The organism is Actinomadura oligospora ATCC 43269 (assembly GCF_000518265.1).
Lineage (GTDB): Bacteria > Actinomycetota > Actinomycetes > Streptosporangiales > Streptosporangiaceae > Spirillospora > Spirillospora oligospora.
This window is the reverse complement of the sequence record NZ_JADG01000011.1, coordinates 398741-439683: the sequence shown is the minus strand read 5'-3', so window position 1 is coordinate 439683 and position 40943 is coordinate 398741. Positions and strand designations below refer to the sequence as shown.

The 40943-nt window shown below is 72.5% G+C and carries 35 protein-coding genes, 3 tRNA genes and 1 rRNA gene (1 of these 39 cut by a window edge); 13 read left to right on the top strand and 26 right to left on the bottom strand.

What is annotated here, in order from left to right:
• Window positions 1-124: 124 nt before the first annotated feature.
• Window positions 125-241 (top strand): 5S ribosomal RNA (gene rrf / locus P696_RS0120160).
• A gap of 511 nt (window positions 242-752) precedes the next feature.
• Window positions 753-1094: a dihydrofolate reductase family protein gene (locus P696_RS57490; protein WP_211245803.1), complete on the top strand. Its 342-nt coding sequence runs from the start codon at window positions 753-755 to the stop codon at window positions 1092-1094.
• A gap of 27 nt (window positions 1095-1121) precedes the next feature.
• On the opposite strand, the gene P696_RS0120150 is transcribed toward P696_RS57490, so the two are convergent.
• The 3 genes from P696_RS0120150 to P696_RS0120140 all read right to left on the bottom strand — a co-directional run bounded on the left by P696_RS0120150 (window position 1122) and on the right by P696_RS0120140 (window position 3602).
• Window positions 1122-1667, bottom strand: coding sequence for a GNAT family N-acetyltransferase (locus tag P696_RS0120150; protein ID WP_026413735.1), 546 nt, complete (start codon window positions 1665-1667; stop codon window positions 1122-1124).
• Window positions 1668-1719: 52 nt separating this feature from the next.
• A complete protein-coding gene (locus P696_RS0120145) occupies window positions 1720-2634 on the bottom strand; it encodes a hypothetical protein (RefSeq protein ID WP_051467909.1) in 915 nt (304 codons plus the stop codon).
• Window positions 2635-2828: 194 nt separating this feature from the next.
• Complete coding sequence (locus P696_RS0120140) at window positions 2829-3602, bottom strand: AraC family transcriptional regulator (RefSeq protein ID WP_026413733.1); 774 nt, start codon at window positions 3600-3602, stop codon at window positions 2829-2831.
• Window positions 3603-3693: 91 nt separating this feature from the next.
• Here P696_RS0120140 and P696_RS46870 point away from each other — a divergent pair, with 91 nt between their 5' ends.
• Window positions 3694-4860: an MFS transporter gene (locus P696_RS46870; RefSeq protein ID WP_034485793.1), complete on the top strand. Its 1167-nt coding sequence runs from the start codon at window positions 3694-3696 to the stop codon at window positions 4858-4860.
• Window positions 4861-4885: 25 nt separating this feature from the next.
• Here the strand turns inward: P696_RS46870 and P696_RS0120130 are convergent, their stop codons facing one another.
• Window positions 4886-5770 carry a LysR family transcriptional regulator gene (locus tag P696_RS0120130; protein ID WP_026413732.1) on the bottom strand — a complete coding sequence of 295 codons (885 nt, stop codon included), beginning with the start codon at window positions 5768-5770 and terminating at the stop codon, window positions 4886-4888.
• Window positions 5771-5852: 82 nt separating this feature from the next.
• Here P696_RS0120130 and P696_RS0120125 point away from each other — a divergent pair, with 82 nt between their 5' ends.
• The 6 genes from P696_RS0120125 (at window position 5853) to P696_RS0120100 (ending at window position 11949) form a co-directional block, all read left to right on the top strand.
• The gene (locus P696_RS0120125; RefSeq protein ID WP_026413731.1) at window positions 5853-6692 is read left to right on the top strand and encodes an oxidoreductase; all 840 of its coding nucleotides are present in this window, start codon (window positions 5853-5855) and stop codon (window positions 6690-6692) included.
• Between the two features lie 148 nt (window positions 6693-6840).
• The gene (locus P696_RS0120120; protein ID WP_245627734.1) at window positions 6841-8760 is read left to right on the top strand and encodes a glycoside hydrolase family 3 protein; all 1920 of its coding nucleotides are present in this window, start codon (window positions 6841-6843) and stop codon (window positions 8758-8760) included.
• Window positions 8761-9380: 620 nt separating this feature from the next.
• Window positions 9381-9465, top strand: a tRNA-Ser gene (locus tag P696_RS0120115).
• Window positions 9466-9470: 5 nt separating this feature from the next.
• Window positions 9471-9543, top strand: a tRNA-Ile gene (locus P696_RS0120110).
• 89 nt (window positions 9544-9632) lie between these two features.
• Window positions 9633-9705: transfer RNA gene (locus tag P696_RS0120105), tRNA-Arg, on the top strand.
• Window positions 9706-10098: 393 nt separating this feature from the next.
• Window positions 10099-11949 (top strand): tetratricopeptide repeat protein, encoded by a 1851-nt coding sequence (locus P696_RS0120100; RefSeq protein ID WP_026413729.1) that lies wholly within the window; start codon window positions 10099-10101, stop codon window positions 11947-11949.
• Between the two features lie 4 nt (window positions 11950-11953).
• Here the strand turns inward: P696_RS0120100 and P696_RS0120095 are convergent, their stop codons facing one another.
• Both P696_RS0120095 and P696_RS46865 read right to left on the bottom strand, forming a co-directional pair.
• Window positions 11954-12844 (bottom strand): prenyltransferase/squalene oxidase repeat-containing protein, encoded by an 891-nt coding sequence (locus P696_RS0120095; RefSeq protein ID WP_026413728.1) that lies wholly within the window; start codon window positions 12842-12844, stop codon window positions 11954-11956.
• Between the two features lie 46 nt (window positions 12845-12890).
• Entirely contained in the window at window positions 12891-13310 is a 420-nt protein-coding gene (locus P696_RS46865; RefSeq protein ID WP_051467908.1) for a pyridoxamine 5'-phosphate oxidase family protein, read from the bottom strand.
• 176 nt (window positions 13311-13486) lie between these two features.
• Here P696_RS46865 and P696_RS46860 point away from each other — a divergent pair, with 176 nt between their 5' ends.
• Window positions 13487-14818 carry a protein kinase domain-containing protein gene (locus P696_RS46860; RefSeq protein ID WP_342669028.1) on the top strand — a complete coding sequence of 444 codons (1332 nt, stop codon included), beginning with the start codon at window positions 13487-13489 and terminating at the stop codon, window positions 14816-14818.
• A 40-nt stretch (window positions 14819-14858) separates the two neighbouring features.
• Window positions 14859-15071, top strand: coding sequence for a hypothetical protein (locus tag P696_RS0120080; protein ID WP_026413727.1), 213 nt, complete (start codon window positions 14859-14861; stop codon window positions 15069-15071).
• A gap of 275 nt (window positions 15072-15346) precedes the next feature.
• On the opposite strand, the gene P696_RS0120075 is transcribed toward P696_RS0120080, so the two are convergent.
• The 3 genes from P696_RS0120075 to pdhA are packed head-to-tail and all read right to left on the bottom strand — an operon-like array spanning window position 15347 to window position 18790.
• Entirely contained in the window at window positions 15347-16624 is a 1278-nt protein-coding gene (locus P696_RS0120075) for a dihydrolipoamide acetyltransferase family protein (RefSeq protein ID WP_026413726.1), read from the bottom strand.
• Window positions 16621-17637, bottom strand: a complete 1017-nt coding sequence (locus tag P696_RS0120070) for an alpha-ketoacid dehydrogenase subunit beta (protein WP_026413725.1) — start codon at window positions 17635-17637, stop codon at window positions 16621-16623. Before P696_RS0120070 ends, P696_RS0120075 begins: the two co-directional genes overlap by 4 nt.
• A gap of 13 nt (window positions 17638-17650) precedes the next feature.
• Complete coding sequence (pdhA, locus tag P696_RS0120065) at window positions 17651-18790, bottom strand: pyruvate dehydrogenase (acetyl-transferring) E1 component subunit alpha (RefSeq protein WP_026413724.1); 1140 nt, start codon at window positions 18788-18790, stop codon at window positions 17651-17653.
• Between the two features lie 223 nt (window positions 18791-19013).
• Here pdhA and P696_RS46855 point away from each other — a divergent pair, with 223 nt between their 5' ends.
• Entirely contained in the window at window positions 19014-19637 is a 624-nt protein-coding gene (locus tag P696_RS46855) for a GntR family transcriptional regulator (protein WP_051467926.1), read from the top strand.
• 22 nt (window positions 19638-19659) lie between these two features.
• Here the strand turns inward: P696_RS46855 and P696_RS52680 are convergent, their stop codons facing one another.
• The 17 genes from P696_RS52680 to P696_RS0119975 form a co-directional block, all read right to left on the bottom strand.
• On the bottom strand, window positions 19660-21462 hold the full coding sequence (locus tag P696_RS52680; protein ID WP_051467906.1) for a caspase, EACC1-associated type: 1803 nt from the start codon (window positions 21460-21462) through the stop codon (window positions 19660-19662).
• On the bottom strand, window positions 21455-21877 hold the full coding sequence (locus P696_RS52675; RefSeq protein ID WP_051467905.1) for an effector-associated constant component EACC1: 423 nt from the start codon (window positions 21875-21877) through the stop codon (window positions 21455-21457). Before P696_RS52675 ends, P696_RS52680 begins: the two co-directional genes overlap by 8 nt.
• A gap of 98 nt (window positions 21878-21975) precedes the next feature.
• Window positions 21976-23661: an ATP-binding cassette domain-containing protein gene (locus tag P696_RS59090; RefSeq protein WP_051467904.1), complete on the bottom strand. Its 1686-nt coding sequence runs from the start codon at window positions 23659-23661 to the stop codon at window positions 21976-21978.
• Complete coding sequence (locus P696_RS0120040; protein ID WP_245627733.1) at window positions 23658-24554, bottom strand: Nif11-like leader peptide family natural product precursor; 897 nt, start codon at window positions 24552-24554, stop codon at window positions 23658-23660. The genes P696_RS59090 and P696_RS0120040 overlap by 4 nt, the downstream gene beginning before the upstream one ends.
• A 6-nt stretch (window positions 24555-24560) precedes the next feature.
• Complete coding sequence (locus P696_RS0120035; protein ID WP_034485789.1) at window positions 24561-27749, bottom strand: type 2 lanthipeptide synthetase LanM family protein; 3189 nt, start codon at window positions 27747-27749, stop codon at window positions 24561-24563.
• Window positions 27750-27907: 158 nt separating this feature from the next.
• A complete protein-coding gene (locus P696_RS0120030) occupies window positions 27908-28147 on the bottom strand; it encodes a cinnamycin family lantibiotic (protein WP_026413721.1) in 240 nt (79 codons plus the stop codon).
• 23 nt (window positions 28148-28170) lie between these two features.
• Window positions 28171-28566 (bottom strand): DurN family substrate-assisted peptide maturase, encoded by a 396-nt coding sequence (locus tag P696_RS0120025; RefSeq protein ID WP_157429812.1) that lies wholly within the window; start codon window positions 28564-28566, stop codon window positions 28171-28173.
• 301 nt (window positions 28567-28867) lie between these two features.
• Window positions 28868-29878 carry a LacI family DNA-binding transcriptional regulator gene (locus P696_RS0120020; protein WP_026413719.1) on the bottom strand — a complete coding sequence of 337 codons (1011 nt, stop codon included), beginning with the start codon at window positions 29876-29878 and terminating at the stop codon, window positions 28868-28870.
• 24 nt (window positions 29879-29902) lie between these two features.
• Window positions 29903-31327, bottom strand: coding sequence for a GH1 family beta-glucosidase (locus tag P696_RS0120015; protein ID WP_026413718.1), 1425 nt, complete (start codon window positions 31325-31327; stop codon window positions 29903-29905).
• Window positions 31324-32205: a carbohydrate ABC transporter permease gene (locus P696_RS0120010; protein ID WP_051467903.1), complete on the bottom strand. Its 882-nt coding sequence runs from the start codon at window positions 32203-32205 to the stop codon at window positions 31324-31326. Before P696_RS0120010 ends, P696_RS0120015 begins: the two co-directional genes overlap by 4 nt.
• Window positions 32202-33167 (bottom strand): carbohydrate ABC transporter permease, encoded by a 966-nt coding sequence (locus P696_RS0120005; protein ID WP_026413716.1) that lies wholly within the window; start codon window positions 33165-33167, stop codon window positions 32202-32204. Before P696_RS0120005 ends, P696_RS0120010 begins: the two co-directional genes overlap by 4 nt.
• A 52-nt stretch (window positions 33168-33219) precedes the next feature.
• On the bottom strand, window positions 33220-34512 hold the full coding sequence (locus tag P696_RS0120000) for an ABC transporter substrate-binding protein (RefSeq protein ID WP_026413715.1): 1293 nt from the start codon (window positions 34510-34512) through the stop codon (window positions 33220-33222).
• Between the two features lie 202 nt (window positions 34513-34714).
• Entirely contained in the window at window positions 34715-35776 is a 1062-nt protein-coding gene (locus tag P696_RS46835) for a LacI family DNA-binding transcriptional regulator (RefSeq protein WP_051467902.1), read from the bottom strand.
• 10 nt (window positions 35777-35786) lie between these two features.
• Window positions 35787-37370, bottom strand: a complete 1584-nt coding sequence (locus tag P696_RS0119990) for a glycoside hydrolase family 13 protein (RefSeq protein WP_026413714.1) — start codon at window positions 37368-37370, stop codon at window positions 35787-35789.
• A 61-nt stretch (window positions 37371-37431) separates the two neighbouring features.
• Window positions 37432-38247 carry a carbohydrate ABC transporter permease gene (locus tag P696_RS0119985; RefSeq protein ID WP_026413713.1) on the bottom strand — a complete coding sequence of 272 codons (816 nt, stop codon included), beginning with the start codon at window positions 38245-38247 and terminating at the stop codon, window positions 37432-37434.
• A complete protein-coding gene (locus P696_RS0119980; protein ID WP_211245802.1) occupies window positions 38244-39239 on the bottom strand; it encodes a carbohydrate ABC transporter permease in 996 nt (331 codons plus the stop codon). The genes P696_RS0119985 and P696_RS0119980 overlap by 4 nt, the downstream gene beginning before the upstream one ends.
• 8 nt (window positions 39240-39247) lie before the next feature.
• Window positions 39248-40543: an ABC transporter substrate-binding protein gene (locus P696_RS0119975; RefSeq protein WP_034485787.1), complete on the bottom strand. Its 1296-nt coding sequence runs from the start codon at window positions 40541-40543 to the stop codon at window positions 39248-39250.
• A 181-nt stretch (window positions 40544-40724) separates the two neighbouring features.
• Between P696_RS0119975 and P696_RS0119970 the strand changes: the two genes are divergently transcribed.
• A protein-coding gene (locus P696_RS0119970) for a nucleotidyltransferase domain-containing protein (protein WP_084337825.1) crosses the window boundary here: on the top strand, window positions 40725-40943 show its 5' end (the start). It continues 456 nt past the right edge of the window; 219 of the gene's 675 nt are visible here — the first part of the coding sequence; its start codon is at window positions 40725-40727; its stop codon lies beyond the right edge, outside the window.

Below are 40943 nucleotides of genomic sequence, written 5' to 3'. Positions count from 1 at the left end.
GAGATGATTCGCGTCCCTGTGTGGTTCCCAGAAAACAACTGGGTACCGCTATAAAGTGAATATCCGAGCTTGACGGCTCGAACGAGACTTGCCAACCCGGTGTTTCAGGGTTGTGCGTTGATCGTTCGGTGGTTATGGCGAGGGGGAAACACCCGGTCCCATCCCGAACCCGGTAGTTAAGCCCCTCAGCGCCGATGGTACTGCATGGGAGACTGTGTGGGAGAGTAGGACACCGCCGGACATATATTGGGTGAGGCCCCGCCAGAAATGGCGGGGCCTCACTTCTTTTTATGGGCCCCGCCACTTGTGGCGGGGCCCTTTTTGTTTGTGGGGTGGTTTGGGCGTCCTTGTGATCACCTTGGTCGGCTTGTTCAGTTGGGCCGGCGGAGGCCGTGCGTGGGGGACGGGTTCGCTGGGTGGTGGGATCCGGCGATGAGTTGGCCGCCTGGGGATGGTCTGACTGGTGAGAGTGGGAGCCGGTGGGGCGATCGGGAGGGCGGTGTGGGTGGCGTGGAGGAGTTTGCGGCGCAGCGTGCGGAGGGGAAGGTGCTCTGGCACTTCGCGATGTCGCTGGACGGGTTCGTGGCCGGGCCGGGGCATGACATGGGCTGGATGAGCGGGGCGACCGTCCGGCCTGGGCTGCATGAGGAGTACGTGCGGACGACGGGGGCCGTTCTGGGGGACGGGACGGATGGGACGCGGCCATCGGGGGCAGTCGGCCGTACGGGGGCGCCTGGCAGGGGCCGATCTTTGTGCTGACGCACCATCCGGATGACGCCGAGCCCGCGGAGGACGTGACGTTCCTCAGCTGCGATGTGGCGGAGGCGGTGCGGATCGCGCTGGAGGCGGCGGACGGGAAGAACGTCGAGGTGTTCTCGCCGTCCATCGGACGGCAGCTGATCGAGCGCGGGCTGATCGACGAGATCGATCTGCATGTGCTGCCGGTGCTGCTGGGGGACGGGATCCGGTTGTTCGACCGGCCGGGCGGGGTTCCTGTTCGGCTTCGGCGGGTGGGAGGGGACGGGCCCACGGAGGCCGTCAACCTGCGGTTTCGCCCGCAGGGGGCATCGCTGTCTGGGGGTGGGGCGGGGTAGGGGCGTCAGCGGGTGGGGGTGAGCCGGTCACCTCGGGCGGTGGTCGGCGGGGGTGATGCGGTAGAGGACGTGGGGACGCACCGGGTGGCCTTCGGGGAGGTTGGGGTGCTCGAAGTCGTCGTCCGGGTCGCGGGTCATGCCGATGCGGCGCATGACGGCGCGGGAGCGGGCGTTGTCGACGGTGGTGAACGCGACCACCTCGGGGAGGTCGAGTTCGGTGAAGGCGAAGTCCAGGCAGCGGAGGGCGGCCTCGGTGGCGTAACCGTGGCCCCAGCTGTCGCGGGTCAGGCGCCAGCCGACCTCGACGGTCGGGGTGAAGTGGGCGTCGAAGCGCGGGACGGACAGGCCGGTGATGCCGATGAACCGTCCGGTCGCGGCGACCTCCAGGGCCCAGAAGCCGAAGCCGCGCTCCTCGATGGCCCGGTCGACGCTGTCGATCATCGCGTCGCTCTCCGCGCGGGTCATGACGGCCGGGAAGTGCTTCATGACCTCGGGGTCGGCGTTGAGCGCGGCGAAGGGGGCGCGGTCGTCCTCGCGCCAGCGGCGAAGGACGAGGCGGTCGGAATGGAGCATCGGATCAGACTACCCAGCCGCCGGGCGCCGCTGTCGCCCGGCGGACGAGGGCCTACTGGTTCACCAGCCAGTGGTCGTTGGCGCTCGCCCGGGTGAACGTGAGGGTCGGGCAGAGGTAGTCGGACGGGGTGGGAACGGCGACCGGTGCCCAGGGGGAGTCGGACGGGCTCGCCGGGGTCCACGTGGTGGAGTGGCGGAGTTTGATCGAGCTGCTCTCGAAGACGACGTTCTTGGCGTCCGCGCAGTAGTAGGCGTTGCCGGTGGACGGGTCGCGGCTGGCGTAGATCTCGAAGATGTCCCAGCCGTAGCGGAGTCCGCTGGTGTCGCGGCCGGACTTGCTGAAGAACGAGTTCCAGGTGTTCGTCGTGTGGTTGTACAGGTAGGCCGTCCAGGCGTTGGTGGACGCGTTCGTCCGGACGAGTTGGACGGTGTAGGCGGCGTGGCCGTTCACCTGGGTCGTGTAGGTCCGCTCGAACGAGGCGTCCATGGGGAGCTCGACGGCGGGGCCGCCGCTGCCGCACCAGTCCCACGCCCACAGTTCGTTGCCGACGGCCTGCGAGTAGACCGTGGTGACCTCCATGCAGGACGAGGCGGCCTTGGTGGTCGGCGCGTAGGTGAAGTCCTCGCTGTAGGAGACCCGGTAGGACGGGTCGACGCTGTGGGTGGCCATGAGGCCGTCGTGGGTTCCGGCGGCGGGTTCGACGCCCCAGAACTCGTGGATCTGCTCGCGGAGGGAAGGGGCGGTGGTCCTGCCGAGGCGGGCGCGGTGGAGTTCCTGGAACGCGCGGACGGCCTTGGCCGTGTTCGCGTCGCGTGGGACGGGGCGGGCGCCTGCGACGCGTCCGATCTTGGGGGCGGACGGGTTCGGAGGCGTCGGGCCGGCGGGGGCGGCTGACGCGGGGGCGGCCGTCAGGGCGGTCAGGAGGAGGGGCGGGAGCACGCACGCGAGCAGGGGTCGTCGCTGCATCACACGATTCCTTGGGAGAGGCGGGGGACGGAGATCGGCGTGCGCGCGCTGCCCGGGCGGCGGAGGCCGGGGGAGCATGATCGCCCCTGCCGCCGACCCATACAGTGCGATCAGTTCGGACGCCTGTCAATGCCCTTTTCAGGGATTTTTCAGGTGAATCAGAACAAGTCTGGTCAGAGCGGGGGAACGGCCTCTCATGGCAGGTTGCTGCGGAGGGTCGCGCCGGGGGTGTGGCCGAAGGCGCGGCGGTAGGCGTCGATGAACGCGCTCGAGGACGACCAGCCGCAGCCGTGGGCGACGGCGGTGACCGGGGTTCCCTCGGTGAGGAGGATCAGGGCGTGGTGCAGGCGCAGGGCCGTCCGCCAGCGGGGGAAGCCCATGCCCAGTTCGCGGGCGAAGAGGCGGGAGAGCGTGCGTTCTCCGGCGCCGACCTGGGCGCCCAGGTCGGCGAGGGTGGCCTGGTCGGACGGGTCGTCCAGGAGGATGCGGCAGGCAGCGGCCAGGCGTGGGTCGCGTGCGGCGGGGACGTACTGGCCGGGGAGGAGCGGGGCGCGGCGCAGGCGGTCCAGGAGGACGGACCGGAGGCGACCGCGTTCGGGGGCGCCGTCGTCCGGTTCGGAGGTGACCGTGAGGACCAGTTCGCGTAGGAGGGGATCGACGGCGACGATCGCGGGCGCGGGGAGGCGGCCGAGCGGGTCGTCCGACGGGGGGACGCCGACCAGGCGCAGGTCGGCGGCGCCGAAGGCGCGGTGTTCGTGGACGATTCCGGCGGGCACCCACAGGCCGCGTCCGGGGAAGGCGAGCCAGATCCCGGCCTCGGTCGTCACCGTGACGACTCCCGAGCGGGCGTAGACGAGCTGCGGGTTGTCGTGGCGGTGCGCGCTCAGGGCGCTGCCCTGGCCGAGCGGCCTGATTCCGGTCGGGGCCTGCGGCAGGTGCCGGGTCGCCGTCGCGGAGGTGTCGCTCATCGGCGGCTCCGGGGTGTGTTGGCGGGTTTCCGGTAAATGATGGCGAGATGTCGGAAGCGCGACAAGCGGCCGGGCGGCGACGCTGGCGGTCATGAAGCGTTCGGTGCTGTTGCTTTCGGCCGGGCATGCCTGCGTGGACGTCTACCAGGGAGCGGTGCCCGCGCTGGTCCCCTTCCTTGTCGTCGGGCGGCATTACAGCTATGCCGCGGCGTCGGCTGTGGTGCTGGCCGCGACGCTGCTGTCGTCGGTCGTCCAGCCCGTGTTCGGGGTGCTCACCGACCGGTGGCGGATGCCCTGGCTGATCCCGGTGGCGATGCTGCTCGCGGGGGCCGGGATCGCGGCGAGCGGGGTGCCGGGGGAGCGGGCGGCCGTATGGACGGTCGTCGCGCTGTCCGGGCTCGGCGTGGCGGCGTACCATCCGGCGTCCGCGCGGCTCGCGAGGGGCGTCACGCGGGGTGACCATGCCGCGATGAGCTGGTTCTCGCTGGGTGGGAACGTCGGGTTCGCGGCGGCTCCGTTGCTGGTCACGCCGTTGCTGGCCGCCGGTGGGCTGGGCGCGACGCCCTGGCTGTTCGTCCCGGCGGTTCTGGGGGCGTTGATGACCGCGCTGGTGACGCGGGCGCCGGTGCCCGCTCGGGCGGCGGCCGGGGCGACGGGGGCGTCCGGGGGACGGGACGACTGGGGGATGTTCGCGCGGTTGTCGCTGGTGGTGACGTGCCGGTCGGTGGCGTTCTTCGGGGTGAGCACGCTGCTCGCGGTGGTCGCGAAGCAGCGGATGGACGGCGGGGCCGCGGCCGGGGCGACGGCGCTGTTCCTGCTGTTCGGGGGCGGTGCGGTGGGGACCGTCCTCGGTGGACGGCTCGCCGGGCGGTTCGGGCGCGTCCGGTGCACGCGGATGGCATACGCGCTGGCCGTGCCGTCCGTGGCGGGTGTCGCGTTGCTGCCGGGGCCGCTGGTGCTCGTCGGCGTCGCGGCGACGGCGGCGGCCCTGTACGTGCCGTTCTCGTTGCAGGTCACGCTCGGCCAGGACTACCTGCCCGGACGCGTCGGAACGGCGGGTGGCGTCACACTCGGGCTCGCGGTCAGCGTCGGCGGGATCGTCAGCCCGGCGCTCGGCGCGCTCGCGGACGCCACCTCGCCGTCCGCCGCGTTGGTCCCGGTGATCGCGGCGCCCGCGCTGGCCTGGGCGGGCGCGCGCACGCTCCGCGAGCCTGAGCCGATCGAGGCCGTCGTCGCGGCCCGGCCGGGCGCGGCCTAGCCGCTGCGGCGGGCCGGGTTGTGTGTCAGGCGGATTCCGGGCGGATCAGGTCGCGGACGACCTGGACGAAGCCGTCCACCAGCGGGCCGGGAGCGGCCCAGGCGAGGGCGACGCGGAGCGGCTCGACGTCGGCGAGCGGGATCCAGGCCAGGTCGGGACGGGTGTAGTAGTGGCCCATGCTGGCGGGCGCGAAGCAGATGGCCGCGCCCTCGGCGACCTGTTCGAGCATTTCCTCGACGTTGTCGTTGGTCGGACCCCAGACCGGGGACGAGCCGTCCGGGCGGGGGTTGACCGCCCACCAGTCGACCCAGGGGCGGGGCGCGCGTTCGGTCCACATGAGGGGTTCGTCCGCGACGTCCATGACCGACAGGCCCGGACGGGACGCCAGCGGGTGCGCGACGGGCAGGCCGACCACGCGCGGCTCGGTGTGGACGACCTCGGAGCGCAGCCCGGACAGGTCGGCGGGAAGCCAGGCGAACGCCACGTCCACGCGTCCGTCGCGGAGCGCGGCGACCTCGCCGCCCCAGTCGAAGCGCTTCGGCTCGACGCGGACGCCCGGATGCCGTCGCGCGAACTCCGCGCGGGCGCGCGTTGTCAGCTCGCCCGCGCCGGTCGCCTCGAAACCGACCCGCAGCACTCCGGACACGGCTCGCCGGTGGCGGTCCGCCGCGGCGAGGACGCCGTCGGCGGCGGTGAGCGTCCGGCGCGCCTCGATGATCACGTCGTGTCCGGCCGGGGTCGCGGTGACGCCGCCGGGGTGCCGGTCGAACAGGCGGACGCCGAACTCGGACTCCAGGCGGCGCAGCGCGTAGGACAGCGCGGGCTGGCTGACGTACAGCGACGCGGCGGCGCGTCCGACGTTCCCGGCGTCCGCGATCGCGACGAGGTAGCGCAGTTCCCTCAGCTCCACGCTGGGATGATAAACGCTGTTCATGGCTTGAGTGATCTTCTGTCTTGGACGCGGCGGCGCGTCCGGGTGGATAACGGTGCGCATGAGCGAACAGCGAGTGTGGTTGATCACGGGCGCGACGTCGGGTTTCGGGCGGGCGCTGGCCGAGGCGGCGCTCGCCGCGGGCGACGTCGTGGTGGCGGCGGCGCGCCGTCCCGAGGCCCTGGACGACCTGGTGGCCGCGCACCCCGACCGGGTGCGGGCGGTCGCGCTGGACGTCACCGACCAGGCCGCGATCTCGGCCGCCGTCGCCGAGGCGGTCCTGTGGCACGGGCGGGTGGACGTCCTGGTGAACAACGCCGGGCGGGGCCTGGTCGGGGCGGTCGAGGAGACCTCCGACCGGGAGCTGCGCGAGCAGATGGAGCTGCACTTCTTCGGCCCGGCGGCGCTCGTCCGCGCGGTGCTCCCGCACATGCGGCGGCAGGGGGCCGGGGCGATCGTGCAGATGAGCAGCATGGGCGGGCGGATGTCGTTCCCGGGCGTCGGCGCGTACTCGGCGAGCAAGCACGCCCTCGAGGGGCTGACCCTCGCGCTGGCGGGCGAGGTCGCCGGGTTCGGCGTCCGCACGCTGATCGTGGAGCCGGGCAGCTTCCGGACCTCGTTCGCCGGGACGAACTCCCTGGCGCAGACGGCCGAGCTGCCGGAGTACGCCGACCTGGTCGGGCCGGTCCGCAAGAACCTCCCCGACAGCGACGGCAAGCAACCGGGCGACCCGGCCAAGGCCGCCGCGGCGATCGTCGCCGCCCTGGACACGGACGAGACGCCGCTGCGCCTGCCGCTCGGCAACGACGCGGTGGACGCGATCGAGGCGTCCCTCGCCCGCGACCGTGAGGACGCCGCCACCTGGGAGAAGGTGTCCCGCGGCACCGACTTCGAGAACTGACCCGCGCGCGGACGCCACGTCCGGGGCGGTGGTGGACGGGGCGTCCGGATGCGGACGGGTGGGGTGGGAGGGGCTTGCCGGGGCCGGGTGATCGGCTTACCGTGCGCTTGTTGTCGGGGGCAACAAATTCGACCGCGCGGAGGCTTCCTTGCGCACCTTCACACCCCGATCCGCACCCCGATCCCCGCTGAGGACCCCGCCGCGGGTCCTCGTCCTCGGCCTCGTGACCGCGCTCGGCGCGCTCGGGGCCGCCACCCTCCCGGCGAACGCCGCGCCCGCCGCCGCCGGGCGGCTCCAGGAGCGGGCCGCCCCGGCGGACGCGCCCTACCTCGACGCCCGGCGCCCGATCCGGGAACGCGTCGACGACCTGCTGAAACGCATGACGCTGGACGACAAGCTCGGCCAGATGACGCAGGCCGAGCGCGGCGGCGCCGCCCCGGCCGACGTCACGGCGTACCGGCTCGGGTCGGTGCTGTCCGGCGGCGGGTCGGTGCCCACCGAGAACACGCCGCAGGGCTGGGCCGACATGGTCGACGGGTACCAGCGCGGGGCGCTGGCGACTCCGCTCAGGATCCCGATGATCTACGGCGCGGACGCCGTCCACGGCCACAACAACGTGGTCGACGCGACGATCTTCCCGCACGACATCGGGCTCGGCGCGACCCGCGACCCCGGGCTCGTCCGGAGGATCGGGCGCGCGACCGCCGAGGAGGTCGCGGGAACCGGAGTGCAGTGGACGTTCGCGCCCTGCCTGTGCGTCGCGCGGAACGACCGCTGGGGACGCACGTACGAGTCGTTCGGCGAGGTGCCGGACCTGCCGTCCGCGATGGCGACCGAGATCGTCGGGTTCCAGGGCGAGCGGCTCGGCGCGGGACCGGCGTCCATCCTCGCGACCGCCAAGCACTACGTCGGCGACGGCGGGACGACCGGCGGCAAGGACCAGGGCGACACCCAGATCTCCGAGGCCGAGCTGAGGAAGATCCACCTGCCGCCGTTCCGCGAGGCGGTGAGGCGCGGCGTCGGCTCGGTGATGATCTCCTACAGCTCGTTCAACGGCGTCAAGATGCACGGGAACCGGTACCTGATCAGCGACGTGCTGAAGCGCGAGCTGGGCTTCCGGGGCTTCGTGGTCAGCGACTACAACGGCATCGACCAGATCGGCGGCGGGACGCCGGGCCTGACGCCGGAGCGCGTCACGGCGGCGGTCAACGCGGGCATCGACATGTTCATGCAGCCGTGGGACTGGAAGGACTTCATCGGCGTGCTGCGCGGTGAGATCGCCAACGGTCACATCGCGATGTCGCGGATCGACGACGCGAACCGCAGGATCCTGACGGTCAAGTTCCAGATGGGCCTGTTCGAGCATCCGTTCGCCGACCGGTCGTGGCAGCGCACGTTCGGCTCGGACGCGCACCGCGCGCTGGCGCGGCGGGCCGTCGCCGAGTCGCAGGTCGTCCTGAAGAACGCCGGGAACGTGCTGCCGCTGCCGAAGGGCGGCGGGAAGATCTTCGTCGCGGGCAAGAACGCCGACGACATCGGCAACCAGACCGGCGGCTGGACGCTGACCTGGCAGGGCCGGTCCGGGCCGGTCACCAAGGGCACCACGATCCTGCAGGGCATCCGGCGGACCGTCCGTCCGGGGACGACCGTGACCTACAGCAAGGACGGCACGGGCATCGACTCGTCCTACAAGGCCGCCGTCGCGGTGGTCGGGGAGACCCCGTACGCCGAGTTCATGGGCGACCGCCCGGACGGCATGGGCCTGGACGACCAGGACCTCGGCACCCTCGCCACGCTGCGCGCGTCCGGGGTGCCGGTCGTGGTGGTGCTGGTGTCGGGGCGTCCGCTGGACATCGCCGCGCAACTGCCCGGCTGGAACGCGCTCGTCGAGTCGTGGCTGCCGGGAACCGAGGGGCAGGGCGTCGCGGACGTGCTGTTCGGGAGCGTCCGGCCGAGCGGGCGGCTGCCCGTCAGCTGGCCGCGCGACGCGTCCCAGGAGCCCGTGAACAGGGGCGACGGGAAGTCCCCCTTGTTCCCTTACGGGTTCGGACTCACCTATCGCCACTGATTGGCCGCTTAAGGTCACATGTCCGCTTGACAGTGGTCTCCGGATGAGGTCCCCGGTGATAGTGGAACGGTTGAAGGACAAAAGTGACTGAAGGGGCGGACGAGATGAAGAAAGTCGTCATTCACAGGCCGGGACCGGTCGCGCTGCGAGGCTCGGCGAGCGCCAAGCACGCGGGCTGAGGCCCGCTGGGCGACACCGGTGCCGGCGGCCCGCCGGACGCGGACGGCGTCCGGCGGGCCGCCGCATGCCATGGGGGACTCGAAGCGTCGTTTCGCGATATGCACGTGGTCGTCGGATGTGTGCGCCTGCGGTGATGGAATTCGTCGCCGTCCGGTCGGTGTCGGGCTGGGGTGATCGTGCCGAAAGCGGGGCCGTCGTGGCGTCCGGAAAAGCGGTTGCGGGTGGGGAATGGGGGTGGCAGAGTGATCGTTGTCAGCAGCGGACAGCGTCCGCCGAACGAGGGGAGAGGGACCATGCGACGTCATCGCCGAATGCCGCACAGTCGTCATCTCTCCGGTCTCGGGAGCGGTGTCCGACGGACGTGACCAGCACGTCCTGACGTCCATCGCCGCCCGCGGGCCCGGAGCCCGGCGGGCGGTTTCGCGTTCCAGCGGCCCCCGGGAGGGTTGGCCGAGTGGAAAGGCAGCGGCTTGCTAAGCCGTGGTCGGGGTTCGCCCCGCGCGAGTTCGAATCTCGCACCCTCCGCGCAGGGCGGATAGGAGAGCTGGTGCTTTCGGCGGCCTCATAAACCGTTGCAGGCGGGTTCGATTCCCGCATCCGCCACGCGTTGTCACAGGCGTGCTCGCACAGTTCGTCAAAAAAGTGTGCCCGCGCAGTTCGTCAAAAGGCGTGCGCGCACAATTTCACAGCAAGTCTCCGTGGCGCAGTGGAAAGCGCGTCGGGTTGCGGACCCGAAGGCCGCAGGTTCGAATCCTGCCGGAGACACGGCCTCCATGGTGTGGCGGTCCGCACACCAGGTCGTGGCCCTGGAGGGTCCGGTTCGACTCCGGATGGAGGCCCCGCGCGGGGCCGGCCGGCGAGCGCCGGCCGGCCCCCGAAACCCGGAAAACTGACCGATACAGGTCACCGCCCGTTCGGACGTTGTGAAGGACGCTCCGCACGGGATACGCATGGGTGCATCGGGTTCACACCGGGTGAGGGGCGGACGATGAAGCGGATCCTCGTGCACAGAACCGGGCCGGTCGCCCTGCGCGGCGTGGCCAGCGCCAGGCACTCCGGCCTGTGAGCGCCGGACGCCGAAGCGACACGACGGAGCGGCAGGGCGCCGCGGAGCGGCGGGCCACGGCGGAGCGGCGGACCAGGACGGAGCCGCGGGACATGGCGGAGCCGCGGGGCGCGGTGGACCTGCGGATCACGGCGGACCGGCGGATCGGCGGGCCGTACAGCGCGGGCGCCGCGCTGGTCGGCGAGCTCGCCCGCGAGGCCGCCGCGGAACGTTCCGATCTGCTCGCCGCCTACGACATCGAACTGCGCGCGGTCGCGCCCGACCTGGGCGACCTGGTCCCGGCGCGGCGCGTCACGCTGGTGGAACGCGTCGAACGCAAGGAACGCGTCCTCGTTCCCGCCGCGCGCCGGACGTTGCGCGTCGCGAACGGCGTGGCCGAGTTCGTCCGGGAGTGGCTGCGCGCGTCCGGGCGTCCGCGCACGGTCGTGCTCGAGGGGTTCGCCGAGGCCGACCTCGCCGACGTCGAACTGTTCACGGTGCTCCGGCGCCGCGTCGACACCGCGCTGCTGACCGTCCGGACGGACGACGGGGCGGTGCCGGAACTGCCCGGCGACGAGCTCAGCCCCGACGAGCATGCCGCACGCGCGGACGACCTGGAGGCGTCCGGTCTGGTAGGGCCGCGACTCGGGATCGTCCTGCATCACCGGGATCGAGCGGGCGACCCGGTCCGCGCCGCCGCATCGTACGCGTACGCGGTCGGCTGGTGCCTGAACCACGGCTGCCACGACGCCGCCGCCGAACTCGGTGTGCGCGGCATCGCCCACGCCGACCCCGAGGAGCATCCGGACGGCGACCCTGCCGTGTGGTGGGAGCTCGTCCACGCGACCGCGATGGCGCTGTCCGCGCTGCATCGCGAGGACGAGGCCGAACGCCTGCTGAACCGCGCCCGCGCCTCGACCGACTCGGCGGTGTGGCACTCCACGATCGCCTACTCGCTGGCGATGCTCGCCGTCCGCCACCACGACCCGGCGCGCCGCGACCTGACCGCCGCGCTGGCCTGGACGAACACCGCGATCGCGATCTGCGGCCTGCTGCCGGACCGGGCCGAGCGCGCGATCAAGCTCGGCTTCGACCTCAACGGACGGGCCCTGGTCGAATCCCGGCGCGGACGGGACGACGAGGCGCTGCGGTTCGTCCAGGAGGCGCTCGACCTGGCGGGCCGCGACCTGGCGCCGGACGCCCAGCCCGTCCACCGGATGGTCCTCCTCGCCAACCGCGCCACGGTCCTGGATCGGCTCGGCCGCACCGGCGACGCGCTCCGCGACTGGACGGCCGTGATCGACGCCGACCCCGTCCACCCCGACTACTACATCGACCGGGGCAACCTGCTGCTGCGCCTCGGCCGCGTGGACGAGGCCGTCGCCGACTACGAGACCGCGATGGCGGCGGGCCCGCCGTTCCCCGAGCCGTACTTCAACCGGTCCGAGGCAAGGTTCGCGGGCGGCGACCTCGACGGCGCGCTCGCCGACCTCGACCACGCCCTCGAACTGGACCCGGGCTTCGCCGAGGCCCGGACGAACCGCGCGGGGCTGCTCGTCGCCCTCGGCCGCAACGACGAGGCCCGCGCCGACTGCACCGCCGGGCTCGTCCACCGTCCGGGGGACGCGCACCTGCTCAGCGTCCTCGGCCAGATCGAGGCCGCCGAGGGCCACGGCGACCGCGCGCGTGACGCCTTCGACCAGGCATTGGGGCACGACCCGACGCTCGCCGCGGCATGGGCGAGCCGGGGCGTCCTCGCCTACGAGACGGGGGACGCCGAGGCCGCCGTCCGCGACCTGACCCGCGCGCTGGACCTGGGCGAGGACGCGGCCGTCCTCTTCAACCGCGCGGTCGTCCTGGCGGCCCTCGGACGGTCCCCGGAGGCACGCGACGACCTCGTGCGCGCGCGAGACCTGGCCCCCGGCGACCCCGACATAGAGAAGGCCCTCGCCGACCTCGGCTGACGGCTCAGGACGTGAGGACCCCGGCGGCGCGCAGCGCGCACAGGACGCGGACGGTCTCGTACCCGCGCCACTCCAGCGCGCCCGCGGGCGAGATCTTGGCGTACTCGACCGTCCAGCCTCCGTCCTCCTGCTGACCCGCCTCGAGGCGGGCCAGGTCGGCGGCGACGATCTCGGGCGAGAACAGGTCGCGCGGCGGACGGCCCGGGACGGCGGCGAAGTCGAGCGGATGCAGGTACTCGTCCTCGGTGCCGCCCTCGACCTGGACCCGGCCGTCGTCCGGGACGTGCGCGGCGAGCCCTTCGAGCAGCTCGGGGGCCTGCGGGTGGACGTCCTGGAGGGCGTCCATCGCCCGCACGGCGAACGCCAGGATGTAGGCGTGGGGAGGCCCGTCCAGGGCGGCGACCGAGCCCACGCAGTAGTTGGTGGCGCGCTCCAGCCAGGGGTGCTCGGCCACGCCGGGGTCGACCTCGGCGACCCGGCGCGCGGCGACCAGCGTGATCGCGGTGATCTGCAGGGACGACACGGTCGTGTCGGCCGTCGACCACCACGGCGCGTTCCCCGCCTGGCTGGTGACCGGCAGGGCGAACGGCACGCCGCCGTCCGGCAGGGACACCGAGTCCAGCCAGTCGCACAGCTGGACGGCGTGCGGGTGCCCGCCGACCTCGGCGAACACTTCGAAGGCGTGCGCGGCGGCGCCGGTCTGGCTCTCCGGCGAGCGCAGGTCGGGCTCCAGGCCCCAGCCGTAGCCGCCGTCCGGGTTCCGGTAGCCCTCGAGGGCCGCGATCACGGCCTCGACGTCGCCGCGCTCGCTGCAGAGGAAGTCGAAACGCCGCCGGTCCAGGATCCGCGCGTTCCTGGCCATGAAATCGGCGGCCTTGTTCAGGTCGATGCTCATAAGCCCATCCTGGACGGCCCTTTCCGGCCGGTCTTGTAGCTTTCGGTCACCCGCCGCCGAGGCGGCGGCCCGTGATGTCCTTCGCGGTCAGCCGGACGCGGGCGGGCCGCGACTCGGCGGGCCACGGCTCCACGTCCGCGGAGTCCTCGTCGTCCTCCAGCTGCCGGGCCCCGCCGCGCAGCAGCACGCTCCACCCGGCGCGGCGCTCGGGGTCGATCCGGTCCACCTCGAACGCGATCCGGACCTCGCCGCCGGACGGCAGCCCGCCGATGTTCTTGTTCAGCCGCCCCGCGAGGGAGGTGCGGAAGATGATCGCCTCGCCGTCCACGACGTAGTTGACCGGGGTCACCGTCGGCCCCTCGCCGTCGTCGTAGGCCACCCGGCCCACACCGCCCGGGGAGATCAGCTTCAGGCACTCGTCGCGGTCGAGCGCCGACAGCGTCGGACGTCCCTGGGGTTCGGCCATGGCGGCTCCTCTCTCCTCGAACGGTCTCGATTCCAGCCCTACCCGCCCAGGCCGCCGCCACGCCGTGGGCTTGATCGCTTCCCGGCCCGCCCGGGGTCCCGCCCCGGTCCGGGTAGGGTCAAGCACGTCCCAAGGGAGAGACGGGAGCGCCCGGTGGACGATCCGCTGCGACCGGACTGCTGCTCGGCGGCCGGTACCGCCTCGAGGCCCGCGTCGGCGACGGCGGCATGGCCACGGTCTGGCGCGCCTTCGACGGCGTGCTGTCCCGCCCGGTCGCGGTCAAGGTCCCGCGCGCGGACGGCCCGGGCCGGTCGGCGCGGCGGCTGCGCCGGGAGGCCACGGCCGCGGCCCGCCTCAACCACCCCGGCATCACCGGCGTCCACGACTACGGCGAGGCCGAGCTCCCGGGCGGCGGACGCCTCCCGTACGTGGTCATGGAACTGCTGGACGGCGAGACCCTCGCCGCGCGGCTCGCCCGCGGCCCGCTGCCGCCCCGCGAGGCCGCGGCCGTGGGCGCCCAGATCGCCCGGGCGCTGGCGGCGGCGCACGCGGCGGGCGTCGTCCACCGCGACGTGAAGCCCGCCAACGTCGTCCTCACCCCGTCCGGGGTGAAGGTCGTCGACTTCGGCCTCGCCTTCGGGGCCCGGACGGCGGACGGCGCGCTCCTCGGCACCCCCGCCTACCTCGCGCCCGAACTCCTCGCCGGAGCCGACCCGGCCCCCGCCTCCGACGTGCACGCCCTCGGCGTCCTGCTGCGCGAGACACTGCCGCCGCCCGTGCCGTCCGGCCTGGGTGAACTTGTGGAGCACTGCCTGGACGCCGACCCCGGCCGCCGTCCGAGCGCGGCCGAGGCGGGCGAGATCCTCGCGGACGCCGCCCACCTCCCGCCGATCCCGTCCCCCTCCGCGCCGGGGCCGGATCCGGGCGGCGCGGACGAGCCCACCGGGGTGATCGGCGACCGTCCGGCTCCGGCGAACCCGACACGCGTCCTGGACGACCCGGCCCCGCCGCCCGCCGACTCGGAGACGTCCCGGCGGACGCTGCTGATCGGCGGAGGAGCGGCCGTCGCGCTGCTCGTCGTCCTCGTGCTGCTCGCCGCGCTCTCCGACGGCGGACGGCCCGGCGCGTCGCCCGCACCGGCCGCCCACGCGACCACCGCGCCGCCGTCCACGCCCGCCGAGACCACCTGCGCGGTCGCGTACGCGGTGACCGGACGGTGGCCCGGCGGATTCCAGGCGAGCGTCCGGATCACCAACCTGGGAACCAGGGCCCTCGACGGCTGGCGCCTCAGCTGGACCTTCGGCCGGGACGAGCGGATCACCCAGATCTGGAACGGAACCCAGCGGCAGTCCGGCGCGGACGTCACCGTCACCGCCGCCGACTACGACCGCGGCGTCCCTCCGCGCGGCAGCGTCGGGTTCGGCTTCCTCGGAACCGCCTCAGGCGGCGACCCCGAACCCCGCCCGGACGCCTTCAACCTGGACGGAACACCCTGTCGTCAGGCGTGAACCGCTTGTCGTCACGCGATCCGGCCTGCACGATGAGGCTATGCGGATCTCCTCGGTCGTGCTGCTCCTCTGGCTCGTCATCGGCGCCGTCGCCGCAGGCCAGCGCCACTACTACGACCGTCCCGTCAAGGACCAGGTCAAAGACTGCAGCCGCAGCGGAACGATCGCGGTGACGGTGGTCGCCGGGCCGCTCAACTACCTCGGCGTCAACCCCAAGATCTCCTGCAAGGACCTGCCCGAACCCAGCAAATGACGCGACCCCGCGTCCCACCGGGGTCACCGGTGAGGCGCGGGGCCGTAGTGCCGCCCCACGGGGTGCGCCATGGGCGGCGGTATTTATGGAGCTTTCGGCTCTGAGGGCTCGCCTGGCGGCTCGCCCTCAGCCCGAATGCTCGTGCGAGCGCGGCATCGCTTCGCGATCAACCGCTCGGGGGCTCGCCTTCGGCTTTGCCCCCGTGCGGTTGGTCACGCGCTCGCGCCGGTTGAGGTCGTTGCGTGGTGCATGGCTGAAAAATCAGCCATGCCACGTTACGCGACGATCAGGAGTGGGTTCTCCAGGAGTTGGGCCAGGCGGTCCAGGAACCTGGCGCCGGTGGCGCCGTCGGCGGCGCGGTGGTCCACCGAGAGGGTGATCGTCATGCGCTGGCCCGGGACGACCTGGCCGTCCTTGACCACCGGCTCCGCGCGGACGGCGCCGACCGCGAGGATCGCCGCCTCCGGCGGGTTGATCACGGCGGAGAACGAGTCCACGCCGAACATCCCGAGGTTGCTGACCGAGAACGTGCCGCCGGACATCTCGGCGGGGGACAGCTTGCCGTCCCGGGCCTTGGCGGCCAGCTCGCGCGTCTCGGCGCCGATCTGGGACACCGACTTGCGGTCCGCGTCCTTGATCACCGGGACGAGCAGGCCGTCCGCGACGGCGACGGCGACGCCGACGTGGACGCGCTTGTGCACGAGCAGGGCGTCCTCGGTGTAGGAGGTGTTGACCTGCGGGTGCTCGCGCAGCGCCCGCGCGGACGCCTTGACGATCAGGTCGTTCACGCTGACCTTGACCGGGGCGAGCGCCTCGTTCAGGGTCCCGCGGAACGCGACCAGGGCCTCGGCGTCCACGTCGCGGTTCAGGTAGAAGTGCGGCGCGTTCTGCTTGCTCTCGACCAGGCGGCGCGCGGCGACCTTGCGGAACCGGTTCAGCGGGACGCGCTCGACGTCCTCGTCCGCGACCTGCGGAGCGGCGGGCTTCGGCGCGGACGCGGCGGCCGGGGCCGGGGCGGCGGGAGCCGGGGCCGGGGCGGCGGCGGGCTGGGCGCCGCCGCGGATCGCGGCCTCGATGTCGGCGCGGATGATCCGTCCGCCGGGGCCGGTGCCGGTGATCGTGTGCAGGTCGAGGCCGTGGTCGCGGGCCAGGCGTCGGGCCAGCGGGGACGACGGCGGGCGGGTGCCCGACACGCCGTTCGACGACGGCCGCTCGGCGCCGACCAGCGCCGGGACCTTCGCGGGCTCAGGCTCGGCGGCGGGCGCGGGCTCGGCGGCCGGGGCCTCGGCCTTCGCCTCGGTCGTGACCGGGGCGTCGCCCTTGCCGCCGATGATCGCGATCGGAGCGCCGATCGCGGCGGTCTCGCCCTCGGCGACGAGGATCTCCGTCAGGACGCCGGCCTCGTAGGCCTCGTACTCCATGACGGCCTTGTCGGTCTCGATCTCGCAGAGCACGTCGCCGACGGCCACCTCGTCCCCCGGCTTCTTCTGCCAGGCGGCGATGACGCCCTCCTCCATGGTGTCGGAGAGGCGAGGCATCAGGATCTCGGTCATCGGACGGTCTCCAGGGTCGGACGGCCGGTCGCGCGGAGCGTTTCGCGAACGGCGGTGAGCAGGGAGTCTGCGGACGGGAGGGCGGCCGTCTCCAGCGGCTTGCTGTAGGGCAGCGGGACCTCGGCCATGGCGACCCGGCGGACCGGGGCGTCCAGCCAGTCGAACGCGCCCTCCTGGATCGTCGCGGCGATCTCCGCGCCGATCCCGTAGGTCAGCCAGTCGTCCTCGGCGACGACCGCCGAGCCGGTCTTGCGGACCGAGGCCACGATGGTCTCGCGGTCGAGCGGGCGCAGGCTGCGCAGGTCGACGACCTCGGCGGACACGCCCTCGGCGGCCAGCCTCTCGGCCACCTCGGACGCGACGTGCGCCATCCGCGAGTAGCCGATGATCGTGATGTCGGTGCCCTCGCGGGTCACGGCCGCGCGGCCGATCTCGGCGGGCTGGACGTCGGCGATGTCGTCCGGCACCTCGCCCTTGGTGTTGTAGAGCGCGAGGTTCTCCAGGAACAGGACCGGGTCGTCGTCGCGGATCGCGGCCTTGAGCAGCGCGGACGCCTCCAGCGGCGTGGACGGCGCGACGACCTTCAGGCCCGGCACGAACGAGTAGTACAGCTCGACGTTCTGCGAGTGCGTCGCCCCGAGCTGCTGACCGCCGCCGCCGGGCGTGCGGATCACCATCGGGACGGGCTTCTGCCCGCCGAACATGCCGTAGATCTTGGCGGCGTGGTTGACGATCTGGTCCAGCGCCAGCAACGAGAAGTTGATCGTCATGAGCTCCACGACCGGGCGCAGGCCCAGCATGGCCGCGCCGATCGCGGCGCCGACGAAGCCCTCCTCGGCGATCGGGGTGTCGCGCACGCGGCGCTCCCCGAACTCCTTCAGCAGGCCCTCGGTGATCTTGTAGGAGCCCTCGAAGACGCCGATCTCCTCGCCCATGAGCAGGACGTTCTCGTCACGGAGCATCTCGGCCCGCAGCGTGTCGCGCAGGGCCTGGCGGTAGGTGATGGTTGCCATGGAAGTCGATCTCTCAGACGCGGAAGAGCGGGTCGGCGGGAAGTCGCGGCAGGTCGTTCGGCACCGGCGTCGCGTAGGTGTAGTCGAACAGCGTCGACACCTCGGGGTGCGGGGACTCGTCGGCGAAGGTGGCCGCGTCGGTCACGATCTCGGCGATCTCGGCCTCGAGGCGCTCGATGTCCTCGACCGACAGCAGCCCCTCCTCCTGGAGCTCCAGCTGGGCCTTGGCGAGGGGGTCGGCGGCCTTGAGGGCCTCCTTCTCCTCCTTGGTGCGGTACTTGGCCGGGTCGACGACCGAGTGGCCGCGCAGCCGCGGGCTGGTGCACTCCAGCAGGTAGGGACGGTTCTCCTCGCGGGCGCGCTCGACGGCCTCGCGGGCCGCGTCCCGGACGGCGATCACGTCCGTGCCGTCCACCCGCATGCTGGCCATCCGGTACGCGGCGCCGCGCTTGTACAGCTCGGGCTCGGCGGCGGAGTGCTCGACCGTGGTGCCCATGCCGAGGCCGTTGTTGATGATCACGAACACCACCGGCAGGTTCCACAGCGCTGCGATGTTCAGCGACTCGTGGAACGCGCCGATCGCGGCCGTCCCCTCGCCCATCTGGACCATCACGACGTCGTCGCCGCCGCGGTAGGAGACCGCCATCGCGGCGCCGGTCGCGAGCGGGAGCTGGCCGCCGACGATGCCGTAGCCGCCGAGCAGCCGGGCCTCGGTGTCGAACATGTGCATCGACCCGCCCCAGCCCTTGGACACGCCGGTGGAGCGGCCGTACAGCTCGGCCATCACGCGGCGCGGCTCGATGCCCTTGGCGATCGCGTAGCCGTGCTCGCGGTAGTTGGTGAACAGGTAGTCGGTGGGACGCAGCGCGGCCATCAGGCCGACGACCGTGGCCTCCTCACCCAGGTTCAGGTGGCAGTAACCGCCGATCTTGGCCTCGGTGTAGGCCCGGGCGGTCCGCTCCTCGAACCGGCGCACCAGCAGCATCTGCCGGAAGTACTCAACGCGCGCCTCGTCGTCGGCCCTGCGGCGGGCGACGGCGCTGGCGCGGTTGTCGGCGGCCTTGGGGGTTCCCTTCGCCGCCGTGCCCCTGGTGCTGGTCGGGCCGGGGGTCCGGCGAGCTCGGCCCGGGGCTGCCTTCGTGGTCTCAGCCATCGGCGTTCTTCCTCCGTACGGGGAGAGGGTGCCGCGGGGTCGCCGCGCCACTCATCACCGATCATCATTGATCAATGATCGATCATATGCCCTAGGTCAAGAGGTCTGGACCAGTGTTCATTCCCGCGCGCCCCCTACCATGGGGGACGTGAACGCCCCGTCCGCCGCACCGTCCGCCGCCCAGTCCGAGTCCGTCGCCCAGACCGTCGCCCGGCCCGCCCTCCTGCGCCGCACCGGCCTGGTCGACCAGATCCGCGAGTTCATCGTGGACGGCATCTCCAGTGGCCGCTGGCAGCCCGGCGAGCGCATCGTCGAACGCCGTGTGGCCACCGAGCTGGGCGTCAGCCAGGGGCCGGTGCGCGAGGCGTTGCGCCTGCTGGAGACCCTGCGGCTGATCGAGACGCTGCCCAACCGCGGCGCCCGCGTCCGCCCGTTCGACGAACGCGACCTGGCGGAGATCTTCCCCGTCCGGGCCGGGCTCGAACGTACCGCCGTCGAACTCGCCCTGCCGAGCCTCACCGCCCACCTGGACGAGCTCGAGGAGCAGAACGCCCGGCTCGCCGAGGCCGCCACCGCGGGCGACCTGGACGAGCAGATCCGCGAAAGCATCCACTTTCACCGGTTGGTGGTCGGCTTCAGCGGTAACCAGTTGCTTACCTCGGTCTGGGAGGGCCTGGGCATCGAGGTCTGGACGACCCTGTCCCTCCGGCTCCACAAGACCGAGATCTACTCCAAGTCCGCCGAGCACGCCCGGATCATCGAGGCCTTCCGCCAGCAGGACCCGGCCGCCCCGCAGATGCTCCACGACCACGTGATGAACTACGCCCCCCTCACCTACCGCCCCTGACCTCGCCCGCAGGGAGGTCCGTTCAGGCGGGACGCCACAGCCGCACGGGCCATTCGGCGTCGCCCACGGCCAGCGTCGCGCCATCCGGCGTGAAGGCGACCGCCCTGGTCTGGCCGCTGTGCTGAAGCGACCCTCCGATCTGCTCGAACGCGTGGAGATCCCACACCCGCAGCGGCTCGCCCGGCGCCCACAGCGCCGCCGCCCGTCCCTCAGGTCCAACGACCACCGACGTCGCCGGGGTTCCCTCCGCGAAGGTCGGACCGTCCAGGTGGCCGTCGTCGGTGGCGCGCCAGTAGTGGATCCGGCCGTGCTCGACCGTCACGATCGTCCGGCCGTCGGGGGAGATCCCGGCGGCCTCGACCCCGTGGACGAAGCCGATCTCGACACGGGACTCCAGGATCTTGGTGGGCTGTCCGCCGGCGAGCCGGTAGGTCGCGACCGCGTTGTGCCCGTCCCTGTGCTGGAGGGTCAGGACCCGGCCGTCCGGCAGGATCGTCACGGCGTGGTCGCTGGCGTGCCACCACAGGGCCCAGGAGTCCTTGGCGGGCTCGGGATCCCTGAGCCGTCCGCCGGTCCGGACGTTCCAGACGACGCAGGTCCGCGAATCCTCCTTCGTCGTGGCCTGCCCGGCCACGAGCCACCGGCCGTCCGGGGTGAAGGCGAGCGTGCGCACGGGGCCCTTCGGGCAGGACCAGGAGTCGGCCAGAAGCCGGTGCTCCGGGCCCGAGCTTTCGAGGGAGTACAGCCCGACCTCCTGGCCGGGTACCGCGTACGCCACCAGCGGGCCGACGGAGGTGACGGCGACCGCGCTGATCGGCCCGCTCTCGCCCGCCACCGGTCGCAGGGGCGTCGAGCCCTCGAAGCTCCAGCGCCGGAGGTGGACCGAGCCGTCCAGGTGGCCGGTGACCAGGGAACGGCCGTCCGGGCTGAAGGCGAGGGCGCTCGCGCCGACGGTCTCCTGCGGCAGAAGCGCGGGGACGCCGGGGATCGTGGACCAGAGGCCGCGCGGTTCGGCGGGGAAAAGACGCGGGCGCGCGACGACGCCGGGCTCTGGGCGCGACCGCGGGTACGGATAGGGCGGAGGCGGACGGCGGTGGGCCGGGTTGCGGGTGAACGGGTAGCGGTCGGCGGTGTCGGTGCCGCGCTGGTTCGGGGCGGGGAGGCCGTGCGCGGTCAGGCGCCGTCGCAGGTGGACGTACAGATCGCCCAGCGTGAGGGACTCCGGGCCGTCCCGGACGCCGTCGCGGACGAGCGCGAGGAACTGGCCGGTGAACGACGTCGGGACCGCCTCCTGCTCCGCCAGCGGGACGACGTGGGCGGTGTGGTCGCTGGCCGTCAGGGTGTAGACGCCGCGGACGTCGGTGGAGTCGGCCACGGCGTCCAGCGCGGTCAGGGCCTCGATGGCGCGGCCGGAGTAGCAGCAGTCCAGGATGACGATCTTCGTCGCGGCCGGGCTGTCGCGGAGCAGGTCGCGGACGCGGCGGTACTCCAGGCCCGTGAGGTCCGGGTCGTCCGCCTCGGTGTCGGTGAGGGCGAGGCTGAGCTCGCCGCGCGGAAGCATCACGCCGTGGCCGACGAAGTACAGGAGCAGGACGTCCTCGGTCTCGCGGGCCAGGACGCGCGTCCGCCGCACGAGCCCGCGCCAGTCGGACGGGTCGGACTCGACGGTCACCCGGTCGTCCGGCCAGCCGCACAGGGACGGGTCGGTGAGGACGGCGCGCATCCCGGCGAGGCTGTTGGCGGCGGCCGGGAGCCGCGGGAACGCCGCGTCCGCGTACTCCGCCGTGCCGACCAGGACCGCCCGGGACCGGGAGAAGTCAGTCATCACCGTCCCGCAGGGCCTTGTCGCCGTCCCGCAGGGCCGCGTCGTCGCGTCGGATCAGGTCGCGCCGGTGCTCGTCGCCGTGCAGGACCTCGCGTAGCAGGGGCAGGACGGCGTCGGCGGGCAGGTCCGTGGTGTCGATCTTCACGCTGCCGTTCTCGGTGGTGACGGTGACGCTGACGTCCGGACGGCGGGACTTCACCCACGCCACCAGGACGTTCGTGAGGGCGACCGCCGCGCCGCCGGACCCGAGCGCGGCGACCAGGACGTCCGCCGAACCGCCCAGCTCGCCGTCGCGCGGTGGCGTGGACTCGGCGCGGACGCGTCCGGCGAGCGTCCGGTCGCCGCGCAGCCACTCATGCAGCCCGGCCGTCTCCCGCGCCGGATCGTCGCCGCTGACCTTGATGCGTGCCTCCATGGCCACATAGGAGCACGGAACACGCGCGCGGGCGAGGGGTTCGGGCACAGGAACACCCCGGCCCGTGGAAAGGCCGGGGCGTCCGCGTCGGGCCGGGGTCAGTCGGCGCGGGAGAAGCGGTGGGCCGACCAGAGCAGCGGGACGAGCGCGAGCAGGGCGAGGAGCGTCCACTCGGCGACGATCGGCGGGTGCCAGCCGCCGATCGCGAGCGGCCGGAACAGGTGCGGCGGCGCGGACGGCAGCTGCGAGGCGACGGTGCGGCGCAGCGCGTCCACCGCGTAGGTGAGCGGGTCGGCGAGCGCGAGGGCGCGCAGCCAGGCGGGCAGCCCGGCGAGCGGGAACATCGCGCCGGACAGGAACGTCAGCGGCGCGACCAGCACCGACATGGCCGTCCCGTAGGTGGGCGGACGCCGGACGAACGTCGCCGCGAGCACCCCGCAGGCCGTCATCGCCAGCGACGTCAGCGCGAGCTGTCCGGCGAGCATGACGATCAGCTGCGGCTTGGCCGGGACGCCGATCAGCGGCCCGGCGGCGAGCAGCAGCGTCCCCTGGACGGTCGCGATGGTCGCGCCGCCCAGGCACTTGCCGAGCAGCAGCGACTCGCGCCGGACGGGACCGGCCAGCATCTCCCGCAGGAACCCGGCCTGCTTCTCCCACAGCAGGGACGCGCCGACCGCCACGGCGGGCCCGAGCGCGGCCGTGACGAGCGCGCCGGAGAACACGAACAGCTGGTAGGTCCCCTGCCCGATCCCCGGCATCAGCCCGGACAGCCCGACCCCGAGGATGAACAGGAACAGCAGCGGCTGCGCCATCGCCAGCAGCGCCCCGCCCCCGTCCCGCCGGTAGATCAGCAGGTCGCGCCGCCACACCATGCGGACGGCCCGGAACTCCGCCGCCGGCCGCCGCGCGGGCGGGAGGGACATGTCCTCCGGCCGCACCGGTGGGGGAGCCGCCGCGGGCGGTTCCCCGAGCTCGGTGTCGTCGTGCAGCGGACGGCCCGTGTGGTGCAGGAACACCTCGTCCAGCGACGGCGGGGGCGCGCCCGGCGCGGTCAGTTCGGCCTTCAGCGCGGCGGGGGAGCCCTGCGCGACGATCCGCCCGGCGTCGATGATCGCGACCCGGTCGCACTGCTCCGCCTCGTCCAGGTAGTGCGTGGTGAGGAAGATCGTGACGGCCTCGCGTTCCCGGACGGCCCGCAGGTGCTCCCAGACTCGTGCGCGCGCGTGAGGGTCGAGGCCGAGCGTCGGCTCGTCCAGGACGATCAGCCGCGGCCGGTGCAGCAGCGCGCGGGCGATCTCCAGGCGGCGGCGCATCCCCCCGGAGAACGTCCCGACGATCCGGTCGCGCTCCGCGGTGAGGCCGACGAGATCGAGCGCGCGGTCGACGCGTTCGGGGATCAGCCCGGGCGGCACGTCGTACAGGTCGGCGTGGAAGCGCAGGTTCTCGGCGGCGGTGAGGCCGAGGTCGAGTGTGGACTCCTGGAACACCAGGCCGATCCGGCGGCGCGCCTCCAGCGGGTCGGCGAGCGTGTCGTGCCCGGCGATCGCGACCCTGCCCGCGGTCGGCCGGGTCAGCGCGCACAGCATCGAGATCGTGGTGGACTTGCCCGCGCCGTTCGGGCCGAGGAACGCGAAGCACTCCCCGGCCTCGACCGACAGGTCCACGCCGTCCACGGCGACGACGTCCCCGTACCGCTTGCGCAGCCCGGACGCGGCGATGGCGGGCGGGATCCCGGCGGGGCCCGCCGCGTCCGCCGCGTCCGGGAGGGCGGGGGGTGCGGTCACGCGGCGGCCTCCAGCGCGGCCTTCCAGTGGTCGGGGACGACGAAGCCGAAGCTCCACCGGTGCCGCTCGGTCGGGTTCACGATGCAGTGCCAGAACAGCCGCTCCGGCTCCTGCTCGATCTTGAAGAACCGCGCCATCCGGGGCCGCTCCCGCAGCGTGACCAGCTCGCCGGTGCCCGGCGTCTGGTACCGGAAGAACGAGGTGTCGGACGGGTCGTCGAAGTCGTCGTCGAAGTCGATCAGGTACATCCGCCAGCCGGGCTGGTCCTTGTTGGTGTGCCAGAGCCGGTAGGACGACGGCGGGTACCACATGCTCCCGGAGAACCGGACCTCCGGCCCGAACACCTTCTCCAGCGCCCCGACCAGCCGGACCTTGGCGTCCAGGTAGGACTCGTAGCCGGGGTGGGTCACATGGTCGTCCAGGTTGACCAGGTGGAAGTCGCGGCGGTCGCCGGGGGCCGTCCTGACGCCCGCCCGCCACCGCCGGTACTCGGGGCCGCTCGGCGCGAAGCCGGTGGACGCCAGGTCGGCCGGGTCGAAGGCGTCCGCGAACCGGTCCATGTCCACCGACGGCGGACGGATCTTGACCAGCGGAAGCAGGTCGAGCACCTCGGCGAAACCGGGCAGATCGCCCAGCGCGTACTCGGAGTGCAGCACGGACGTCTCGGCGGCGGGTCCCGCGGCGGCGGGCGGCCGACCCGGCTCGCCGCTCTCGCGGGCCGAGGCCATGGAGACGGCGGCGAGGTCGGGCACGGTGAACTCGTACCCGTGGTCACGGGCGAGCCGGAGCAGCTCGGGCACCCCGGTCATGGCCCGCATCCGCAGCGCGAGGTCGGGGTCGGTGCCGGCGGCGGTCATGAACTCCTGGCAGGCGTCCACGGACATACTCGTCATCACTCCTCAGGGTCGGGTCGGCGGGTCGAGCAGCAGGACGGACGGGATCCGCTCGGGACGGGCCAGGCGCAGGAAGTGCATGCCGAAGCCCGCCATGCCGAGCATCAGCCCGGGGAAGAACCCCGACTCGGGTCCGGTCCGGGCCTCGGCGAGGTTCCGCCACTGGTTCTGGGCGTGCAGGTTGGCCTCCACGCGGAACGCGGGCTCCTCGCGGAGCAGCGCGTGCCGGAGCAGCAGCTCGGCGTTCCCGGACCGTCCGTGGCAGAGCGTGTCGTTCATCAGCCGGGGGAAGTTGCGGACGGTCGCGGTCAGCCCGCGGGTGGCTCCGCGCACCATGTCCTCGTCCTCGCGGCCGAGGACGTCCCAGGTCGCGAGGCGGGCGAGGCCGATCCCGGCCGAGCCGTTGCACCACGCGTTGGCGAAGTGCCGGTCGTTCCAGATCGGGCCGCCCGGCGAGGACCGCAGGTCGTACCAGTCCTGGACGAGCTCGTCGAAGTGCCGGTCCTCGTAGGCGAAGGCCCGGCGCGCGGCGTCGACGTAGGCGTTCCGCCCGGTGCGCTTGCCGAGCATGGCGAGCGCCCAGCCGACGCCGCCCGCGCCGTGCGCGAAGCCGGTGAGGTCGGCGAGCGCCGCGCCGCCGTCGTCGCCGGGCCAGGACATCGCGTCGCCGTCGGTGTTCGCCGTCTTCAGCAGGTGCTCGGCGCAGCGGATCGCCAGGCCCGCGCCGTGCCCGCCGGTCGTCTCGGCGAGCTGGATCAGGACGGGGATCAGGCCCGCGACGCCGAAGTAGACGTCCAGGCGGTCGTCCTGCTCGATGGCCGGGGCGAGGCCGTCGGCGAGGGCGACGGCCTGGTCGAGCAGCTCCCGTTCGTCCCACAGCCGGTGCAGGTGGAGGAGCGTGTAGATCAGCCCGCCGATGCCCGGGTAGGCGCCGAGGCGGCTCATGTCGGTGTGCTCCACCGCGTGCGCGAGGGCCAGCCGGGCGGTGCGCTCGAACTCCGGGCGCGGCCTCAGGTCGTTGAGGTGGGCGAGGAACAGGGCGATGCCGGCCGTCCCGTTGTAGAGGTCGGCCTCGATGTCCACCTCCTCGTGGCCGTCCTTGGTGACGATGTAGGACGTCCAGGGCGCGCCGGTGACCCGCGCCGCCGCGCACAGCCGCTCCGCGACGGCCTCGGCCTGCTCCAGGCAGGTCGCGGCGAAGTCCTCGCTGGTCACGTCGCCGCCGGCGAGCCCGGCGGAGATGTACTGCCGCTGCCTGCGCCGGTTCTCCTCGGTCAGCGCCATGATCCGCTCGGCCGCGATGTCCAGCGGCGCCGCCGCCAGCCGGACCGGGACGGCCTCGCCGTGGTCGTGCGTCACCCGGTCGGCGTCCGCGGGCGTGTCGAACAGCGGGATGTCCATCCGCCACATCGACTCGGCCTCCCGGTCCGGGCAGGCGAGGTCGTGGTCCCAGACGCGCGGGAAGTGCCGGACGGTGTCGACCAGCAGGTCGACCTCGATCGGGTCCATCAGGCAGCGCGGGTGCCGGGAGGCCAGCAGCAGCTGGGCGTAGATCTGCGTGCTCCAGTTGACGAACCGGACGCGCGCCCCGCCGAACAGCTCGCGCACGATCTTGACCGCGTCCTCGCCGCCCCGGGCGAACCACTGGTAGACCGCGTCGAACCCGGCGCCGACGTCCTCGGCGAAGTCCTCGGCGTGGGTGATCTCGCCGTCGACGAACACCCGGTTGTTCGCGCCCGGATCGACCAGCACGCCCGACACGTGCCGGACGGACGCGGCGAACGACGGGCCCCGGTCGTCCAGCTGCGGGACGCTGGTCGGCATCTCGTACGCGCCGCCGCCCGCGTAGCCCGACAGCCGCATCGAGCCCTCGGCGTCGGCGCGTCCGGACGGCCACTCGATCAGGCCGGTCCGGAACACCGAGTCCATCACGGTGCCCGCCCCGTCCGGACGCTCGCCGGGGACGGCCCCGAGGATCGTCTCGCCGTCGCAGATGAACGCGTGCCCGTCCGCGACCAGGATGTTCTCGAAGTGCAGGTCGCCGCCGCCGAGCACGTAGAACAGCGCCAGGTAGCCGCCGAGCTCGGCGTGCACGGCCGCCGCCGCGGCGCGGTCCGCGACGTGGTTGCGCCCGGACGGGATGAACGCCTCGTAGCCGTAGCCGTCCCGCGGCAGGACGGGCCGGGAGGCGAAACCGAGCGCGCCGTCGGTGCGCATCCGGTCCAGGAGGCCCTGGAGCGCGGCCTCGCCGTGGACGCTGCGCGGCTTGTAGACGAGCTTCTCGGGACCGTCCGCCGTCTCGACGGCGAGGATCACCACGCTGCGTCCGCCGGCGTGGTCGTCGCCGTGTCCGAGCGTCGCGCCCCGCACCGCCGTGACCGGCGTGCCGTAGAAGGCGGCGCCGACGTCCGCCGCGTCGGCGCGCAGCCGCGTGACCAGGTCGCGGCCGTGCCCGGTGAGCAGGTCGGTCACGTGCGCGAGCCAGCGCCCGAGGACGGGGAAGTCGAGGAAGAAGCGGTGGTGGTCCTCGGCGTCCCCGAACGTGCCGTCCAGATGCGCGGTGAAGTCGGCCTCGGACGCGGCCTCCGGGTCGATGCCGTGCTGCGCGCAGTACGCCTTCGCGTCGGTCTCGACCGCCCAGGCCATGGCCAGGCCGAACCGGCTGAGCAGCCGCTCCTGGAACCCGGTCACGAACCCCCGGTCGAACACCGGCCCGCCGTCGTCCTCGGCGAGGATCGCGGTGAGGCGGCGGTCGAGCTCGGCGAGGAAGGGCGCGCAGAGGATCGCGTGCCCGCCGTACAGCACCTCGGGCGCGCGCCACCAGGCGTCCGGGCCGGACGCGGCGTCGTCGCGCGGGCCGTCGAGCGCGGCGCGGTAGGTGGGCAGCCAGTCGGCGGCCAGCTCCTCCAGCAACCGGCCGACGGGCGAGTCGGCGGAGGCGAGGAGCAGCTCGTTCTGCCGGTAGGCCGTCAGGAGAGCGACCAGGTCGTCGTGTTCGTGGTCGTCGCGTCCGGGCAGGTCACGCCGTTTCGACTGGGCGCCGCGCTCGGCGAGCTTGCCTGCCTGCCGTGCGGCCATCCAGGTGTCGAACTCGCTGAGGGCGGGCGGGTCCTGCGGCGGGCCGAGCGCGTCCACCACCCGCCGCCGTTCGGCCAGGTTGGCGGCGCGGGCTGCGAGGTCGAGGCGGTGCTGCATCACGGACGGGTGCTCCTCGGAAGGGGACGGGCGGGAAAAGGTGAGGGACGGTGGGCCGGCCTCGGCCGGCCCACCGTCGTCACACTCGACCCCGCAGACGGACCGGGGGCCGTGGGGAGAGGGCCCGGCGCCTCACCTCGGACGCGCCGGGCAGGCACTTACTGGCCCTTGGTGGTGCCGTCGCAGACGATCGTGAACGGACCGAAGCTGCAGGTCGAGGAGCAGGCGTAGATGTCCACGGCCGCGACGCCCTCGGTCCAGTAGCCCAGCTGCTCGGCGTCGGGCTGCTCGACGCCCGCGGGGACCGCGGTCACGCCGAAGTCGGTGGGGCGCTCGAGCAGTTCGCTGCGGAAGTCGGCGTCGGCGGCGGCGTGACGAAGAATCGAGGTAGCGGTCATTTCTTCCTCCTTGGTGATTCGCATTACTGCGAGTTCTCTTCCGGCTGGGTCATGATTTCGGTGGTCAGCCGAATTCCAATGAGCTTCTCGATCGCGTGGATCTCCTCCACGGCGGTCACCATCTCGGTGATGTTGTTCTGCCAGGCGGCCACCTCCACTTCGTCGGGGGTCAGGGCGGCCGGCTCCCAGAAGGACTCCAGCCAGTCCTTGGTGGCCTGGGGGTGCACGCTCGGCACCGGTTCCGCGCGCACGGCCATGGGGAGGGGGTCGAGCGCCAGCGCGTTGGCCAGCGTCCTGGCCAGCGGCCCGTCCTGCTTGAGCAGCGAGCACAGCACCAGCAGGTGCTGGATCTGCCGGACGGTGTAGATGTTCTTGTGCTTGGTGACGTCGCTGGGCGGCTTCGGCCCGGTGCTCCACATCGCGTCTCCCCGTGGTCTGCCGGTGTCCATTTCCGTCGGTCTTTCCGGCGGTTTCCAGCCCGGTTCTCCCTGGCCGTGCGCCAGGTTAACAACGCCAAATGACACGGGTGAAGGGGTGGGTGGGCGAGGGTTTTATCGCGCGCAACGACGTTTGCCCTGTGAATTGTCGAGCAATTCACGGACCTGCGGGTCTGAGAGGTTGGGACCGATTTATCGGGGCCCTGGCGCGCATATGCGCAGGTGAGCGAGGGGTGCCGGAACGCGGGCGGCACTCCGCGCGGACGCGTCGGGAGGGGACGCGTCAGCTGGAGGCGCGGACGACCAGGTGGGGCGGGAGGATGACGACCGGCTCGTCCAGCCGCTCGCCGTTGATCCGGGCCAGGAGCAGCCGGGTCATCTCGCGGCCCATCTCCTCGGCCGACTGGTGCACGGTGGTGAGCGGCGGGTCGGAGAGGGCCGCGGACGGCGAGTCCTCGAAGCCGACGACCGCCACGTCCGCCGGGACGGCCCGTCCGTGCCGCCGCAGCACCCGCATCGCGCCGAGCGCCATCGGGTCGTCCGCCGCGAAGATCGCGTCCAGGCCCGGGTCGCGCGCGAGCAGCTCCTCGGCCGCCGCGATCCCGCTGGCCTCGCTGAAGTCGCCGTGCACGACCAGCTCGGGCAGCCCGGCCTCGGCGAGCGCGGCGCGGTAGCCGGTCAGCCGGTCGATGCCGACGCCCATGTCCTGAGGCCCGGCGATGGTGGCGATGCGGCGGCGGCCCCGGTCGACCAGGTGCTCGACGGCCTGCCGCGCGCCGCTGCGGTTGTCGACGTCCACGTACGACACCGGCTCGATGCCGGGCGGACGGCCGCCGAGGACGGTCGGCACGCCGCTCGCCTCCAGCCGTCCGGGCAGCGGGTCCTCGGCGTGCAGCGAGGTGAGCAGCACGCCGTCCACGTGCTGGGCGGTGAGGTACTGCTCCAGCCGCTCGTACTCGGCGGGGGAGCGGGCGAGGGCGAGCAGCAGCTGCAGGCCGGTCTCGTTCAGCGCCGCGCTGACGCCGCGGATCATGCCCGCGAAGAACGGCTCGTCGAACAGCCGCAGCTCGGACTCGGCGACGACCAGCGCGACCGTCTCGGTGCGCCGGGTGACCAGCGTGCGGGCGGCCCGGTTCGGCACGTACCCGAGCTCGTCGATCGCCGCGAGCACCGCGTCCCGCGCGCGGGAGCTGACCCGCGGCGAGCCGTTGATCACCCGGGAGACGGTGCCGCGGCCGACGCCCGCCAGCGCGGCGACCTCCTCCAGGGTGGGACGTGTTCCCCGTCCGGCCATCCCGCCCGCCCTCCCGTTTCCCCGTTACCCGCGGTCCCCGAGCCCGCCCCGGCGGATCACCTCCGCGTACCAGCGCGCGCTGTCCTTGGGCGCGCGGCGCAAGGTGGCGTAGTCGACGTGGACCAGCCCGAAGCGCCGTGAGTACCCCCACGCCCACTCGAAATTATCCAGCAGCGACCACGTGAAGTAGCCGCGAAGCGGGACACCCGCGGAGATCGCGTCATGGCAGGCGCGGAGATGGCCGTCCAGGTACGCGATGCGCTCGGCGTCGTGGACCGTTCCGTTGGACGGCTCCTCCTGGTAGCCCGCCCCGTTCTCGGTGACGCACAGGTCCACCGCCGGGTACTCCTCGTGCAGCCTGACCAGCACGTCCGTCAGCCCGGACGGGTCGATCTCCCAGCCCATCCCGGTCACCGGCCGTCCGGTGGACGGGAACCGCACGTGCCCGCTGCCCACCCACGGCGAATGCTCGGCGAACGGGGACGCCGCCGCCTGCGGGGCCGAGTCCGGATCGCCGCTGACGGTGTGCCGCGAGTAGTAGTTGACGCCGAGGTGGTCGATCGGCTGGTTGATGACCGCGAGGTCGGCGTCCGGCGGCGCGAACCCGAACCGCTCCACGTCCGCCAGGACGTCCTCGGGGTAGCGGCCGAGCAGCAGCGGATCCAGGAAGAACCGGTTCTGGAGGCCGTCCACGCGGCGCGCGGCGTCCACGTCGGCCTCCGCGTCCGACGCGGGCGAGATCGCGTACAGGTTCACGGCCGCGCCGAACCTGTTGTCCGGCCGCTCCGCGCGCATCGCCTGGACGGCCAGGCCGTGCCCGAGCATCAGGTGGTGCGCGGCGGACAGCGCGGCCCCCGGTTCGCGCCGTCCGGGAGCGTGGTCGCCGGACGCGTACCCCAGGAAGGCCGCGCACCACGGCTCGTTCACCGTCAGCCAGTTCCTCACCCGGTCGCCGAGGACGAGGTGCACCCGGGCCGCGTAGTCGGCGAACCGGTGCGCGGTGTCGCGAACGGGCCAGCCGCCCGCGTCCTCCAACGACTGCGGCAGGTCCCAGTGGTACAGGGTCGGCCAGGGCTCGATCCCCGCGTCCAGCAGCGCGTCCACGAGCCGCTCGTAGAACCCGAGGCCCCGGCCGCCGGGCGCCTCCGCGCGGGGCCACGCCACCGAGAACCGGTACGCGGTGAGCCCGAGGTTGCGCATGATCGCCACGTCCTCGCGGAACCGGTGGTACTGGTCGACCGCCACGTCCCCGGTGTCGCCGCCCAGCACCGCGCCGGGCCGCCGCACGAAGGTGTCCCAGATCGACGGCACCCTGCCGTCGGCGTCGGTGGCCCCCTCCACCTGGTAGGCGGCCGTCGCCGCCCCCCACCGGAACCCGTCCGGGAAGTCCACGCGCGCGCTCGTGCCCTGCTTGCTCGTGCCCTGGCCGTTAGCGCCCTTCCCGCTCATGCCTTGACCGCGCCTTCCATGATTCCTCCGATGATCTGGCGGCCGAACGCCACGAAGACCAGCAGCAGCGGCAGCACCGCGACCGTCGTGCCGGCGAACATGAGCGTGTAGTCGTTGAAGTGGCCGTTGGCCAGGTTGTTGATGGACAGCTGGACGGTCGGGTTCTCCGGGTTCAGCACCGCCAGCGGCCACATGAAGTCGTTCCAGGTCTGCATGAAGGTGAACAGGCCGAGCACGCCCGCCGCCGGGCGCAGCGCGGGCAGGACGACCCGCCAGTACACGCCGAAGGTGGTGCAGCCGTCCACGCGGGCGGCCTCGATCAGCTCGTCCGGGACGGCCTGGGCGGCGTACTGCCGCATCATGAACACCCCGAACCCGGTGACCAGGAACGGGACGATCACCGACTGCAGATGGTTCTGCCAGCCCAGCCGCACCATGATCATGTAGAGCGGGATGATGCCCATCTGGACCGGGATCATCATCGTCGCCACGATCGTCAGCAGCAGCGCGTTGCGCCCGCGGAAGCGCAGCTTGGCGAACGCGAACCCGGCCAGCGAGGCGAAGAACACCGTCGAGACCGTCACGCAGGACGCCACGACGAACGAGTTCAGCAGGCCCTTGGCGAAGTAGGCGTCCGGGTTGTCGAACAGCCGGTTCAGGTTGGACCCGAGGTGGCCGCCCGGCACCACCGGCGGCGGGACGTTCGCGACCACGTCGTTGGTGCGCGTCGCGACCACGAACATCCAGTAGATCGGCGCCACCGACAGCACCACCGCGACCAGCAGCGTCAGGTACGTCAGCGGGCTGGCCTCCCAGAGGCCGTGCAGCCGCCGCGCGGTCGACCGCGCGGGCCGGGACAGGGGAGCGGGGATCGTCATCTGGTGCCTCCCGCACGCCGGACGAACAGGAAGTTCAGCAGGGAGAACGCGATGATGAGCAGGAACAGCGCCCAGGCGATCGCCGCGCCGTACCCGTACCGGTCGTGGCCGAACGCGTTGTCGTACATGTACATCGTCAGCGTCTGGAACTGGTGCGTCGCGCCGCCGTCCATCTTGTTGGACGTCGCGCCGCCGAACAGCACCGGCTCGGTGAACAGCTGCAGCCCGCCGATGGTCGAGATGATCACCGTGAACAGGATCGTCGGGCGCAGCAGCGGGACCGTGATCTGCCAGAACTGCCGCATCCGGGACGCGCCGTCGATCGCGGCGGCCTCGTACAGGTCCTTCGGGATCGCCTGCATCGCGGCCAGGAAGATCAGCGCGTTGTAGCCCGTCCAGCGCCAGTCGACCATCACCGAGATCGCCGTCCACGACCAGGCGCGGCTCGCGTGCCAGTCGATGTGGCTTTGCAGGAGCCAGTTGACGAACCCGTAGTCGGTGTCGAACAGCTGGCCGAACACGATCGCGACCGCCGCCATCGAGGTGATCAGCGGGGCGACCACCCCGATCCGGAACACCGTCGCGCCGCGCATCCGCCGGTTGAGGGTGTTGGCGAGCAGCAGCGCCAGCAGCAGCTGCGGGACGGTCGAGAGCACGAAGATCCCCACCGTGTTCACCAGCGCGTGCCAGAACTGGTCGTCGCCGAACAGGTAGCCGTAGTTCCCGAAGCCCGCCCACTCGCGCGTCCCCGACGACAGCCCCCAGTCGTGCAGCGACACCCACAGCGTGTAGACGAGCGGGTAGCCGCCGAAGACGAGGAAGACGACGAAGAACGGCGCGACGAACAGGTACGGGCTCGCCTTGAGGTCGAGGCGGTCGAGCCGGGCCCGCCACCGGCTCGCCCGCGGCGCCCCGTCCGCCCGCGAGGACGGACGGACGGGACGCGTGTCCACACTGGTCATCGGGTCCCCCACCACCGGGGGAGCGCCGCGGACCGACCCGTGTCCATGAAGGTCACCGCGCGGCCTTCTTGGCCGCGTCGACGGCCTTCGCCCAGGCATCCTCGGGCTTGACCTTGCCCTGGCCCACCGCGATCAGGACGTTCTCCACCGCCTGCCGGACGTCCTCGTTCTTCGGGCCGAGGTGGACGGGCTTCACCGAGGACACCAGCTGCCCGAAGATCTTCCCGGTCGGCGCGCCGCTGAAGTAGTCGTTGGTCGCGCCGGACACGGCCGGGTCCTGCTCGGCCTTCACGTTGGACGGGAAGGTGTCCTTGTCCTTGAACGCGCCGACCTGGCTCTGCGTCCCGGTCAGGTACTGGGCGAGGGCGGCGGCCTCCTTCTGGTGCCTGCTCTGCTTCGGGACGGCCAGCCAGGACCCGCCCCAGTAGCCCGACCCGCCCGGCGTGGTCGCGACGTCCCACTTGCCCTTGCCGAAGTCGCCGGAGAACTGCTTGATGCCGCCGAGCATCCAGGACGGGCAGGGCACGGTCGCGAACGTGTCGCGCTTCAGCGCCGTCTGCCACGGCGGCGTGAAGATCGACATGTCCGAGGTCATCTTGTTCTGCTCGAACTTCAGCGTCGTGTCGAACGCCTGCTTCACGGCCGGGTTGGTGTCGAAGACGAACGTGTCGTCCTTGTCGAAGAAGCTGTAGCCGGGGCCGCTGCCCGCGTTCTGCAGGACGGTCGCGCGCAGGACGGCGGTCGGGCCGTCCAGCCACTTGGTGCCGGACACCTTGCCCTGGAACTTCTGGCCGGTCGCGAGGAACTGGTCCCAGGTCGGCCAGAGCTTGCCGACCTCGTCGCGCTCGCTGGGCAGCCCGGCCTTCTTGAACAGGTCCTTGCGGTAGCACATGGCGAGCGGGCCGACGTCGGTGCCGAGCCCGACGAGCTGACTCCCGTCCGGGCTGAGGCCGCTCTGCCACTTCCACGGCAGGAAGTCGCCCCGCATCGAGCGGGCCCCGAAGTCGAAGAGGTTGACGAACTTGGAGCGCTGCTGCATGTAGGTGGGCAGGATGCCCTCCTCCAGCGCGACCACGTCGCCCGCGCCGCTGCCGGTGGCGATCCACTGCTGGATCCGCGGCTTGTAGTCGTCCAGCGACGACACCTTGCGCTGCTTGACCGTGACGCCGGGGTGCGCCTGCTCGAACCCCTTGTAGAGGTTCTCGTAGCCGAACTCGCCGAACACGTCGACGGTCAGCGTGAAGTTCTTGCCGGACTTGGAGTCGTCGCCTCCGCCTCCGCATGCCGCCGCGAGCACGCCGGCCGTCGCCAGCACGGCCACGGTCCTCAGCCGGTAACCCCTCATGTGGGTCCCTCTCGTTCGTTCGTGGGTGGGAGTGTGGGAGCGCTCCCACGAAGCAAAGAACGTGACCCGGCTCACTGTCAATCCTCCGCAACGCAACCGTTATCAACGAGAACGCCCCGATCTCGGAGGATCGGGGCGTTCGGCGAGCTGCCCAGAGCCGGTCGCCGACCGGCCCGGGGGCTGGTCGGCGAGGTGCCCGGGATTAGTTGACGAGGTGCTCAGGGCTGGTGGGCGCCGGGGCGGCCGGGACCGGCGCGGGCGCCGTCGACCGGCGGACGACCAGCTCGGGACGGTAGAGCAGCTCGGTGCGCGGCGGACGTCCGCCCCCGACCTCCTCCAGCACCGTGCTCACCGCGGCCAGCGCCATCTCCCGCACCGACTGCCGGATCGTGGTGAGCGGCGGGTCCAGGTACGCGGTGAGCGGCGAGTCGTCGAAGCCGACGACCGACACGTCCTCCGGCACCCGCAGCCCGCGCTGCCGGACGGCCCGGATCGCGCCGAGCGCCATGATGTCGTTGCCGCAGCAGATCGCCGTGCAGCCGCGGTCGAGCAGCTTCTGCGCGGCGGCCTGCCCGCCCTCGACGGTGTACATCGTGTTCACGACCAGGCCCTCGGTGTCCGCGGACGGCCCGAGCAGCGTCGCGAGGCCGCGCCGGAACCCCTCGGTCTTGCGCCGGGTCGGGACGTACACGTCCTGCCCGATCGCCAGGCCGATCCGCCGGTGCCCGAGCGAGCCCAGGTGCGCGACGGCCGCCTCCAGCGACGCGACGTCGTCGTTGGAGACGAACGGCGCGTCGATGTCCGGACGGTGCCCGTTGACCAGCACGATCGGCAGGCCCTGCTCGGTCAGCCGCGCGTACCGCGCCCGGTCGGAGTTGGCGTTGGCGTGCAGGCCGTTGACGAAGATGACGCCCGCGACGCCGCGCTCCAGCAGCATCTCCAGGTAGTCGTCCTCGGCCACGCCGCCGGGGGTCTGCGAGCACAGCACGGCCATGTAGCCGTGCCGGGCCAGCGCGCTCTCGATGATCTCGGCGAACGCCGGGAAGATCGGGTTGGTCAGCTCCGGGATGATCAGCCCGATCAGCCCGGCGCGCTGCTGCCGCAGCCGCGCCGGACGCTCGTACCCGAGGACGTCCAGCGCGGCGAGCACCGACTGCCGGGTCGTCGCCGACACTCCGGGGCGGCCGTTGAGGACGCGGCTGACCGTCGCCTCGCTGACCCCCGCGTGCTCGGCGATGTCGGCCAGGCGCGTCGGCGTCGTCATGGCCACGAATTTACCTCCACCAGGCGGTCGTGTCGGGCGGCAGGACGAGGGTGCCGTCGGCCTCGCGCGTCACGGGTGCGCTGGACAGCAGCGTCTCGCCGGTGGCGGGGACGCGCACGGGCTCGGCGCCGGTGTTGACCGCGCAGCCGACGGACGTGCCGTCCGCGGCCCGCCGGGTGAAGGCGAGGGCGCCGTCCGGGACGTCCAGCCAGGCGAGGGCGCCGTCGCCGAGCGCCCGCTCGGCGCGCCGGATCCGCAGCGCCGTCTTGTACAGCGCGAGCGTCGAGTCCGGGTCGGCCTCCTCGGCGGCGACGGTCAGCGCGCGCCATTCGGGCGGCATCGGCAGCCACGTGGACGGCCCGGCGGTGAACCCGAAGGGCGGCTCGTCGCCGTTCCACGGGATCGGCACGCGGCAGCCGTCGCGGCCCGCGTCCTCGCCGCGTCCGGCCTGCGGGTCCCTGCGGAACTCGGCGGGCAGGTCGAGCACCTCGGGCAGGCCGAGCTCCTCGCCCTGGTAGACGTAGGCGGAGCCGGGCAGCGCGAGTGTGAGCAGCGCGGCGGCGCGGGCGCGGCGCAGGCCGGTCTCGCCGCCGCCGAACCGGGTGACGTGCCGCTTGACGTCGTGGTTCGACAGCACCCACGTCGCGGGCGCGGCGCCCGCGGCGCGCAGGGTCCCGTCGATGACGTCGCGGAGCTTCGCCGCGTCCCACGGCGAGCCCAGGTAGTGGAAGTTGAACGCCTGGTGCAGCTCGTCCGGGCGGGTGTACCTCGCGAGCCGCGCGGTGTCCGGCGCCCACGCCTCGGCGACGCCGATCCGCTCGCCCGGGTAGGAGTCGAGCAGCTTGCGCCACGCGCGGTGGATCTCGTGGACGCCGTCCTGGTCGAAGTAGGGCAGGACGGCCGTGCCGAGCATCTCGGACTGGCCGGTGTGGCCGACGTCGGGGAGCCCGGCGGCCTTGACCATGCCGTGGGCGACGTCGATCCGGAAGCCGTCCACGCCGAGGTCGAGCCAGAAGCGCAGGATGTCCTCGAACTCGGCGCGGACGCCGGGGTTCTCCCAGTTCAGGTCGGGCTGCTCGGGCGCGAACAGGTGCAGGTACCACTGGCCGTCCGGCACGCGCGTCCACGCCGGGCCGCCGAAGACCGACTCCCAGTCGTTCGGCGGCTCGGAGCCGTCCGCGCCGCGTCCGTCGCGGAAGAGGTACCGCTCGCGCTCGGGCGAGCCGGGCGCGGCGGCGAGGGCGGCCCGGAACCACGGGTGGTGGTCGGAGCTGTGGTTCGGCACGACGTCGACGATGACGCGCAGGTCGTGCGCGTGCGCGTCCGCGATGAGGGAGCGCGCGTCGTCCAGGGTGCCGAACAGCGGGTCCACGTCCCGGTAGTCGGCCACGTCGTAGCCGAAGTCGGCCATCGGCGAGACGTAGAACGGGGTGACCCACAGCGCGTCCACGCCCAGGTCGGCCAGGTACGGCAGCCGGGAGCGGATGCCCGCCAGGTCGCCGATGCCGTCGCCGCTGGCGTCCGCGAAGCTGCGCACGTACACCTGGTAGATCACCGCGTCCCGCCACCAGGCGGTGGTCGGCGTGTCGGTCATGTCATCCCTTCGGGTCACGTGAAGCCGGGTCAAACGTTCGTGCGGGGGGCGTTCCGGCGGGTCACTTCACGCTGCCTGCCGTGAGGCCCGCGACGATCCGGCGCTGGAACACGAGCACGACGACGATGAGCGGGACGGTCACGACCACGCCCGCCGCCATCTGCGTGCCGAACGGCTGGTCGAAGCCGGACACGCCGGTGAACTTGGAGATCGCGACCGTCGCGGTCTGCATCTCCTTGCGGTTGACCATCGACAGGGCGATGAGGAACTCGTTCCACGCCGCGATGAAGGTCAGGATCGCGGTGGTGAACACGCCCGGCGCGGCCAGCGGGACGATGATCTTCCGGAAGGCCTGGCCGCGGGTGCAGCCGTCCACCATCGCGGCCTGCTCCAGCTCGAACGGCAGCTGCCGGAAGAACGCGGTGAGCAGCCACACCGACAGCGGCAGCGCGAAGCCGAGGCTCGGCACGATCATCGCCTGGTAGGTGTTGATCCAGTGGATCCCGGTGAACAGCTTCAGCAGCGGGACGAGCTGGGACACGCCCGGGAACATCGTCGTCGCGATGATCAGGCCCAGCACGGCGTTCTTGAACCGGAAGTCCAGCCGGGCCAGCGCGTACGCGGTGAACACGCCGACGACCAGCGTGAACACGGTGGTGGTCCCGGCGACGATGACGCTGTTCAGCAGCGCCCGGCCGAAGCCGTTGTGCCCGCCGAACACCGCGCGGAGGTTCTCGGTCGAGACCGGCGACGGCACCGGCGAGTTGTCGAACTGGTCCTGGGGACGCCGCAGGGCCGAGGCGACCATCCAGTAGAACGGCGCCAGGCAGTAGACCGCGACGGCGGCCAGGCCGAGGTAGGACAGGACGCGCTTCACCGCTTCGCCGCCTTTCGCGTCCGCCGGGCCTCGCCGATGATGTCGGCGCCGAGGAGCTTGACGAACAGGTAGGCGATCAGCGCGATGTAGGCGAACAGGATCGTCGCGTACGCCGCCGCCGAGCCGTACCGCAGGTTCGTCGCCTCGAACCAGGCGAGCATGGTCAGGGTCTCCACCGACTTCTGGTTGACGCCGACGAGGACGGCCGGCAGGTCGAACATGCGCAGCACGTCCAGCATCCGGAACAGGACGGCGACCAGCAGCGCGGGCTTGATCAGCGGCAGCGTCACGTAGCGGAACCGCTGCCACACGCCCGCGCCGTCCACCTTCGCGGCCTCGTGCACCTCGCGCGGGATCATCTGGAGCCCGGCGAGCACGAGCAGGCCGATGAACGGGGACGTCTTCCACACCTCGGCGATGATCACCGCGAGCTTGGCGGGGAACCCGTCGGCCGTCCACAGCACCTGGTGGCCGATGACGGCGTTGGCCGCGCCGTCCGCCTGGAAGATCCACCGCCAGAGCAGGCCGGAGATCGCGGTCGGGATCGCCCACGGGACCAGGATGCTGGCCCGCACGAGCGACCGTCCGCGGAACGCCTGCTGCATGATCAGCGCCATCCCGACGCCGATCAGCGTCTCCAGGGTGACCGTGGTCAGGGTGAAGAACGTGGTGTTGCCGAAGGCGTTCCAGAACGCGTCGGCGCGGTCGCCCTGGAAGATGGACGTGTAGTTGTCGAGCCCGACGAACCTGTCGCCCTGGACGACGAAGCCGTTCGCGTCCAGCCCGCTGCCGCGGGCGTAGAGCGACTCGCGCAGCCCGGCGAGCACCGGGTAGCCGACGACCAGCGCCAGGACGAGAAGCGTGGGGGAGAGCAGGAGCGCGGCCATCCGCCGCTCCCCGCGCCGCACGCCGCCGTGGCGGCGCGGGCGCGAGGAGCGGGCGGCGGCGCGCCGGGCGACCCCGCTCACCTCGGCGTTCACCTCAGTGCTCACGGAAGGGCTCACTGCCCCGCGGTCAGCGTGGTCAGCTTGCCCTGGAGGTCGGTGAGCGCCTGGTCGACGGGCTTGCCGCCGTTGACCGCGTCGTACACCGAGCCCTGGATGGCGGCCGTGACGTCGCCGTACTTCACCACGACCGGGCGGGGCTTGGCGGTGGTGATGGCCTGCTTCAGCACCGGCAGGTACGGGAACTTCTTGGTCAGCTCCGGGTCGTCGTACAGGGACGCGACGGTCGGGGCCTGCGAGGTGGCCATCAGGTTCGCGCGCTGCGCCTGCTCACCGGTCAGGTACTTGATGAAGTCGAACGCGGTGGCCTTGTTCTTGGCGAACGCGGAGATCGCCAGGTTGTGGCCGCCGAGGTTGGCGACGCCCGGGCCGTTCTGGCCGGGCAGCGGCGCGACGGCGAACTTGCCCGCCACCTTGGACGAGCCGTCGGTCGCGTTCGCCATCGCGTACTGGTAGGGCCACTGCCGCTGGAACAGCAGCCTGCCGCCCTGGAAGTAGCGGCGTCCGCCCTCGGTGTCGAGGGTGACGGCCTCCTTCGGCATGTGGTCCTTGCGGGCGCCCGCGAGGAACTCGATGCCCGCCTTGGCCTGCGGGGTGTTCACGGTCGGCTTGCCGGACGCGTCGATGATCGAGCCGCCCTGGGCCTCGATCGCCTCGACCGCGCTGATCGTCAGGCTCTCGGTCTTGTTGACCTCGGTGAAGTAGCAGTCGACGCCCTTGGCCTCGGGCAGCGCCTTCACCTTGTCGCAGTCGGCCCACATCTCGGCGTAGGTCTTCGGCGGGGCGCTGATCCCGGCCTTGTCGAGCAGGTCCTTGCGGTAGTAGAGCATCCCGGCGTCGGAGGTGGACGGCACGGCGTACAGGTTGTCGCGGTACTGCCCGGTCGTGACCGTCGCGGGCAGCATCTTCGACAGGTCGATCTGGTCCTTGGGCAGCGGCGTGAGCCAGCGGTTCGCGGCGAACTCGGCGGTCCAGACGACGTCCAGGTTGAGGATGCCGTACGCGTCGGACTTGGTCTGCGCGTTCTGGATCATCTGCTGGCGCTGGTCGTTCGGCTCGTCCGGCAGCTCGACGACCCGGACCTGCTCCTTCGGGTGCGCGGAGTTCCAGGTGTCGATCTGCTTCTGCATGTTGCCCGACCGGTCCTTGCCGGTGACGAACGTGACCGGGCCGCGTCCGTCGAGCGCCGCGGACGGCGCCGCGGAGTCCTTCTTGTCGTCGCCTCCGCCGCAGGCCGTCAGCGCCGCGAGCGCCAGGCAGGTCAGCGCTCCGGCCGTGATGGTACGCCGCATGGGGGTCCTCCTCTGTGAAACGGGGATGACGTGTCACGCAGCCCGTTTCACCTGCTCCTGGTGGGGGTGGTGCGGCGACGGTAGCAACGGGCCGCAAGGGACGTAAAGTCCTTGCAGAAAGTTTCTGCAAGCCGACAATCGGGTCGCGGAGACCGGACGCGTGCGGGAACCTGCACGGGTGATGGCACCTGAGAGCCTCGTGACCGACCACACCGTCCTGGCGGTGGTCGTGGGTTCGCGCGCCTACGGCCTGGACACCGCCGCCAGCGACACCGACCGCCGCGGCGTCTTCGTCGCGCCCACCGAGCTGTTCTGGCACCTCGACGGGCCGCCGACGCACGTCACCGGCCCGCTGGACGAGCAGTTCTCCTGGGAGTTCGAGCGGTTCTGCGAACTGGCG

Bases quoted from the DNA above. Each gene is read 5' to 3' on its own strand.
- P696_RS0120150 (WP_026413735.1), bottom strand. From the start codon at position 1,667: ATGCTCCATTCCGACCGCCTCGTCCTTCGCCGCTGGCGCGAGGACGAC.
- P696_RS0120145 (WP_051467909.1), bottom strand. From the start codon at position 2,634: ATGCAGCGACGACCCCTGCTCGCGTGCGTGCTCCCGCCCCTCCTCCTG.
- P696_RS0120140 (WP_026413733.1), bottom strand. From the start codon at position 3,602: ATGAGCGACACCTCCGCGACGGCGACCCGGCACCTGCCGCAGGCCCCG.
- P696_RS46870 (WP_034485793.1), top strand. From the start codon at position 3,694: ATGAAGCGTTCGGTGCTGTTGCTTTCGGCCGGGCATGCCTGCGTGGAC.
- P696_RS0120125 (WP_026413731.1), top strand. From the start codon at position 5,853: ATGAGCGAACAGCGAGTGTGGTTGATCACGGGCGCGACGTCGGGTTTC.
- P696_RS0120100 (WP_026413729.1), top strand. From the start codon at position 10,099: ATGGCGGAGCCGCGGGGCGCGGTGGACCTGCGGATCACGGCGGACCGG.
- P696_RS0120095 (WP_026413728.1), bottom strand. From the start codon at position 12,844: ATGAGCATCGACCTGAACAAGGCCGCCGATTTCATGGCCAGGAACGCG.
- P696_RS46865 (WP_051467908.1), bottom strand. From the start codon at position 13,310: ATGGCCGAACCCCAGGGACGTCCGACGCTGTCGGCGCTCGACCGCGAC.
- P696_RS0120080 (WP_026413727.1), top strand. From the start codon at position 14,859: ATGCGGATCTCCTCGGTCGTGCTGCTCCTCTGGCTCGTCATCGGCGCC.
- P696_RS0120075 (WP_026413726.1), bottom strand. From the start codon at position 16,624: ATGACCGAGATCCTGATGCCTCGCCTCTCCGACACCATGGAGGAGGGC.
- P696_RS0120070 (WP_026413725.1), bottom strand. From the start codon at position 17,637: ATGGCAACCATCACCTACCGCCAGGCCCTGCGCGACACGCTGCGGGCC.
- pdhA (WP_026413724.1), bottom strand. From the start codon at position 18,790: ATGGCTGAGACCACGAAGGCAGCCCCGGGCCGAGCTCGCCGGACCCCC.
- P696_RS52680 (WP_051467906.1), bottom strand. From the start codon at position 21,462: ATGACTGACTTCTCCCGGTCCCGGGCGGTCCTGGTCGGCACGGCGGAG.
- P696_RS52675 (WP_051467905.1), bottom strand. From the start codon at position 21,877: ATGGAGGCACGCATCAAGGTCAGCGGCGACGATCCGGCGCGGGAGACG.
- P696_RS0120040 (WP_245627733.1), bottom strand. From the start codon at position 24,554: ATGACGAGTATGTCCGTGGACGCCTGCCAGGAGTTCATGACCGCCGCC.
- P696_RS0120035 (WP_034485789.1), bottom strand. From the start codon at position 27,749: ATGCAGCACCGCCTCGACCTCGCAGCCCGCGCCGCCAACCTGGCCGAA.
- P696_RS0120030 (WP_026413721.1), bottom strand. From the start codon at position 28,147: ATGACCGCTACCTCGATTCTTCGTCACGCCGCCGCCGACGCCGACTTC.
- P696_RS0120025 (WP_157429812.1), bottom strand. From the start codon at position 28,566: ATGTGGAGCACCGGGCCGAAGCCGCCCAGCGACGTCACCAAGCACAAG.
- P696_RS0120020 (WP_026413719.1), bottom strand. From the start codon at position 29,878: ATGGCCGGACGGGGAACACGTCCCACCCTGGAGGAGGTCGCCGCGCTG.
- P696_RS0120015 (WP_026413718.1), bottom strand. From the start codon at position 31,327: ATGAGCGGGAAGGGCGCTAACGGCCAGGGCACGAGCAAGCAGGGCACG.
- P696_RS0120010 (WP_051467903.1), bottom strand. From the start codon at position 32,205: ATGACGATCCCCGCTCCCCTGTCCCGGCCCGCGCGGTCGACCGCGCGG.
- P696_RS0120005 (WP_026413716.1), bottom strand. From the start codon at position 33,167: ATGACCAGTGTGGACACGCGTCCCGTCCGTCCGTCCTCGCGGGCGGAC.
- P696_RS0120000 (WP_026413715.1), bottom strand. From the start codon at position 34,512: ATGAGGGGTTACCGGCTGAGGACCGTGGCCGTGCTGGCGACGGCCGGC.
- P696_RS46835 (WP_051467902.1), bottom strand. From the start codon at position 35,776: ATGACGACGCCGACGCGCCTGGCCGACATCGCCGAGCACGCGGGGGTC.
- P696_RS0119990 (WP_026413714.1), bottom strand. From the start codon at position 37,370: ATGACCGACACGCCGACCACCGCCTGGTGGCGGGACGCGGTGATCTAC.
- P696_RS0119975 (WP_034485787.1), bottom strand. From the start codon at position 40,543: ATGCGGCGTACCATCACGGCCGGAGCGCTGACCTGCCTGGCGCTCGCG.